General features: G+C 48.4%; 58 protein-coding genes and 2 tRNA genes (2 of these 60 only partly in view). 32 read left to right on the top strand and 28 right to left on the bottom strand.

Annotation, left to right across the window (positions count from 1 at the left end):
* Positions 1-283, bottom strand: partial view of an electron transfer flavoprotein subunit alpha/FixB family protein gene (locus A1sIA79_RS01795; protein ID WP_095674533.1) — the 5' portion only. 671 nt of this gene lie to the left of the window's left edge; 283 of the gene's 954 nt are visible here — the first part of the coding sequence; the start codon lies at positions 281-283; its stop codon lies off the left edge, out of view.
* On the bottom strand, positions 280-1,062 hold the full coding sequence (locus A1sIA79_RS01790) for an electron transfer flavoprotein subunit beta/FixA family protein (RefSeq protein WP_095674532.1): 783 nt from the start codon (positions 1,060-1,062) through the stop codon (positions 280-282). Before A1sIA79_RS01790 ends, A1sIA79_RS01795 begins: the two co-directional genes overlap by 4 nt.
* Positions 1,063-1,201: 139 nt before the next feature.
* Between A1sIA79_RS01790 and A1sIA79_RS01785 the strand changes: the two genes are divergently transcribed.
* The 8 genes from A1sIA79_RS01785 (at position 1,202) to A1sIA79_RS01750 (ending at position 9,381) form a co-directional block, all read left to right on the top strand.
* Positions 1,202-2,356: a glycosyltransferase family 4 protein gene (locus A1sIA79_RS01785; RefSeq protein ID WP_095674531.1), complete on the top strand. Its 1,155-nt coding sequence runs from the start codon at positions 1,202-1,204 to the stop codon at positions 2,354-2,356.
* Positions 2,353-3,510: a glycosyltransferase gene (locus A1sIA79_RS01780; protein ID WP_095674530.1), complete on the top strand. Its 1,158-nt coding sequence runs from the start codon at positions 2,353-2,355 to the stop codon at positions 3,508-3,510. The genes A1sIA79_RS01785 and A1sIA79_RS01780 overlap by 4 nt, the downstream gene beginning before the upstream one ends.
* A gap of 1 nt (position 3,511) precedes the next feature.
* Positions 3,512-4,363 (top strand): SGNH/GDSL hydrolase family protein, encoded by an 852-nt coding sequence (locus A1sIA79_RS01775; RefSeq protein WP_095674529.1) that lies wholly within the window; start codon positions 3,512-3,514, stop codon positions 4,361-4,363.
* Positions 4,364-4,425: 62 nt separating this feature from the next.
* Positions 4,426-5,334, top strand: a complete 909-nt coding sequence (locus A1sIA79_RS01770; protein WP_095674528.1) for an ACP S-malonyltransferase — start codon at positions 4,426-4,428, stop codon at positions 5,332-5,334.
* The gene (locus A1sIA79_RS01765; protein WP_095674527.1) at positions 5,334-6,362 is read left to right on the top strand and encodes a beta-ketoacyl-ACP synthase III; all 1,029 of its coding nucleotides are present in this window, start codon (positions 5,334-5,336) and stop codon (positions 6,360-6,362) included. The genes A1sIA79_RS01770 and A1sIA79_RS01765 overlap by 1 nt, the downstream gene beginning before the upstream one ends.
* Positions 6,363-6,467: 105 nt before the next feature.
* Complete coding sequence (locus tag A1sIA79_RS01760) at positions 6,468-6,716, top strand: acyl carrier protein (protein WP_095674526.1); 249 nt, start codon at positions 6,468-6,470, stop codon at positions 6,714-6,716.
* A 28-nt stretch (positions 6,717-6,744) separates the two neighbouring features.
* Positions 6,745-7,983, top strand: coding sequence for a beta-ketoacyl-ACP synthase II (fabF, locus tag A1sIA79_RS01755; RefSeq protein WP_095674525.1), 1,239 nt, complete (start codon positions 6,745-6,747; stop codon positions 7,981-7,983).
* A 9-nt stretch (positions 7,984-7,992) separates the two neighbouring features.
* Positions 7,993-9,381, top strand: coding sequence for an acyl-CoA carboxylase subunit beta (locus A1sIA79_RS01750; RefSeq protein ID WP_095674524.1), 1,389 nt, complete (start codon positions 7,993-7,995; stop codon positions 9,379-9,381).
* Positions 9,382-9,387: 6 nt separating this feature from the next.
* On the opposite strand, the gene A1sIA79_RS01745 is transcribed toward A1sIA79_RS01750, so the two are convergent.
* Both A1sIA79_RS01745 and A1sIA79_RS01740 read right to left on the bottom strand, forming a co-directional pair.
* A complete protein-coding gene (locus A1sIA79_RS01745) occupies positions 9,388-10,143 on the bottom strand; it encodes an SIMPL domain-containing protein (protein ID WP_095674523.1) in 756 nt (251 codons plus the stop codon).
* A 7-nt stretch (positions 10,144-10,150) separates the two neighbouring features.
* Positions 10,151-10,636 carry a DUF3145 family protein gene (locus A1sIA79_RS01740; protein ID WP_095674522.1) on the bottom strand — a complete coding sequence of 162 codons (486 nt, stop codon included), beginning with the start codon at positions 10,634-10,636 and terminating at the stop codon, positions 10,151-10,153.
* Positions 10,637-10,961: 325 nt separating this feature from the next.
* Here A1sIA79_RS01740 and A1sIA79_RS01735 point away from each other — a divergent pair, with 325 nt between their 5' ends.
* On the top strand, positions 10,962-11,165 hold the full coding sequence (locus tag A1sIA79_RS01735; protein WP_017955223.1) for a cold-shock protein: 204 nt from the start codon (positions 10,962-10,964) through the stop codon (positions 11,163-11,165).
* A 63-nt stretch (positions 11,166-11,228) separates the two neighbouring features.
* Here the strand turns inward: A1sIA79_RS01735 and A1sIA79_RS01730 are convergent, their stop codons facing one another.
* Together A1sIA79_RS01730 and A1sIA79_RS01725 are read right to left on the bottom strand one after the other, a co-directional pair.
* The gene (locus A1sIA79_RS01730; RefSeq protein WP_095674521.1) at positions 11,229-11,813 is read right to left on the bottom strand and encodes a M23 family metallopeptidase; all 585 of its coding nucleotides are present in this window, start codon (positions 11,811-11,813) and stop codon (positions 11,229-11,231) included.
* A 25-nt stretch (positions 11,814-11,838) separates the two neighbouring features.
* A complete protein-coding gene (locus A1sIA79_RS01725) occupies positions 11,839-12,789 on the bottom strand; it encodes a Brp/Blh family beta-carotene 15,15'-dioxygenase (RefSeq protein WP_095675464.1) in 951 nt (316 codons plus the stop codon).
* A 49-nt stretch (positions 12,790-12,838) separates the two neighbouring features.
* On the opposite strand from A1sIA79_RS01725, the gene A1sIA79_RS01720 reads away from it, so the two are divergent.
* Complete coding sequence (locus tag A1sIA79_RS01720) at positions 12,839-13,174, top strand: lycopene cyclase domain-containing protein (RefSeq protein ID WP_223298175.1); 336 nt, start codon at positions 12,839-12,841, stop codon at positions 13,172-13,174.
* A complete protein-coding gene (locus A1sIA79_RS01715; RefSeq protein WP_095674520.1) occupies positions 13,171-13,476 on the top strand; it encodes a lycopene cyclase domain-containing protein in 306 nt (101 codons plus the stop codon). Before A1sIA79_RS01720 ends, A1sIA79_RS01715 begins: the two co-directional genes overlap by 4 nt.
* Positions 13,477-13,512: 36 nt before the next feature.
* Here A1sIA79_RS01715 and A1sIA79_RS01710 read toward each other — a convergent pair whose 3' ends face one another.
* The 4 genes from A1sIA79_RS01710 to A1sIA79_RS01695 form a co-directional block, all read right to left on the bottom strand.
* Positions 13,513-14,526 carry a zinc-dependent alcohol dehydrogenase gene (locus A1sIA79_RS01710; RefSeq protein ID WP_095674519.1) on the bottom strand — a complete coding sequence of 338 codons (1,014 nt, stop codon included), beginning with the start codon at positions 14,524-14,526 and terminating at the stop codon, positions 13,513-13,515.
* Positions 14,513-15,505, bottom strand: a complete 993-nt coding sequence (locus A1sIA79_RS01705; RefSeq protein WP_095674518.1) for an ABC transporter permease — start codon at positions 15,503-15,505, stop codon at positions 14,513-14,515. The genes A1sIA79_RS01710 and A1sIA79_RS01705 overlap by 14 nt, the downstream gene beginning before the upstream one ends.
* Positions 15,502-17,025 (bottom strand): sugar ABC transporter ATP-binding protein, encoded by a 1,524-nt coding sequence (locus A1sIA79_RS01700; RefSeq protein WP_150122972.1) that lies wholly within the window; start codon positions 17,023-17,025, stop codon positions 15,502-15,504. Before A1sIA79_RS01700 ends, A1sIA79_RS01705 begins: the two co-directional genes overlap by 4 nt.
* A gap of 118 nt (positions 17,026-17,143) precedes the next feature.
* Entirely contained in the window at positions 17,144-18,184 is a 1,041-nt protein-coding gene (locus A1sIA79_RS01695) for a sugar ABC transporter substrate-binding protein (protein ID WP_095674516.1), read from the bottom strand.
* Positions 18,185-18,339: 155 nt separating this feature from the next.
* Here A1sIA79_RS01695 and A1sIA79_RS01690 point away from each other — a divergent pair, with 155 nt between their 5' ends.
* The 10 genes from A1sIA79_RS01690 (at position 18,340) to A1sIA79_RS01645 (ending at position 28,809) form a co-directional block, all read left to right on the top strand.
* Positions 18,340-19,464 carry a mandelate racemase/muconate lactonizing enzyme family protein gene (locus A1sIA79_RS01690; protein ID WP_095674515.1) on the top strand — a complete coding sequence of 375 codons (1,125 nt, stop codon included), beginning with the start codon at positions 18,340-18,342 and terminating at the stop codon, positions 19,462-19,464.
* Between the two features lie 77 nt (positions 19,465-19,541).
* The gene (locus A1sIA79_RS01685) at positions 19,542-20,558 is read left to right on the top strand and encodes a LacI family DNA-binding transcriptional regulator (protein ID WP_095674514.1); all 1,017 of its coding nucleotides are present in this window, start codon (positions 19,542-19,544) and stop codon (positions 20,556-20,558) included.
* 52 nt (positions 20,559-20,610) lie between these two features.
* Positions 20,611-21,648, top strand: a complete 1,038-nt coding sequence (locus tag A1sIA79_RS01680; RefSeq protein WP_095674513.1) for an NAD-dependent epimerase/dehydratase family protein — start codon at positions 20,611-20,613, stop codon at positions 21,646-21,648.
* 188 nt (positions 21,649-21,836) lie between these two features.
* Positions 21,837-22,835 carry a D-erythronate dehydrogenase gene (gene denD, locus A1sIA79_RS01675; RefSeq protein ID WP_095674512.1) on the top strand — a complete coding sequence of 333 codons (999 nt, stop codon included), beginning with the start codon at positions 21,837-21,839 and terminating at the stop codon, positions 22,833-22,835.
* A complete protein-coding gene (locus tag A1sIA79_RS01670) occupies positions 22,832-23,572 on the top strand; it encodes an SDR family oxidoreductase (RefSeq protein WP_095674511.1) in 741 nt (246 codons plus the stop codon). Before denD ends, A1sIA79_RS01670 begins: the two co-directional genes overlap by 4 nt.
* 103 nt (positions 23,573-23,675) lie before the next feature.
* A tRNA-Ile gene (locus tag A1sIA79_RS01665) sits at positions 23,676-23,749 on the top strand.
* Positions 23,750-23,786: 37 nt separating this feature from the next.
* Positions 23,787-24,818: a Gfo/Idh/MocA family protein gene (locus A1sIA79_RS01660; protein ID WP_095674510.1), complete on the top strand. Its 1,032-nt coding sequence runs from the start codon at positions 23,787-23,789 to the stop codon at positions 24,816-24,818.
* On the top strand, positions 24,815-25,762 hold the full coding sequence (locus A1sIA79_RS01655; RefSeq protein WP_095674509.1) for a Gfo/Idh/MocA family protein: 948 nt from the start codon (positions 24,815-24,817) through the stop codon (positions 25,760-25,762). The genes A1sIA79_RS01660 and A1sIA79_RS01655 overlap by 4 nt, the downstream gene beginning before the upstream one ends.
* 108 nt (positions 25,763-25,870) lie before the next feature.
* Positions 25,871-27,934, top strand: coding sequence for an RNA degradosome polyphosphate kinase (locus A1sIA79_RS01650; RefSeq protein ID WP_095674508.1), 2,064 nt, complete (start codon positions 25,871-25,873; stop codon positions 27,932-27,934).
* On the top strand, positions 27,931-28,809 hold the full coding sequence (locus A1sIA79_RS01645) for an NUDIX hydrolase (RefSeq protein ID WP_095674507.1): 879 nt from the start codon (positions 27,931-27,933) through the stop codon (positions 28,807-28,809). The genes A1sIA79_RS01650 and A1sIA79_RS01645 overlap by 4 nt, the downstream gene beginning before the upstream one ends.
* A gap of 19 nt (positions 28,810-28,828) precedes the next feature.
* On the opposite strand, the gene A1sIA79_RS01640 is transcribed toward A1sIA79_RS01645, so the two are convergent.
* Positions 28,829-29,743 (bottom strand): Ppx/GppA phosphatase family protein, encoded by a 915-nt coding sequence (locus A1sIA79_RS01640; protein WP_095674506.1) that lies wholly within the window; start codon positions 29,741-29,743, stop codon positions 28,829-28,831.
* Between the two features lie 9 nt (positions 29,744-29,752).
* Positions 29,753-30,415, bottom strand: a complete 663-nt coding sequence (gene phoU / locus A1sIA79_RS01635) for a phosphate signaling complex protein PhoU (protein WP_190277072.1) — start codon at positions 30,413-30,415, stop codon at positions 29,753-29,755.
* A gap of 90 nt (positions 30,416-30,505) precedes the next feature.
* Here phoU and A1sIA79_RS01630 point away from each other — a divergent pair, with 90 nt between their 5' ends.
* The 7 genes from A1sIA79_RS01630 to galK all read left to right on the top strand — a co-directional run bounded on the left by A1sIA79_RS01630 (position 30,506) and on the right by galK (position 36,870).
* A complete protein-coding gene (locus tag A1sIA79_RS01630) occupies positions 30,506-31,567 on the top strand; it encodes a sensor histidine kinase (RefSeq protein WP_095674505.1) in 1,062 nt (353 codons plus the stop codon).
* Positions 31,564-32,253 carry a response regulator transcription factor gene (locus tag A1sIA79_RS01625; RefSeq protein WP_095674504.1) on the top strand — a complete coding sequence of 230 codons (690 nt, stop codon included), beginning with the start codon at positions 31,564-31,566 and terminating at the stop codon, positions 32,251-32,253. The genes A1sIA79_RS01630 and A1sIA79_RS01625 overlap by 4 nt, the downstream gene beginning before the upstream one ends.
* 63 nt (positions 32,254-32,316) lie before the next feature.
* Complete coding sequence (locus tag A1sIA79_RS01620; protein ID WP_095674503.1) at positions 32,317-33,003, top strand: LuxR C-terminal-related transcriptional regulator; 687 nt, start codon at positions 32,317-32,319, stop codon at positions 33,001-33,003.
* Positions 33,004-33,027: 24 nt separating this feature from the next.
* Positions 33,028-33,297, top strand: a complete 270-nt coding sequence (locus tag A1sIA79_RS01615) for a hypothetical protein (protein ID WP_095674502.1) — start codon at positions 33,028-33,030, stop codon at positions 33,295-33,297.
* The gene (locus tag A1sIA79_RS01610; protein ID WP_095674501.1) at positions 33,294-34,589 is read left to right on the top strand and encodes a glycoside hydrolase family 25 protein; all 1,296 of its coding nucleotides are present in this window, start codon (positions 33,294-33,296) and stop codon (positions 34,587-34,589) included. Before A1sIA79_RS01615 ends, A1sIA79_RS01610 begins: the two co-directional genes overlap by 4 nt.
* Positions 34,590-34,616: 27 nt before the next feature.
* Complete coding sequence (gene galT / locus A1sIA79_RS01605; RefSeq protein ID WP_095674500.1) at positions 34,617-35,729, top strand: galactose-1-phosphate uridylyltransferase; 1,113 nt, start codon at positions 34,617-34,619, stop codon at positions 35,727-35,729.
* A gap of 4 nt (positions 35,730-35,733) precedes the next feature.
* Positions 35,734-36,870: a galactokinase gene (gene galK / locus A1sIA79_RS01600; protein ID WP_095674499.1), complete on the top strand. Its 1,137-nt coding sequence runs from the start codon at positions 35,734-35,736 to the stop codon at positions 36,868-36,870.
* A 9-nt stretch (positions 36,871-36,879) separates the two neighbouring features.
* Here galK and A1sIA79_RS01595 read toward each other — a convergent pair whose 3' ends face one another.
* From A1sIA79_RS01595 to A1sIA79_RS01555, 9 genes are all read right to left on the bottom strand, one after another.
* A complete protein-coding gene (locus A1sIA79_RS01595; RefSeq protein WP_095675461.1) occupies positions 36,880-37,980 on the bottom strand; it encodes a S1C family serine protease in 1,101 nt (366 codons plus the stop codon).
* A gap of 64 nt (positions 37,981-38,044) precedes the next feature.
* Positions 38,045-38,938, bottom strand: coding sequence for a Rieske 2Fe-2S domain-containing protein (locus A1sIA79_RS01590; protein WP_095674498.1), 894 nt, complete (start codon positions 38,936-38,938; stop codon positions 38,045-38,047).
* A 29-nt stretch (positions 38,939-38,967) separates the two neighbouring features.
* Positions 38,968-39,042: transfer RNA gene (locus tag A1sIA79_RS01585), tRNA-Asn, on the bottom strand.
* Between the two features lie 50 nt (positions 39,043-39,092).
* The gene (dnaG, locus tag A1sIA79_RS01580; RefSeq protein WP_095674497.1) at positions 39,093-40,928 is read right to left on the bottom strand and encodes a DNA primase; all 1,836 of its coding nucleotides are present in this window, start codon (positions 40,926-40,928) and stop codon (positions 39,093-39,095) included.
* Between the two features lie 9 nt (positions 40,929-40,937).
* Positions 40,938-42,188: a deoxyguanosinetriphosphate triphosphohydrolase gene (locus A1sIA79_RS01575; protein ID WP_420022516.1), complete on the bottom strand. Its 1,251-nt coding sequence runs from the start codon at positions 42,186-42,188 to the stop codon at positions 40,938-40,940.
* On the bottom strand, positions 42,166-42,825 hold the full coding sequence (locus A1sIA79_RS01570) for a YdcF family protein (RefSeq protein ID WP_095674495.1): 660 nt from the start codon (positions 42,823-42,825) through the stop codon (positions 42,166-42,168). Before A1sIA79_RS01570 ends, A1sIA79_RS01575 begins: the two co-directional genes overlap by 23 nt.
* Positions 42,825-43,991 carry a tRNA dihydrouridine synthase DusB gene (gene dusB, locus A1sIA79_RS01565; RefSeq protein ID WP_095675460.1) on the bottom strand — a complete coding sequence of 389 codons (1,167 nt, stop codon included), beginning with the start codon at positions 43,989-43,991 and terminating at the stop codon, positions 42,825-42,827. The genes A1sIA79_RS01570 and dusB overlap by 1 nt, the downstream gene beginning before the upstream one ends.
* Entirely contained in the window at positions 43,961-45,340 is a 1,380-nt protein-coding gene (locus tag A1sIA79_RS01560; RefSeq protein WP_095674494.1) for a glycine--tRNA ligase, read from the bottom strand. Before A1sIA79_RS01560 ends, dusB begins: the two co-directional genes overlap by 31 nt.
* 63 nt (positions 45,341-45,403) lie before the next feature.
* Positions 45,404-45,673: an antibiotic biosynthesis monooxygenase family protein gene (locus A1sIA79_RS01555; protein WP_095674493.1), complete on the bottom strand. Its 270-nt coding sequence runs from the start codon at positions 45,671-45,673 to the stop codon at positions 45,404-45,406.
* A gap of 65 nt (positions 45,674-45,738) precedes the next feature.
* Between A1sIA79_RS01555 and A1sIA79_RS01550 the strand changes: the two genes are divergently transcribed.
* Together A1sIA79_RS01550 and A1sIA79_RS01545 are read left to right on the top strand one after the other, a co-directional pair.
* A complete protein-coding gene (locus A1sIA79_RS01550; protein WP_095674492.1) occupies positions 45,739-46,617 on the top strand; it encodes a ZIP family metal transporter in 879 nt (292 codons plus the stop codon).
* Positions 46,617-46,982 (top strand): Fur family transcriptional regulator, encoded by a 366-nt coding sequence (locus A1sIA79_RS01545; protein ID WP_095674491.1) that lies wholly within the window; start codon positions 46,617-46,619, stop codon positions 46,980-46,982. The genes A1sIA79_RS01550 and A1sIA79_RS01545 overlap by 1 nt, the downstream gene beginning before the upstream one ends.
* Before the next feature lie 183 nt (positions 46,983-47,165).
* Here the strand turns inward: A1sIA79_RS01545 and A1sIA79_RS01535 are convergent, their stop codons facing one another.
* From A1sIA79_RS01535 to A1sIA79_RS01510, 6 genes are all read right to left on the bottom strand, one after another.
* Positions 47,166-47,876, bottom strand: a complete 711-nt coding sequence (locus A1sIA79_RS01535) for an isoprenyl transferase (protein WP_095674489.1) — start codon at positions 47,874-47,876, stop codon at positions 47,166-47,168.
* 10 nt (positions 47,877-47,886) lie between these two features.
* A complete protein-coding gene (recO, locus tag A1sIA79_RS01530; RefSeq protein WP_095674488.1) occupies positions 47,887-48,633 on the bottom strand; it encodes a DNA repair protein RecO in 747 nt (248 codons plus the stop codon).
* 14 nt (positions 48,634-48,647) lie between these two features.
* The gene (leuA, locus tag A1sIA79_RS01525) at positions 48,648-50,363 is read right to left on the bottom strand and encodes a 2-isopropylmalate synthase (protein ID WP_095674487.1); all 1,716 of its coding nucleotides are present in this window, start codon (positions 50,361-50,363) and stop codon (positions 48,648-48,650) included.
* 170 nt (positions 50,364-50,533) lie between these two features.
* Positions 50,534-51,301, bottom strand: a complete 768-nt coding sequence (heR, locus tag A1sIA79_RS01520; RefSeq protein ID WP_095674486.1) for a heliorhodopsin HeR — start codon at positions 51,299-51,301, stop codon at positions 50,534-50,536.
* Positions 51,302-51,749: 448 nt separating this feature from the next.
* Positions 51,750-53,042, bottom strand: a complete 1,293-nt coding sequence (locus A1sIA79_RS01515) for a glutamine synthetase family protein (RefSeq protein WP_095675459.1) — start codon at positions 53,040-53,042, stop codon at positions 51,750-51,752.
* 63 nt (positions 53,043-53,105) lie between these two features.
* The gene (locus tag A1sIA79_RS01510; RefSeq protein WP_095674485.1) at positions 53,106-54,773 is read right to left on the bottom strand and encodes an NAD+ synthase; all 1,668 of its coding nucleotides are present in this window, start codon (positions 54,771-54,773) and stop codon (positions 53,106-53,108) included.
* Positions 54,774-54,862: 89 nt separating this feature from the next.
* Between A1sIA79_RS01510 and panB the strand changes: the two genes are divergently transcribed.
* On the top strand, positions 54,863-55,678 hold the full coding sequence (gene panB / locus A1sIA79_RS01505; RefSeq protein WP_095674484.1) for a 3-methyl-2-oxobutanoate hydroxymethyltransferase: 816 nt from the start codon (positions 54,863-54,865) through the stop codon (positions 55,676-55,678).
* A 336-nt stretch (positions 55,679-56,014) separates the two neighbouring features.
* Entirely contained in the window at positions 56,015-56,452 is a 438-nt protein-coding gene (locus A1sIA79_RS01500) for a hypothetical protein (protein WP_095674483.1), read from the top strand.
* A gap of 45 nt (positions 56,453-56,497) precedes the next feature.
* On the opposite strand, the gene A1sIA79_RS01495 is transcribed toward A1sIA79_RS01500, so the two are convergent.
* On the bottom strand, positions 56,498-56,787 hold the 3' portion of the coding sequence (locus tag A1sIA79_RS01495; RefSeq protein WP_095674482.1) for a MarR family winged helix-turn-helix transcriptional regulator. It continues 193 nt past the right edge of the window; only the last 290 of its 483 coding nucleotides appear in the window; its start codon lies beyond the right edge, outside the window; the stop codon is at positions 56,498-56,500.

Genomic DNA, 56,787 nt, shown 5'->3' with positions numbered 1-56,787 from the left:
GCGATGCAATGAGAACTGCAGCTGGAGACTTCTCTTTAATAAGATTTGCTAGTGCATCGGCAGATGCTGCAACACCATGGGATGTGAAATCATCAGATTCAATCACGATAATCTCACTAATCGGTCCTTGATTCACAGTTGCTGCAAGTGCCGCACCTTTCCCGGCGCCAGCTAGAACTATTGCTGTGACAGTGCCAATACGGGCCGCAGCTGTTGCAATCTCTGCTGTTGTCTTACTTGCTTTTTCACCTGAGAAATCAGCAAGAATAAATACTGTGCTCATATCAACTTCTTCTCTGCTAGGAAGCTAACCAGCGCATCACCGGCGCCACCTTCATCATTAACCTTCACACCCGCTGCGCGAGCAGGACGTGGTGTGGCAGCTACGACTTGTGACCAACCGCTTTGGGCGCTTACTCCCACTGCCGCCAAATCCTTATATTCAATCGTCTTCTTCTTCGCCGCCATGATTCCTTTAAAAGATGGATAACGCGGTTCATTAATCTTCTCGACAACGCTGATTACTACTGGAAAAGCGGCACTGATTTCATCAACGCCAGCTTCTGTCACGCGCGTGATGGATACTTTCCCGCCCGGATCAACAACTACCTTTGCGGCAAATGTCAGTTGCGCCCAGCCAAGGCGAGCGCTGATCATCGCCGGCACCACGCTCATGCGAGCATCAGTTGATTCGGTGCCACAGATGACAATGTCATATCCGCCATCACCAATTACTTGGGCTAATACGCGCGAGGTTGAGAGCGCATCGGCTGCTGCCAAAGCAGCATCTGTTACCAAGATTGCATCGTTTGCCCCCATGGAAAGGCCTTTGCGAAGTGCATCCGTTGCGCGCTCTGGGCCCATAGAGATCAAGGTCACGGTGTGCGCACCACCTTCTTCATTGCCGCCATGAGCTTCAACGATACGAAGTGCTTCTTCCACTGCATACTCATCAAGGTCATTAAGGACTGCATCAACGCTCTCGCGGTCGAGTACGCCGTTGACCATCTTCTTCTCGGCCCAGGAATCAGGCACCTGTTTGATGCAGACGGCAATCTTCATGGGCTAGATGTTACCGGTCAGTAGTCGCTTTCGGAAGGGTGAATGAGCGCAAAACTCTCAACCAACGGTTCACCTTCTATTCAGAGACATGTAACCCGCAGGGGAAAATCTAGATGTGTGAGCCTCACATGATTCTTACATGATTGAGATCGATAGCACGCGCACACTGCGTATTGCAGTGGTGACTGAGGCATTTTTGCCACAGGTTAATGGCGTCACCAACTCAGTCCTGCGCTTACTCGAATATTGCAAAGTGCAAGGTCACGAAGTTCTGATCATCGCACCAGAAAGTGAAGGCGCACCTACTTCTTATCTAGATTACAAGATTAAACATGTGCCAAGCATTGCGATGAAAAAGCTTATTCCCATGGGCGTTCCACGCAAATATCTGGAGCCATACCTTGAAGGATTCGCACCCGATGTCATTCACCTTGCTTCACCCATCTTCTTAGGACATTACGTTGCCCGCTTTGCCAAGAAGAACGGAATTCCAACGGTCTCGGTCTATCAAACAGATATCGCCGGCTTTGCTCGTCACTACGGTTTAACAATCGCCCACAACACTTTGAAGAAGTGGGTAGCGCGTATTCATCAAACAACAGATCTCACCCTGGCACCATCAAAGTGGGCTCGGCGCGATCTTGAAGCAACTGGTGTGAAGAACGTTGAGATCTGGAAGCGCGGTGTGGATCTGGTGAAATTTGATCCTGCTCGCCGCGATGAATCACTTCGTGAAAATATTCGCGGGAAAGATAGCGGCAAGTTAATTGTTGGCTACGTCGGCCGCCTTGCTAATGAAAAACGTATCGATGATCTTGCCATCCTTGATCGCCAAGCTGATATTCAACTTGTGATTGTTGGTGGCGGCCCAGCCGAAGCGAGGCTGAAGCGCGAGCTACCAAATGCACGCTTTGTTGGATATCAATCTGGTACTGAACTTGGTCGCTACGTTGCCTCATTTGATATTTTCGTTCACACCGGCAAGCATGAAACTTTCTGCCAAGCAATCCAAGAGGCACTTGCTGCAGGCGTTCCAGTGATTGGCCCTGATACTGGTGGCCCGGTTGACTTAATTGATCATGGCATTACTGGCCTGCTTATTGATACCGCTGATTCATACGCGCTACTGGAAGCGGTATCAACACTTCGTAACCACAGCGCTTTTGATCTGATGCAGGTAGCTGCCCGTCGTTCAGTAGAGCATCGCACCTGGGATTACATCAACGCCCAGCTCATTGATTATTACCGCCAGACGATTGCCCAGGTTGCAAGAAAGGGTGAACTAGTCGCATGAGAATCATTCATATCGCTAACTTCTACGGACCTAAATCAGGTGGCATCAAGACCACACTGCATAACCTTGGTAGCGGTTACACAGCCGAAGGCCACGAATTTATCTATGTCGTTCCGGGAAAGAAGTTTGGACGTGAAGAAACAACTCACGGTGCCTGCATCTCACTTCCTTCATGGCAGATTCCCTTTAGCGGTGGCTATCGTGTTATTCGCTCCACCTATCGCGTCAAAACAATTCTTAACTCACTTAAGCCAGATCGCATTGAAGTCTCTGATCGCTTCACGCTCTCCTGCCTGGGTAAGTGGGCCGCTGATCGCAACATTCCGGCAATCGTATTTAGTCACGAAACTTTGCGTGGTCTGGTCAAGAATTACTTGGGCGTACCCATGAAGAGATTTGTCAGCTGGCATAACACTCGCCTGGCATCTCGCTTTGATTTTGTTGTCACCACTACCAACTTTGCGGCAGCTGAATTTGATGAGATTGGAACCACGAACGTCGTTCGGGTTCCACTCGGTGTGGATCTCCAGACTTTCTCGCCGTCACTACGCAATGAAGAACTTCGCACCAAGATGATTAAGGGTGGGGATGTTCTGCTAGTTCACTGTGGTCGTCTCTCCCCGGAGAAGAAACCAGAGCGTTCACTAGAAACCTTGCGCGCGCTACTAGATCGTGGAATTAACGCCCGCCTTGTCTATATCGGTAGCGGTCCACTACATAAGAAGTTATATGACTCATCGCGCGATATCCCAGTAACTTTCTGGGGTTATGTGGCAAATAAAAAGTTACTTGCCCAAATGATTGCATCCGCCGATATCTCACTTGCACCAGGTCCGATTGAAACTTTCTGCCTGGCAGCACTTGAATCTCTTGCAAGTGGAACTCCGGTTGTGGCATCAGAGACAAGTGCGGTCGGTGAATTTCTTGTAGATCACAATGGCGACTTTGTCGGACTGACCGCTGCAAATAATGGACGCGCATTTGCCGATGCTGTTCAAATCTTGCTCGATGAGATTGCTGAAGATGCCACGCTCTCAGATCGCTGTCGCACCCAAGCTGAACAGTTTCCATGGTCAGAGACAATTATGCGCTTAGGTCGACTCGGTGGTGCTACTCCGGTTGCACATCGCCCAACAAATAAAAGCGCGGCTTAACATGGATAAGCCAATCACCTTCGCAATTGTGGGAGATAGCGCAGCCTCTGGTGTGGGTGACTCTGATTCATTCGGTAATTACTACGGCTGGGGCTATCACCTAGTCAAAGCATTTAATGAGCCATTGGCCTACCTCAATGTTTCTCGTCCCGGTGCTCGCTCAAAGGAAGTTCGCTTTGAACAACTTCCAAAAGTTCTTATCCATGAACCTGAACTTGTGGGCGTGATCGTCGGCGGCAATGACCTGCTGCGCAATGGCTTCTCCCCTAAAGTATTTGAAGAAAATCTCACCGCTACCCTCAAAGATATTGTGGAAAGCGGAGCGCAGGTAATGCTTCTTGAACTCCATGATCCCACCGAGATTGTTCCGATGCCATACCTGGTTGCGCGTGTGTGTCGTCGCCGAGTATCTGCTGTCAATCATGTGACTCGTAAGTTAGCTCGCAAATACAGCGCCATCTTGCTCGAAACTCGCTCACTGAAAGGAATATACGAGCGCGATAAGTGGCATGTGGATCGGATGCACCCAAGTAAGCATGGGCATCAGTTCATTGCCCAAGAGTTTGCACATCTACTTCGCCAACGTGGTTTTCATATTGACGAGATTGTTATTGATCCCATCAACAATCGAAATCGGAAAGATTCCATTAAATGGATGCTAAAAAATGGCACACCCTGGTTTCTTAAGCGCAGCGTAGATTTACTGCCAGCGCTATTGATTCTTTCAATTACAGAGCTCATTCACATGGCGCGAAATAAAAGTGCGGCAGAGCCGGCAGATGTGTACTTCCCAGACTTTAATAAGAAGCAAGATGTCGCAATACCTATGCTCGAAGATGAGCGAGTTTCCTAGAACTTCTCGTTACTGGCAGGTAAGCGCGGACTTCCGCCGCACTCTTCTACTATATTAAGTGCGTGCTCGCCATCATTGCTCCCGGTCAAGGTTCGCAAACTCCAGGAATGCTCGCATCGTGGCTAGAAGGTAAAGATGCGAAAGAGCTTTTACAGCAGTGGTCTGATGCCATTGATTTAGATCTGATTCACCTTGGTACGACAGCCGATGCCGAAGAAATCAAAGAAACTGCCAATGCACAACCGCTGATTGTTGCTGCAGGCTTACTTGCCGCCCGCGCCCTTAGCGCAGATGGGAAATTCGCTTGCGTAGCAGGGCACTCTGTTGGCGAGATAACGGCAGCAGTTGTTGCAGGTGTGATTACTCCACTTGATGCAATGAAATTAGTACGCGCTCGTGGCATTGAAATGGCGAAGGCCGCCAGTGTTACTCCTGCCGGAATGGCTGCAGTACTCGGTGGAGAGCGCGAGGTTGTGCTGCGCGCAATCACAGATTTAGGACTAGTTGCGGCAAATGACAATGGCGGTGGACAAATAGTTGCAGCCGGTGATCTCGATGCTCTTGCGCAATTGGCACCTGAGGGTGCTCGCGTGCGCCCGCTGGCCGTTGCTGGCGCATTTCACACCTCTTATATGCAGCCAGCGGTGGAACCAATGCGAGAACTTGCAGCAACGATGAAGGTCAGTGACCCGGCCGTTGCACTGCTTTCTAATAAAGATGGTGGCGTTGTCAGTAGTGGCCGCGAAACACTAGATCGCATCGTCAATCAAATTGCTAATCCAGTGCGCTGGGATCTCTGTATGCAATCACTCGTAGCCCAAGGTGTTACTGGCGTGATTGAGCTTGCTCCTGCCGGCACGCTGGTGGGGCTGATCAAGCGCGCAACTCCGAGTATTGAGCAGTTCGCTCTGAAATCTTCGGCAGACTTAGAATCAGCACATGAATTCATGGCTCAACACGGAGGCAAGTAATGTCTAAGGTGATTGCTTCAAAGTCGGGCAGTGAGAGCAGAATACTTTCGGTTGGCTCCTATCGACCAAAGCGACTGGTGCCTAACTCTGAAATTGTTGATCGCATCGAATCAAGTGATGAATGGATTCAGCAGCGCACAGGTATTGAATCCCGCCGCTTTGCAGATGATTCAGAATCTGTGCTTGATATGGCAACGTGGGCGGTGGAAGATGCACTGGCGAAAGCAAAATTAGCAATTAGCGATATTGATACTCTCATCGTTGCCACCGTCACTTTTCCTTTTCAAATGCCCTCTGCCGCAACAGCCATCTTGCAACGACTCGGCCATCCCACAGCAGCTGCCTTCGATATCAACGCCGCGTGTGCCGGTTTTTCATACGGCATCTCCATGGCGCACGATTTTATTAAAGCCGGAACTTCCAAGACTGTGCTGGTTGTGGGCGCGGAGAAAATTTCAGATTTCACAGATCCCGATGATCGCGCAACCGCATTTATCTTTGCCGATGGCGCAGGAGCTGTTGTCATTGGTCAATCACGCGAAGCTGGCATTGGCCCAGTTGAGTGGGGTTCTGATGCTGATAACCGTGATGCAATCCAGATGAATCCTTCCTGGATTGAGGTGCGCGATGTCGAAACACAATTAACAAAGGCTGGAAGTAAGTGGCCGAATATTTCCCAAGAAGGACAGAAAGTTTATCGATGGGCAGTATTTTCGATGAGCAAAGCGGCGGTGAAAGCTCTGGAGGCTGCCGGTCTTACCGTGAATGACATTGCTGCATTTATTCCGCATCAAGCAAATATGCGCATCATTGAAACGATGGCGAAAGAGATGGGCATGCCCGATTCAGTTGTCATTGCAGATGATGTTCGCGTCAATGGAAATACATCGGCGGCCTCTATTCCACTTGCGATGGACGTACTCCTTGATCAACACCCAGAGCTACATGGAAAACTGGCGTTGCTCATTGGCTATGGCGCAGGTCTCGTTTATGCGGGCCAAGTCGTTGAATTACCCCCAAAACCATAATTTTTTCCCAAATATTTACCGATTTACTGGGAAGTAGAGCCCTTTTTCATAGACAATTGCTCACCTGTCCCCGATACGTAGGTTCACTTAAGTAAAGGAAAAATAATGGCGCTTTCACCAGCAGATGTACTTGCAGGAATTAAAGAGATCGTTGAAGAAGTAGCGGGTATCCCAGCTGCATCAATCGAACTTAACAAGAGCTTCACAGATGACCTAGAAGTTGACTCACTGAGCATGGTTGAAGTTGTCGTTGCCTGCGAAGAGCGCTTCGGTGTGAAGATTCCTGATGAGAAGGTAACTGAGCTTGCAACAGTGGGCGACGCAGTTAACTTCATCGTTAACGCTGCAGCGTAAGTAGCTTAGGTAAAGAATTTATAGCTCTATGTCACAACGTCGCGTAGTCGTCACCGGCCTTGGAGTAACAACTCCAATCGGTGGCGATGTTGCCACAACCTGGAAGGCGCTTTTGGCCGGCCAGAGTGGTGTTCGACTTCTCACTGAAGATTGGCGAGAACTCCTACCAGTGCACTTTGCGGCGCGCGTTGCGACCGAACCAGCAGATCAGATGGAGCGCGTTGAAATGCGTCGCCTTGATCGCTCCGAACAATTTGCTCTGATCGCATCCCGGGAAGCCTGGAAAGATGCTGGCTCACCGGATGAGATTGATAAAGAACGTCTTGGTGTTGTGATTGCTTCAGGCATTGGTGGCGTCATCACTCTTCTTGATCAATTTGATATCTTCAAAGAAAAAGGTGCGCGCGCGGTAAGCCCGCACACTGTTCCGATGTTGATGCCCAATGGGCCGGCGGCAAATGTTGGTCTGGAACTTCAAGCAAAGGCTGGCGTACACACTCCGGTAAGTGCCTGTGCATCGGGCGCCGAAGCAATTGGTTACGCCTACGAAATGATTAAGAGTAATCGCGCTGACATTATTGTCGCTGGCGGCGTTGAAGCTGCTATTCATCAACTACCCATGGCTGCCTTTGGTCAGATGAAAGCGCTCTCCACACGTAATGACAATCCAGCCGCAGCATCGCGCCCCTATGACATTGATCGAGATGGCTTTGTTCTAGGTGAAGGTGGCGGCGTACTTATTCTTGAGGAATACGAAAGTGCCAAAGCACGTGGGGCAAAGATTTATTGCGAGATTGCCGGACAAGGGCTGACATCCGATGGTTATCACATCGCCGCACCTGATCCTGATGGCGGCGGAGTACAGCGCGCAATTAAATTTGCACTAGCTAACTCTGGGCTTTCTACAAAAGATATTGTTCACTTAAACGCTCACGCAACATCTACTCCGGCAGGAGATGTTGCCGAAGCAAATGCTCTTCGTAAAGCGTTAGGCGCCGATGCTGACCACGTTGCAGTTTCTGCAACAAAATCAATGACTGGCCACTTACTGGGTGGCGCTGGCGCAATTGAATCTGTATTTATCGTCAAAGCACTGCAAGAACGCCTTGCTCCCCCAACAATTAATATCGAGAACTTAGACCCAGCTGTCACAGTCGATGTTGTGCGCGACACGCCTCGCGCCCTTCCGGCCGGAGATATCGCAGCGCTCAATGATTCTTTCGGTTTTGGCGGCCACAACGTGGTGCTTGCATTCAAATCGCTCTAATCTAGAACCATGACACCCCCAGTCACTTCGCTAGACCCTGAAGCTCGTATTGCCAGGCTTACAGATGACGGCGCATTTGAATTTCTGCTACCGCGCACAGATTGCGGAATGGTTGCAGCAACCGGATTAGTAAAAGGAAATAAAGTTGTTGTCTTTGCCTCCGATCCCACCATTAAAGGTGGCGCACTGGGCATTGAGGGCTCGCAAGTTATTGTGCAGGCATACCGCGCAGCGATGGGCGCCCAAGTTCCCGTTATCGGAATCTGGCATTCAGGTGGAGCCCGGCTTAGTGACGGCGTTGCCTCCCTCAATGCATTCGGTGAAGTTTTTCAATCAATGGTCACAGCAAGTGGGCGCATCCCCCAGTTATCTCTAGTCGTTGGCCCCACAGCAGGTGGCGGTGCTTATGGTCCAGCGCTGACAGATGTTGTTGTCTTGGCGCCAGAAGGTCGCATCTTTGTGACTGGTCCCGATGTCGTTAAATCTGTCACCGGCGATGTTGTAGATATGGCGCTACTCGGTGGCCCGGAGGCACACAGCAAGAACTCTGGAGTTGCTCACGTTATCGCCCCCACCGAAGATATTGCCTTTAGTGAGATTCAAGATTTAGTCTCACTCTTTTCTAATCAAGGTCTGATGTCGCCAACTGTGGCAGATGTGCCACTTGCTCACTTAGTCCCTGAATCAAAAAAGCGCGTCTATGAAGTTCATCCGCTGGTCGATGCGATTTTAGATCCCGATGGCGAAAAGCTAGAGCTACTAGATATGTGGGCACAGAACATGACAACTGTTCTTGGCAGGCTAGGTGGACGCACAGTGGGTGTGATTGCAAATAACCCACAAGTAATTGGTGGCGTGCTTGATTCGGCAGCAGGAGAGAAAGCGGCGCGCTTTGTGCGCACATGTGATGCCTTTGGTATTCCGCTCATTGTCATTGCAGATGTCACTGGCTTCTTGCCCGGCATTGGTCAAGAGTGGGAAGGCGCGGTGCGACGCGGTGCCAAGTTGCTGCATGCATTTGCTGAATCAGTTGTTCCACGAGTCACTGTCATTACCCGCAAGGCCTATGGCGGAGCTTTCGTTGCCATGAATTCAAAGTCATTAGGTGCCACTCGAGTATTTGCTTGGCCACAAGCTGAAGTTTCGGTGATGGGCGCAGTTGCTGCTGTGCGCGTGCTGCACCGCAGATTATTGGCAGATCTACCAGAAGCACAACGCGAAGGTATGGAACTTGAACTTGCCGCCGAACACGAGAAGGTATCTGGCGGTGTTGCCCGTGCTATTGAAATAGGGGCGGTCGATGAAATGATTGAGCCTGATAAGACACGCAGTGCGATTGCTAAAGTTTTAGGTGAAAGTGAATATCGCCGTGGATCTCACGGCAACATTCCGCTCTAAGGGCTACTACCTAACGTCGAAGGTAACTGAGACGGTAGATGTCACAGTCTTTTCAATACTGGATGTGTCATATGCGCCAGTATCTTGGGTCATCGTTGAATCCGGCGTTGTCACCTGAAATACACCAGAGCGCACAGCTTGCACCGCACCAACTTCTCCACCAACGGCTTTGGTAATTGCTTGCGCGCGGATCTTGGCATCTTTCATCGCTTCTTCTAATAGCTGAGGGCGCAAGGCGGGAAGAGTGGAGAGGTAGTACTGCGGTCCGTAATTATTGACCGCTACACCGGCTTGCAGAATTGTGCCAATGCCTTGAGCTAACTTAGCGATGAGATCAACATCTTTTGAGCGAACAACAACATCACGGGAGGCGCGGTAGTTAAGAATCTTTCCGGTGTTATTTCCATTTGCATACTCTTCATTTGCATAGGTTGAGACTGAACCTAGTGTGAGTGCGCTGGCCGGAACTCCACCATCTGTGAGGTATTTGCTGACCGCTGCGACATCATTACCCACCTTGGTCACTGCCTCAGAAACAGTTGGACGAGTAAGTGAAACATTGAGTGTCCAGACAGCATTATCGGCGGTAGCAGATGTTTTAGCAGAGCCAGTGACTGTGATGCCATTTGCACTGCGTGCTGCAAAACCGGCACCGACTTTAACAAGTCCCCCGCCGACGGCAATTGCAAGAATGAGCGCAATTGCAATATAGAGAATTGATCGGCGACGTTCGATGGAAGTCATGGGTGCTTGTGAAGTCATAAATTAATTATATAGCTCTGAGTCTGTGAACTTCCTGTAGATCTACCCCGCGCATTGGCTCGAGTGCTAAATCCCATGCACTTCCGAGTGCTGCCTCTAAATTCTCACGAATTTCTACATCATCAAAGCTGGCAAGAGACTTACGGATAACATTTTCACAAATAAGTATCGAACCAGTTCCATCGGTGAAGGCGCGATGAATACCTAGCTCTGGGGTGAAGCGAAAGAACTCAGCGCCTTGGCTACAAAATTCTTGCACTTCAAAACGCAGGTAATGCCAGTTCTTGAGCGCTGTTGCAATTTTTGCCGCAGTTCCAAGTGGAGCGCGATATTCAATGATGGTGCGCAAGGTGCCGGTTGCTAGTGGTTGATCACGCCATGAGTATTCGTGTGTGATGCCAAGAATTGCATTCAGCCCCCACTCAATATGTTGGCGCAGGGGTGATGGCGCCGAGTGGATGGTAATCAATCCGGCATAGCGTTTGTCGTGCATATGAAAAACTCCTACCAAGGCTGCCTTGTGCGACCTTCCCCGATCCACAAACGCTTACTCTTTGGTAGTTGAGTACCTCATTTATACAACTTTTGACTGACTTTGTGAATCCCCAGCCATTTTTTGAGCGTGATCTGGGTTGGTATGAGCTGTTTACGGAATAGGCATACCCATGTATTGCCGGTACGCTTTTCCCTAGTCGGACGCTTTAATCAGTACCCGTTGTTGGATTTACTTCTTTACTCGGTATGGCTGAACGCAAGACGAAGACTGGTGGTCGAGGAATTCTCGAACACCTACACATATCGAAGGAATAGTAAAAAATATGGCAACAGGTACAGTTAAGTGGTTCAACTCTGAAAAGGGTTTCGGTTTCATTGCAGTTGATGGTGGCGGACAAGATGTTTTCGTTCACTACTCAGCAATCCAAGGAAACGGTTACAAGTCCCTTGAAGAGGGTCAGTCAGTGTCATTCGAGGTTGTCCAGGGTCCTAAGGGTCCTCAGGCAGATGCAGTGAACGCTAACTAAATTCACTTATAAGTAAGGCCCGTGCGAGAAATCGTACGGGCCTTACTTTTTCCCAAAAAACAATTACTTCTTAGGCTCCGGTGGTATCTCGCCAACTTTAGCTTTCATTGCAGCAACTGCTTTCGCGGGAGATAAATCATTACCGTTCTTCCAGGCATCTAAATATTTCCACGGCAGAACTTCTCCGCGACGCACCCACCACGTATCTGGCGGTGTTGGCCAGGAAATTCCAAAGTGAAGATGTGGCGATGTTCCGCGCGCACTTCCAGTAGCTCCAATTGCTCCCAGAATACGCCCGGCAGTAACTGCAACGCCCGGCTGAATGCTCGGAGGAATGGATCGCAGATGTGAACCGTAGTAACGAACACCATCTTCGCCAATAATGGAAACAGATAGTCCGCCCCGCGTGATTCCTAGATTAGGTGGACTCCGCCAGGTATCTACCCGATTAACTTCATCAACAACGCCGTTAATAGGTGCCACGAATTTGCAGCCCGCCTTTGCCAAAACATCTGTCGCGGCATAGTCATGATGTGCTCGTGCGTAGTTCACTTCGCAATTTGCCACCGGAAATACATATACAGGCGCCGCATGTGCTGAAGGCGTAGCGCTAAGAAGTAAGAGCACAACAGTAATTTTCTTGAGCATGTGGGCAAGAGTAACTAGGTGAAACTTATTTCCTCAGTGCGGCGCGGTCTAATCTGGCTGTGACTATCATGTGAGGAACTGTCAGCGCCCAGATTGTGACCAAGGTCAGCCATAAGAATTTGTCGCTGAGATCTTGCTGTGAAAAACCAGCTAAGACAATAACAAAGATGAAAGTTCCAGCCAGCGCCGGTAGCCCTGGAATTACAGCGGCCGCAAACGCCTGGCCGGGGCGTCCTCGCAAGTATGCACTCTCTGAATTGGGTAAGAGTGAGGTAAGGCGAGCGGTATGACGCATTGCATGCCAACATCCGAAGTAGACGGCAAATGCCACAAGTGGTGGGGCAAAGGAGGCAAGGGCGGCCAAGAGCAGAATATCGAGTGCATCTCGATAACGCTTGCGTTGAAGCAGGGCCAGAAGGCAAAGAGTTGTAACTACGGCAACTGCCATCAGAATTTCAGTAGTGAACCCACTATGCCAATTAATCAGCGCAGGATTAACTTTTTCCAGCGCATCAGTACTGCGGCTGTTAACCAGTGGGATGGCAACCGGAAGCAGCCCAGCAGCAGGTGCATAGAACCAAGCCGGAATTCGGGAGCTACCATCGAGTGAATCTTTCTCACTTAAGAATGCTGCATCTCCGATTCCAAAGTGGGTGGCACTCATGATGACAACAAAGATGAATCCCCAGACGTTCCATCGCAAGATTGCATAAATAGCCAGCAGAGCGATGGCGACGTAGAGCATGATAAATAACGCCATCCGAATAGGAGCTGCCTTAGGAAGTGTGACCAGATGATCTAGGGCGCCATGTGGAATACCAATAGCTAAGGCGATCGTTGCCAGAACTAACTGCCAGCCCAGGGAGTTTGTTCCAAGCCACTGCGAGAAGAGCAGTGAGAGCACAGTAGCAATGGCAATCACCGCGCTGGAGAGAGTGCGGACCCGGCTAAAGAGCCGTAATTTAGTCTCACTCATAGCGAACACAGTAGCAATTTTTCACAGAGTTATATGCAAAAATGCAGGCATGAAACAGTGGTCTTATATGGCGATGCTCATATTTACCTTCTGCGGCTCGGCCTGGCTAGAGATCTATTTGAAGACCGGCGTCTTGCGTCGCATCAAGCGAGTTGCAATAAGTGTTCTGCCTATCAGTATTTTTTTTCTTGCTTGGGATGCCTATGCAATCGCACAAGGTCACTGGTTCTTCGATCGGGAACAAATGTTAGGAATCTACGGCCCGTTTAGTATTCCACTAGAGGAATACATTTTCTTTATGGTGATTCCGATGGCAGCTATCTTTACCATTGAGGGCGTCACCACCGTTAAACCACACTGGCGTAAAGATGAGTTCGGCGAATGATTTACTCTGACATCGCAATTACCGCATTTGCCATTGCGGTTATGGCAGACCTCTTTCTCTTTAAAACTTCTATGCTCACGCGCCCAGCATTCTGGACCTCTTATGCAATCATCTTGCCATTCCAATTTCTCACAAATTGGTGGCTCACCTCAAGAAATATCGTGATGTATAGCCCTGATGCGATTGTGGGACTTCGATTCTTCTCCGCTCCAGCAGAGGATGTTCTCTTCGGATTCGCACTTGTTTTGAGTGTGATGGCCCTCTGGGAGTTCTGGGGCCGCCGAGGAATGCAGCGCCACTGAGGTACTGAAACTGACCAAGCAGAACTAACTGGCTACTTACATACCGATGAGGATTTTAGGCAATTTTCTATCTGGATTTGCTAGTAACTTGATTGCATCACCAAACTGGGTAAAGTCAAAGACTTGATCAATAATTTTTGATGACTGAATAACACCCTTAGCAATCAGTTCAAGTGCCTCGTTATACAAACCAGGCCCATTGAGTACTCCATAAATAGAGATCTCACGCAACACGAGGTCTGCAATATCGAAACCTTCCATAGGTTTATCTGGAACTCCAAGGAGCACAACCTCGCCACCCGCAGATACAGCCTTAAATGTGGATTGGATGGAACGATTTGTGCCTGCAGCCTCAACGACAACATTGACTGAAATGCTTTCCATTTGATGTGGCATGACAGGTTCAAATCCCAGCGAACGCACACGCTCTGCACTTACTTCATTGAGAACTGCTACTTGCACCTTCCAGCCTCTGTGTGCAAGAACTTGCGCAGCAATTATTCCAATAGTGCCATCTCCCACTACAAGTGCGCGACCCCCGGTGGCTTGAATTCGAGATACGCCATTAATGGCAGTGACTGCCGGCTCGGTAAGGGTTGCATCACGAAGTGAAACTCCTTGTGGAATCGGATAAACATTTCCGACAGGGACTTTTACAAACTCTGCCAATGCGCCAGGTCCCCCACTTCGTACTCCAATCTCAACGCGCTCCTGACACCACGTCGCACGATTTTTGCAACCTTCACAATCACCGCATCCTACGATTGGATCCATAATCACTTGCGTACCAACAGGTAAAGCTGGATTCATGGATTGAACAATTGTTCCGCTCATCTCATGCCCAATTTGCATTGGGAAAGAAGCATTATTTGTTGAAAAATATGGATGCTTTCCGTTTAGTAGCTCCAAGTCAGTACCGCAAAGTCCAACAAAACCAACACGAAGAAGCACCTCAGCTTGAGTGATTTCGGGAGTAGGGACTTCTAAAATCTCCCACTTTTGAGGAGCAGTGATGAAAAGTGCTTTCATCGCAACTTTAGGATGTTGCATGCTTAAAGAGCCACAGGCGCAAAGTCTCACGCTGTGAGTCCAAGAAGACGGCGAACAAAATGATAAATCCTCGAATTGGTTCTACCCAGAATGGGTCGATAGTAGTGAGGTTGAGAGCATTTGCGATGATTGATAACAAAAGCACTCCTCCTAAGACATCGAAGTAAGACCCACGTCCTCCGGAAAGACTTACCCCACCAATAACTGTTGCAGCAAATACTTCAAAAATCACACCCTGACCAACATTTGCTGGCGCTGACCCAAGTTCTCCGATGATGAGCAATCCGGCAACGCCGGCAGTTCCTCCGGCAACCATAAACATGCGACGCTTTACCGCACCTGGATCAATACCTGCAGCTCGTGCAGCTACTGCATTGCTTCCCACTGCATAAAGACGACGTCCGCTACTGGTAAAGCGAGAGATCATTATCGCAAGTCCAAAGGCGCAGGCAGTAAGAATTACTGAGTTAGGAACTCCAAATGATTTCTCTCCTCCTAAAAACAAGAGGGCCGGGTCGATTCCGTTCAAAGTTCTGGCCTGATTTAACACATAGGTAAGTCCACCCAAAACAATAAGACTTCCGAGAGTTACAAGGAAACTATCCATCTTAAGTCGAGTTACTAATGAGCCATTTACCCAGCCAATTCCAACACCCACGGCAATGCCAATAAATGCTGCAAGAATTGGATTTACACTCCAACCACTACCGACATCTCCTTCTCCTAGAGATATCCAGGCAACCAGATAACCAACAAAACCCATATTCACACCGAGCGAGAGATCCTGATCTCCGCCGATAATTACCGTTGCGGCGGCAATAGATAAAAGGCCAAGGACTGTGCCATGAAGCAGCACATTAGAAAGGTTATTGAACTGGAAGAAGGTATCAATTGTCAGGGCTATCACAATAACTGTTACAGCTAACACAATCCAAATTAGATGGTCAACCAATCTGTTGATCCATTTTACTCTTTTCATGCGTTGATCCCTTCGATTGCTCGGATAAGTGTTTCGCCGTCTAAATCTTCCGTATCAAACTCACTAACTTTATTGCCCTTATATAGAACGATGACTCGGTCAGTTACCTGTAACAAAGTCTCTACTTCATCTGAGATGAGTAGCACTCCTGCGCCACGCTCACAAGCCTCTGCAACGATGGTCGTAATGCTCGCCTTGGCTGCAATATCAACACCTTGCGTCGGCTCCTCAAGAAGCAACAAAGATGGACCGGATTGCAACATTTTGGCAAGTGCAACCTTTTGCTGGTTGCCTCCACTTAATGTGCCGACAATTTGGTCTGGACCTGTGCAAACAATGCTATAAGTTTTAATTGCATCCTTAGCTACTTTTCTAGCCTTACTTGGGAATTGCAAGCCCCATTTATTCTGCAACCTATCAAGTACTGTCATCGTGAGATTATCTGCAACGTTGAATTTTTCGAATACGCTTTCTCCTCGACGATCCTGCGATAGATATCCCACTCCCCGTGAGATCGCTTCCTTAGGGCGCTTTGCAACGCTACTTGCGCCACCGTATTCAGCGCTACCCGATGTCGCTCCTTGCAAGCCGAAAAGTGTCTGAACTAATTCATGCTTTCCGCATCCCTCTAACCCGGTTAACCCAACAACTTCACCAGTTCGAATCGTGAGAGAGATTTGGCTAAAAGCATTTTCCTTACTTAAATCTTTAACATCAAGCACAACTGCGCTCTTACCGAGATCCGAATCTGATGAGTGACTATCTGATTTGCGAGCTCTCTTCGTGAGCGCAGAGCTAGCCCCCATCTCCCGAATCAAATCATCGGATGAAATCTCAGAAGTTTGAAAAGTCCCTCGCGATAAGCCATCGCGCAGTACTGTCACTCTATCTGTAATAGCAAAAACTTCTTGAAGGTGGTGTGAAATATAAATAATTGAAACGCCGGAGTCAGATAAATTCTTAATTAACATGAAGAGTCTATCAATTTCAGGTTTTGCTAAGGCTGCGGTTGGTTCATCAAGAATTATCAGTTTTGCAGATCGAGATAGCGCTTGCGCGATTGCAATCATCTGTCGGGATGCAACACCAAGAGTTGCAATAGGAACTCTTGGGTCAATATCTAGACCAACTAATTTCAGAGAAGTTTCAGCCATCTCCCAGACTTTTGTCCAATTAACCAAGCCGTGCTTACCCATGGGCAGGCGGCCAACAAACAAATTTTCTCCTACCGAAAGCGTGCGGAATGAACTCATTTGTTGCGGAACAATTGCGATGCCCGCTTTAAGTGCGAATTCAGGATTGCCTGGTTCAAGTTTTACGCCATCAAAAATTACATGACCGTGGTCTAGCGTTACGAGTCCGGTGATGCCACCTACTAGCGTGGACTTTCCGGCACCGTTGCGACCAACAAGCCCGTGTACCTCTCCCTTAAGCACATTCATAGATACGTTCTGCAAAACCGTAGTCTTGCCATAGATCTTGGTAGCTTCAATAGCTTCCAAGCACATTTCATTCTTCAAGACGAATCCTTTTCCAAGAGATTAATTATTAAAAGACTACGCCATTCATGCATACAAAAGTGTTAATTCTCCTCGGAGAGATCATTGCTGATCTCTCCGAGGAGATTTTTTAACTTAACTACTTAGCATTACCCCACAAAGCGGTGTTGTCGACATTTGCCGGTGTAACCGGAATTGTCTTCAACGCCAGTGTTGGGCCAGCTGGGCCATTCTTGATCTTTCCAGCGATTGGTCCTGAAGCTCCTTCGGCTGCAAAAGCGCCTTCTGCAATTGTTCCACCTTCAAGTACAACCTTGACAAGATTTGTTACTGACCCGAAATCAGGTAGTGCCTGACTTGAGGTTGCATCAAAATAGCCATCGCGGAAGACCTTCATTGTGGCTGAGCATCCATCTACTCCGGTAAGGAATACATGCTTTGCATTTCCACGCTTGAAGAGCTTGTTAACGGATTTCAGTGCTGTTGTCACTACAACTGAACCGACACAGTCGGAGTGCATGTAGATACCATCAAGTTTTTTAGTTGATGCAACGTCACGTGTGGCTTTAGAGAATTCAGCCTCAGTCCATTTAGTTGGCTTCTTGATGAGAGTTATCTTTGGATACTTCTTAATAACATCATCAAATCCGTTTCCACGGTCTTGGGCGGTGATGCTTGACATGTCGCCTTGAATCTCAAGGACGATACCCTTTGCTGATCCATACTTCTTAGTAAGAAGTTTGACCATTGCCTTACCGGAGTCTTGGCCAGCTAGGTAATTATCTGCCAACACAGTTGCTGCAACTTTGCAGCCATCTGGCAATCTGTCGATTGCAAAGACAGGAATACCAGCTGCTTCAGCCTTAGCTATAGGTGCGCAAATTGCTGCTGCATCTGCTGGAACCAGAATAATCGCGCTAACTTTTTGCTCAATGAGTGCTTCAATCTGTGTTGCCTGATCTTTGGCGACACCATTTGCGTTCTTAGCAACGAGTGTCCAGCCTTGCTTTGCCACCCAGGTCTTAACGCCAGCTGCAATAACTTGCTGCCCGGCATCTGCAAGAGATGGTGAACTCATTCCGATTACAACTTCAGCGCCTTGTGCGCTAGTGCTATTTAAACCCATTCCAAGCAGTGAGGCCACTGCGAGCATTGAGGCTTTCTTCTTCAAACTCTTCATCTTTCCCCCTTGATTCTAGAATCGTTTCCAAAAGAAACTAGGTGTAGTTCAAACCTTTATCACCTAAAAGTCAATAGGTAAAAGCTATATCGGCAGACTATTTTCTCTGCTAGCCTGGGGAATCGTTACCGATACGCTCAAAAAAAGGGATTCTGATGAAAATTGCAAAAGTTGAGCCAATTCCGGTCGCCTACCCGGAGCCCAATGACTATGACGCCACCAGGTATCTCTGTCTTGTGAAGATTACGACAGACGAGGGCGTTGTCGGCTGGGGCGAATCAATCACGCAATTTCCCGAGGCGAACCCGGCCACCGCTGCAATTATCACGGGAATGGCCGAACTGCTGATCGGTAGCGACCCTGTAAATACTGAAGCCCTTTGGCGTCAGATGAAAGACCGTGCGTGGTGGTATGGCTATCGCGGTGGAATCGCCTCCTATGCCATCTCGGCAATCGATATCGCCCTTTGGGATATAAAAGGAAAGATTTTAGGCAAGAGCGTTCTCGAACTCCTGGGTGGATCCGTTCATGAACGCCTTCCTGCGATAGCTGACTCCCATGCCCATCATGAATCCATTCCAGCAATGGCCGATGAAGCAATTGAGTGGCTCTCTACCGGAATGAAGGGCATGAAAGTAGGACTTGGTAAGCGCGGAAATGCACGACTGGGCTACGAGCACGACCGCGATGTCCAGTACATGAAAGCGATGCGAGAAGCTGTCGGGGATGATAAGAAAATAATGTTGGATTGCGGCATCGCAATTAAATGGGATGTAGCTACAGCCGTTAAGCGAGTGCAAGCCTTTGATGAATATAACTTGGAGTGGATTGAAGAACCTCTAGGTGCTTGGGATCCGGAAGGTTATGCCTCACTCAGAGCCAAGACTAAAACGCTTATCGCTTACGGAGAGCGGGAGTGGGATGTTGCCGGGTACGAGCGAATTCTTGAGACAGGCACCTGCGATGTCTTTGGTGTTGATCCAGCTCGCGCTGAGGGAATAACTGGATTTAAAAAAGTGTGTGATCGAGTGGAATATTACAAGCGGCAAGGTAATGCTCATGCATGGTCCTCGGCAATCGTGACTGCAGCAAGCCTGGCTGTAAGTTTCAGTTCACCTTCATGCAAGCTATTTGGGCTCAAGCCACTTCGTAATCCAATGCAACATGAGCTTGTTGAAAATCCAATCGAACATGTGGATGGATGGCTCTATCCGCCAACCGCTCGACCAGGTTTGGGAATTGAAGTCCGGGAAGAAGTTGTGGATCGATACCGTCAGTAGTGAATAATAGTGAGAGTCTGTGTGGGATCACGTGCACGTTCCACCTCTTCTCCAAGACCAACTAAAAGGAAATTGTTATGGCGGATTTACCAAGGGTAACCATTCATGATGTAGCTATTGTTGCTGGAGTCGCAGTTTCATCAGTATCACGAGTTTTTAGCAATCACCCGAGCGTTAGTCCAAGCATGCGATTGCGAGTCGAAGCAGCTGTTAAAAAAATCGGATATCAGCCCGATCTTGTTGCGCAGAGTCTTCGCACAGGTACAACCCGAACAGTTGGACTCATGGTCAGAGACTTCTCAAATTTCTTCTACGGAGAAATGACTAAAGCCATGGTGAGTTCAATGTCGGAAGCTGGCTACAACTTGCTCATCATGAACAGCCCAGGAGATGCCGAGGGTGATTCGAAGATGATCGAGATGTTTGCTCAAAAGCGAGTAGACGCTCTATTTCTAGCAACAGCATCTGATAAATCAGAGGTGATCCGAAAGTCAATTAATGCCTTTAAAAATCCAGTTGTACTGCTGGATCGCGATTTCTCTCATTTGGTAGCCGGAAGAGTATTTGCTGATCACGCAACTGGTTTGCAATCAGCTACAAAGGACTTAATTGCCTTGGGCCATCGCAATATTGCACTTGTTACCGGTACCGCAGGTATCCGCCCAACTCGTGAACGTTGTAAAGGATTTAATGACGCATTTAAAGAATCGAAGATAAAAAATGGAGTCGCTGCACCAATAACAGGAATACCTTCAACATCAAATGCTAGAGCGAAAACTAAAGAGTTAATGAATTTGCCCAAATCTAAGCGACCAACTGCCATGATTACAGGCGGCGTGGATGTCACTATCGGAGTACTTGAATGTCTTTCTGAAATGGAATTAACTCCTGGACAAGATTTATCACTTGTAGCAGGTGATGACCTACCTTGGCTACGCGTGCTTAGACCAAGAATCTCAACGGTATCGCGTGACTACCAATTATTTGGACTCACCGCGGCAGATCTCATGCTCAGTCTTCTCAGTGGAGAAAAACCGAAAACCATCACCCTTCCAACTCGCTATGAAGCACGCGATACTTCGCGACCTGTTTAAGTCAAATGAATTACTTGGTTGAGCCTGTTCGCATGGGACATAGAATTAGCATATGAAATCTTTGCCTCAAGCCGATCTTGATATGGTTGCAAAGTATTTCCAAGAAAATAACATCAATCTTGAAAAAGCCTCCTTTCTGATTTCTGGCATGACTGGATTTGTCGGATCGTGGTTAGTTGAATCATTGATGCATCTTGATAAAGAGTTCGGTTTAGAGATTGAAATCACTGGGATCACTCGTAATGCATCTAAAGTCAACGCTTGGATTGATCTGGCGTCAGAGAAAAATGTGAAGATCATTGAGTCAGATATACGCGTGTGCAAAGAAATCGCAGGTACCTTTACTCACATTGTTCATGCTGCTACTCCGACGACTACCGCCACACGAGCTGGTGACTTAGGAAATGTTTTTGAGTCAAGTGTTAAAGGTGCTCAAAATTTACTTGAGATTGCGAAAAAACAAGATGTCCCGCCGATTTTTTTGCATACAAGTTCCGGTGCTATCTATGAAAAATCACCTAGCTCCTTGGAGAACATTCCCCTCAATTGGCCAAGGCGAGATCTTGACCCTTCCGATGAAGTTGATAGCGAATATGCGAGAGCAAAAATTGAAACCGAGAAATTGATTGAGGCTGCCACCATCGAAGGGACAGTGAAAGGAATTAACGCCAGGTTATTCTCCTTTATGGGCCCGAGAGTGCCACTTCAGGAGCATTACTCCATAGGTAATTTTATGCATTCGGGGATGTATGAAGATGAAATTAACCTCTCAGTAAACCCAGCTACTGTGAGATCTTACGAATACGCCGCTGACATGGCTAGCGCTTTGATCTATGTATTGGGGTTAGGTCAAGCTGGTTCGTTTCATGTTGGTTCAGATAAGGGCCATGAACTCCGTCATTGGGCAGAGCTTGTCGGTAAGGTTTTTTCAAAGCCTGTGAAAAATCTCAGCGCAGAATTAGCGAAAAAGCCCATCACTATCCCCTATGTTCCAGAGCATGATGCGCGAATTCCAAGGGGGTTAGGGGAATCATTACTCATTGAGGAACAAGTGGCCATCTGGCGAGATTGGCTAAGAGAAAAGCATTGAACTCAATGCGGGTAATTTTGCATAGTTGCTCCACTCTCAACGTTAATTTCGCCGATTGATATAGAACGAGTTCTGAGAGACTAAGAAAAAATATGGGAACGATGAACTCATAAATGAGTCAATCAACATAATCGCACCCATTACAGATTTTCCTTGGAAAATTAAAACTTTTCCTCTAGGGTAAAGATATGAGAATTTTGATTATCGGTGGTGGCGGCATGGTCGGGCAGAAATTGGCCCACAACCTAGCGCTCTCGGGCACGCTCGGAAATCGAAAGATTGCTGAACTCACTCTGGCAGATGCGTTTGCAGCACAAACGTTATCTTCTACTGCCAACTTTCCAATAAAAACAGTAGTTGCAGATATTACAAACCCCGTAATTGCACAATCTCTCATTACAAATAAGCCAGATGTCATTTTTCATCTCGCTGCTGTTGTGTCAGGTGAGGCAGAGGCCAATTTCGAAAAGGGTTACAGCGTTAATGTAGAGGGAATTAAGAACATCCTTGAGGCAATTCGTCTTACTGGCAACGGTTACATGCCGCGATTAGTCTTCACCTCATCTGTCGCCGTTTATGGCGGGCCTTACCCAGAGATCATCCATGATGATTTTCATCTGCAGCCTCGTACTAGTTATGGCACTCAGAAAGCAATTTCAGAGCTGCTTGTCAACGACTATAGCCGACGGGGTTTTGTCGACGGCGTAAGTCTGCGACTTCCCACAATCTGCGTTCGCCCAGGAAAACCTAATAAGGCTGCCTCTGGATTCTTCTCAAATATTCTCCGCGAGCCACTTGTTGGAATAGAGGCCATACTTCCTGCTTCAAAGAGTGCTACTAACTATTTCGCTTCACCTCGTTCGGCAGTTGGTTTTCTTGTCCATGCAGCGAATTTAGATACATCGGTTCTCGGTGATAACAGAGCAATGATGATGCCTGGGGTTTGGGGCACGGTCGGTGATGAAATTGATGCACTTCGCAGGGTGGCGGGAGATGAGATTGTTGCACTCATCAAAGATGAGCCTGATCCTGTGATCGAAAAAATGCTCTCTAACTGGAACTTCCCCGACATTACAAGTGCAAGAGCTAGAGCACTTGGCTTTAAAGCTGAAAATACACTTGATGAGATTATTCAGGTCCATATTGATGACGAACTAGATGGAAAGATTCCGGGGCGAAGCAAATGAAGCAGATTGCAGTCGTAACAGGTGCGGGCCGTGGGGTGGGTCGTATCACTGCCATTACCCTGGCACAAAAGGGTTGGCTAGTAGTTGCTGCAGGACGTGACAAGGTTGCAATCGACGCTGTCGCTAAAGAAGCAGGTGGCGGATCTGTCGGCATTGTCTGCGATGTGAGTGATCCCGAATCAGTTAAATCTCTTTTTGCACAAATCAAAAGTAGTTTCGGTCGGGTAGACCTACTTTTTAATAATGCTGGGGTAGTGATTCCGGGAGTTCCGTTAGAGGATGTAAAAGTTGAAGATTGGCAGAAGGTAGTGGATGTAAACATCTCTGGCGTCTTCTACTGCACCCAACAAGCATTTGCTCTCATGAAAACTCAATCGCCGATGGGTGGGCGCATCATCAACAACGGTTCTATCTCTGCCCAAATTCCTCGCCCGAATTCATCGGCATACACAGCATCAAAACACGCTGTGACCGGACTTACCAAGACCGCCTCACTCGATGGTCGCGCTTTTGATATCGCCGTTGGCCAAATAGATATTGGTAATGCCAATACAGATATGGCTGAAGTGATGCGAGTTGGCGCAACTCAAGCAGATGGATCAACGAAGATTGAGCCAACGATAGATCCACAAAATGTGGCAGATGCCGTAGCTTTCATGGCTAGTTTGCCCTTGACTTCAAATGTGCCATTTATAACTGTGATGGCTACCAAGATGCCATTTAGTGGACGCGGGTAAAGGTCTGCGCTCCACCAATTAAAGTGGTTTTACAACTCATAAAAGCTCTGCAGAAATCCTTGGCTCGATACTCGTGGCCCCACCCCGTAAGATTGCGCCCGACGAGGCGGTAGCTCAGTTGGTTAGAGCCCCAAACTCATAATTTGGTCGTCGTCGGTTCGAGCCCGACCCGCCTCACTCGAAGTGCAATAGTGCACAATAAAAAGGGGTTTGAATGTCCAAAAGTTCCGGCGCGATAAGCGTTGGCTTGCTCGCATATGGGGCAATCGGTGATGAACACAACCGTGCAATCGCAGCAACGCCAGGTCTGCACCTTGTAGCTGTGGCTGATACAAATCTGGAGCGATTAGCTGCTGCGCAACTCTTAGCACCTGATGTCACAACCTTTGCCGATTCAACTGCGATGCTCGATTCTGGGCTACTTGAACTTGTTGTCATCTCAACTCCACCCAACAGCCATTATCAATGGGCGAAGGAGTCACTAGCCCGCGGAATTAATGTGATCTTGGAAAAACCAATGGCGCTGACGGTGCAAGAGTGTGACGAATTGATGGAGTTGGCTGCCGCAAAGAACCTGCTGCTCGTTGTCTATCAAAACCGTCGCTTTGATGCCGATTTTGTGACGATGAAGAAACTTATTGATGATGGAAGTATCGGTGAAGTCTTCTCTTACGAGAGCTTTGTCGGCGGTTACTCCAAGCCATGTTCATATTGGCACTCAATGGTCGAAGTCTCAGGTGGTGCCATCTTTGACTGGGGCAGTCACTTCATTGATCAAATTTTGGCAATCATTCCGGGGAAGGTGGATTCAGTCACCGGAATTAATCAAAAACGACTCTGGACCCATGTCACAAATGCCGACCACGCAGATGTTTCAATCACCTTCGCAGGTGGGGCTCGCGCAACTTTTACCAATTCAGATCTTGCCGCAGCTCGTAAACCAAAGTTCTATGTATTAGGAACAACGGGAGCGATTATCGGTAACTGGGATCCAGCTGCCGGGTCAGCCCCCGCTGATTTACCGGCAATTCTGACAATCCATCGCGCCGATGGCACATCGGAAGTAATCACCAACACCGCCCCTACTCCTTATTCATTCCACCAAAGCGTTGTCGCCTATTTACAGAACAACATCCCAATGAATGTCACCACCGCCCAATCCCGAGATGTTGTTGCAATCATGCAGGCAGCTGAAGAGTCAGCGCAATCAAATGGCCGTTCCATAACACCTTCACTATTGCGATGACGAACACTCGCTGGGGGCTGCTGGGTGCAGGGTGGATTGCAACTAAAGCAATCGCACCAGCTATGCATGCAGCTAGTGACACAATCGTGCAGGCAGTGGCTAGTCGAGACTCGGCGCGATCACGAGCACTGAACCCTGTAACAATTCATGAAAGTTACGAAGCGCTAATCAATGATCCGTTAGTTGATGCCGTCTATATCAGCCTTCCCAATCACTTACATTGCCAGTGGAGCGTTGCCGCACTTAAGGCAGGTAAACATGTCTTATGTGAAAAACCTTTTGCTATCAACTCAAGTGAAGTTGAGCTCATGGCGAAGGCTGCCCGTGAAAATGATCGAGTCCTTGTTGAAGCAGTGTGGTCACGTTGGCATCCACGTATGGCACGGCTAATTGAATATGTGAAGGCTGGAAATATTGGAAAGTTGCACTCGATTGAATCGTCATTTACTTTCCCAGCAAACATTGCTGGGAACTATCGACTCTCACCGGCCATGGGAGGCGGTGCCCTCTTTGATGTTGGTGTGTATCCATTGCATGCCATGGCGGCCTTAGTTGGTGATAACGCGCAGATGGAGATTCAAAAGTGTGACGTCACAATGGGACCAACCGGAATTGATCTGACCACCACCTGGCAGCTGCGCTTTGCTGGCTCTATTACTGCACAAGGTGTGGCCTCCTTTGAGATGCCAGAAAATCAAAGCTTGATTGTGCACGGCGAGAAAGAATCAGTTGAACTTGTTGGCAAAGAAGCATTCACATCGTGGAACTCACCAAGTCAATTGCGCTTAGGTGAAAACATTGAAGAATTTGATGCAGTTGATCCCTACCAGCTCATGATTGAAAATTTTGGCAAGAAAATTCAAGGACAAGAGAGTTGGGTGCTTCCACTGGAGACTTCACTCTTTGTGCAAAGAGCCCTTGATCAACTTCGCGCCAGGTTCTAGCCAGGCTTAGGCTCAGCGCTCTTTTCTCATAATGGGTGGAGTGCTTGTAAAGTGGGTAGTTCACCAGTTGGTTACCTACCATTTACCGAATTAGGACATTCTTAGACCGTGAGAGATCAGTTAGCGAATTACCAGGATAGAGAATTAACCTGGCTCGATTTCGATACTCGGGTGCTGGAACTGACAGAAGATCCCACTATTCCACTTCTCGAGCGAGTGCGCTTTCTGTCGATCTTCTCTTCAAATTTAGATGAATTCTTTATGGTGCGCGTTGCCTCACTGAAAGCAAAAATTGAGCGAGGCGTGACGACACCCAACTCTGCCGGTTACACACCAAGAGAATTGCTGAAAATTGTCCTTGAGCGCACCCAGAATTTAGTAAATATCCAAGCCGAGCGATTTAAAGATGTCATCATCCCTGAGCTTGCCTCTCATGGCATTGAATTTTGCAAGATTAGCGAACTCACGGATGAAGAACGTAGTCAGCTGAAGGATTACTACGACAAGCGAATCTTTCCAGTACTGACTCCCCTGGTTGTGGATCCATCACACCCATTTCCATATATTTCCGGGCTCTCACTTAATATCGGTATCAATATCGAATCCAGTGAAGATCAAGATATTAGCTTTGCTCGCGTAAAGATCCCCACCAACCTTCCGCGCTTTATTCGCACCTCAGATCAGTCAAAGATTCGCTTTGTGCTCATCGACGAACTTATTGCCGAGCATCTATCTGAGCTCTTCCCTGGTGTGACACTTAAAGATCACTTTTTCTTTCGCGTAACCCGAAATCAAGACCTTGACCTTGATGAAGATGAGACTGATGACATCCTGGAGACGATGGAGAAGGAACTTACTCGTCGCCGCTTTGGGCCTCCGGTGCGCCTTGAGGTGGATAAGGTCATTCATCCCGAAGTTCTGAACGAACTTATGGATGAGTTAAAAATCGAACCTATCGATGTCTTGAAATATGACTCACCGCTTGATCTGCGCAGCCTGAACCAGATTGCAGATCTTGATTTCCCGGAGCTGAAGTATGCGCCATTTAGAAGTGAGACCGCACCTGAACTACGCGATGTTGACCTAGATTCAAGTGATTCCTTCTTCACCGCGCTTCGAAAAGGTGAAATTCTGCTGCATCACCCGTATCAATCCTTTACTACCTCGGTGGTGAATTTCCTAGAAAATGCAGCACGAGACCCACATGTATTGGCGATTAAGCAGACCCTCTATCGAACTTCCGGTGATTCACCCATCGTGCAGGCGCTGATTGAAGCGGCCGAAGCCGGCAAACAAGTACTTGCGGTGATTGAAATTCGCGCCCGCTTTGATGAAATGGCAAATGTGCGATGGGCTAGAAAGTTAGAAGAAGTCGGCGTGCATGTTGTTTATGGACTTATGGGTCTTAAAACACATGCGAAGCTATCGCTAGTAGTTCGTGAAGAGGGCGACACCTTACGCCGCTACTGCCATGTGGGCACAGGTAACTACAACCCAAAGACTGCTCGCTTCTATGATGATCTTGGAATCCTCAGCGCTGATCCTGTTTTGGGAGAAGATCTCTCTCGTCTCTTTAACGAACTCTCTGGTTACTCAACCAAACATGAGTACTCACGGTTATTGGTTGCCCCTCACAGTATGCGCAAGGGGCTGATTGCGCGCATTAAGCGCGAAACTCGTCATCACCTCGATGGCAAGCCGGCCTGGATTAGATTTAAACTCAACTCACTTCTTGATGAAGAGATTATCGACCACCTCTATGAAGCAGCTGACGCAGGTGTAAAAGTTGAAATTGTTGTCCGCGGTATTTGTTCAATTCGGTTAAATACCCAAGCTCGCCGAGAAAATATCAAGGTTCGCTCAATTTTAGGAAGATTCTTAGAGCACTCACGTATTTATTATTTCCGCAACGGTGGAGCTGAGGATTACTACATCGGCAGCGCCGACATGATGCACCGAAACCTCGATCGCCGAGTGGAATCACTGGTGCTCATCGAATCTGAAAAGCATAAGCAGCGACTTGCTGCAATTCTTGATGACTCGGTCTCAGATAAGTATTCAACATGGAAACTAACGGATGAAAACAAGTGGGTTCGAAACACTAAAGATCATGATGGAAATTATCTAGTCAGTTTCCAGGACCACTTCGTCGATAGACATAACCGTTCATGATAAGAGCAGCTGGAGCACTTCTCTGGCGCGAAAATTCTGATCTTGCTATTGAGGTGGCACTGATTCACCGCCCGCGCTATGACGATTGGTCGCTACCTAAGGGCAAGCTTGAAATAGGTGAGACCGCACTGCAATGTGCTTACCGGGAAGTCTTAGAAGAGACTGGAATCCGCGCCTCATTTACTCGCCATCTTGGCGCCGTTGAATACGAAGAATCAGGCCAGCAAAAGCGCGTGAAGTACTGGGCCGCCTACTGCGCCCTTGATCAGAGTGAATTTATTGCTAACGAAGAAGTCGATCAGATGAAATGGCTACCTGCAACCCAAGCGCTGGAGCAGGCAACCCATGACTCTGATAAATCAATTATTGAAACATTTATGAATCAGGAACAACATACAGATACCTTGATTATCTTGCGCCACACCAAATCCCTCGAACGCGGTGACTGGGATGAAGAAGATTCTCATCGCACCCTAGATGAAACTGGCTTTGATCAAGCACAACTATTGATTAAACACCTCGAGCCTTTCGCCATCGATGAGCTCTACACCTCGAACTACACCCGCTGCGTGCAGACTGTGACTCCCCTTGCCCATGCTCGCGGTTTATCGATTACCACTGTGCCAAGCCTGAATGAAGAGAGTTTTGAATTAGATCCAGAGAAGGCAATTTCCTTTGCTAATGCGCTCAAACAAGATGAGAAGAACATTCTCATCTGCAGCCACAACCCTGTGATTCCTTCGATGCTACGCGGGATACTCAATACCAAGTTAAAGAATAAGGATTTAATCAAACTTGAACCAGGTGATGCCTGGATTGTGCACCGCGTACGCGGTGAAATTGTGGGCCTTGATTACTTAAGCATTTCTAACTAATACCGCACTTCTTCAAGTATTAGCGCTCAATCCAATCAAGGCGATGTAAGACGATGCCTTCGCGTAGCGCCCATGGGCAGATCTGAATCTCTTGCAAATTAAGAGTCTTCATCAACTCTTTGGCAACCATTGCTCCAGCAACTATCTGTGGGGCGCGTTCTGCCGAAATTGATTGCATAGCTTTTCTGCCCTCAATATCAAGTGATTGTAGTTTAGGCACCATTGCTTCTAATGCGCTGTAAGTTAAGTGTGGACCAAACTTTGGATATAACGTTGTTGCAATCTTTGCCAGAGTTCTAAATGTTTTACTGGTCCCTGTGGCAACATCTTTTTCATAAGTTGAAAGTGATTGCGAAAGCGGTGCAATTGCATCTTGAAGATACTCTTCCAGTGTGCGCAGTGATTTTGCTGTGAAAGGGTCGCCCTTCAGGAATTTTCGGGTAAGGCGGCCCGCACCTAATTGCACAGATGTCTTAAAAGCGGGGTTCTCATCGGTTCCGCGAGCAATTTCTAGTGAACCTCCCCCAATATCTAGAACTAGTAAATCTCCCGCCGACCATCCAAGCCAACGACGGGCAGCTAGGAATGTAAATCGTGCTTCTTCTTCACCGCTGAGTACCTGTAAATCAATTCCACATTCTCGATTGACGTGAGCCAATACTTCATCCGCGTTGACTGCTTCACGGATGGCAGAGGTAGCAAAGGCGAGCAGTTCATCAATGTTTAAGTGGGCTGCATCCTTCATGTTGGTAAGGATCGCATCGGTGATCTTGGTGATACCTAATTGAGTAATCGCACCTGATTCATCCAGATATTCAGTCAGACGAATAATTGATTTATGTGAAGAGTTTGGGATTGGCGGGGCACCTAAGTGCGCATCAACTACTTGCAGATGTATGGTGTTGGAACCGACATCTAATACGCCTAATCTCACTACCGAAGTCTAGCGAGTTGAGTTAGCGAAAGTTCCTGTAACTAAGAAATAGACACGGCGGGAGACTGAGACGGCATGGTCTGCAAATCGTTCATAGTAGCGACCAAGTAAGGTGATATCCACGGCAGCCTCGACGCCATGCTTCCAAGTGTTGTTGGTCAGTAATCCAATGAGCTGACGGTGCAATTTATCCATTTCATCGTCATCTTTTTCCAGCTGAAGAGCTAACTCGGTATCGCGTGTTTCAATTACAGTAGGAATCTTGCGAGAGATATTTTCAGCGACAGAGCCAATGTGGTTAACGAGATCATTAAGTTCAGCCGGAACAACTTTCTCCGGATGGCGAAGTCGCGTCACTTTAGCAATGTGGTGAGCAAGATCGCCCATACGTTCTAAATCAGCGCTCATACGTAGCGCGGTGACTAGTGCACGCAAATCTGAGGCAACTGGTTGCTGGCGAGCAATAATGTCGATGATGCGTGAATCTAAATCGTGTTGGTATAGATCGATTTTTTCATCGTTGGAGATAACTTCTTCGGCAATCTTTAGGTCGGCTTCAATAAGTGCCTGGGTAGCGCTATGAATAGAGTCAGAGACCATATTTGATAGATCAACGAGTGATTGTGATACCCCGTCGAGTTCCTCTTGAAAGACCGACCGGATGAGTGCCATGGGGGTTAAGGTAGGCGAAGCGGGTGAATTTCGCAATGACTAAAGGTGAACGGACGGTAAACCGTCCCAGGCAGAGGTTAGGCTATTGCCATGTGGTTTCGTCGCGATGAAAATGACGTTGTCGTAGATGAGATTTCTCCTACTTTTCTCAATGTGTTATCGCAACTCGATCAAGATGCGATGCTTGTCGCCCCGGGTGAGGTCGTTCGATTTGCAACCGATGGCGTTGAAACGCTCAATCTATTGCGCGATGGTCGTATCACTAGCCCTGAATTAGTCGCCTTAATTCGCGTTGTCAGGCGCACACATCAGCGACATATCGGAAAGATTGAAATTCCACGAGGACCCATTGGCGAAGGTTTGCGAGAGCTCACCGTGCGCGCAATCTACTTAGAAGATGTCGATAACATCGTTGTTCTTCTTAGTGATGAGAGTGAAGCTGAGCGTGTGCACGAGGTACGCCGAGACTTTGTTGCAAATATCTCACACGAACTAAAGACTCCAATCGGCGCCCTCTCACTCTTAAGTGAAGCAGTTCTCTCAGCAGCCGATGACCCTACATCTGTCGTTAAGTTTGCTACACGGATGCAGCTTGAAGCCAAGCGCCTGACTGACCTTGTGCAAGAGATCATCAATCTTTCTCGGCTCCAGGATTCAGATCCTCTTCAAGTGGCGACTGAAAATAACGTGGCTGACCTGATTAATGAGGCGATTGACTTGGTCAAGACAACCTCTGAAGCTAAAGGAATCTCAGTCGCTGCCGGAGATATCCCAGCGGTAGTTGTACTTGGTGATAGCGAACAACTGATTATGGCAATTCACAATCTCCTTGAAAATGCTATTAACTATTCGCCGGAGAATACAAAGGTATCTGTCTCTTCTAATGTAAGTGATGGCATTGTGGAAATCGTTGTAGCTGATCAAGGAATTGGAATTCCAGAGGAAGCACAAGATCGTATTTTTGAGCGCTTTTATCGTGTGGATCCTGCGCGCTCCCGCGAAACAGGTGGCACCGGACTCGGGCTCTCAATTGTTAAGCACGTAGCTTCAAATCATGGCGGAGAAGTAAAAGTATGGAGCTCGCCGAATGTTGGCTCTTCTTTTGCGCTACGGTTGCCGATTTACACACCTAACGGAGGCATCACCCAATGACCAAAATACTTATCGTTGAAGATGAGACATCATTTTCAGAGGCAATCTCCTTTCTTCTTGGAAAAGAAGGCTTTGAGAGTGAAATTGCGGAAAACGGACGTGTTGCCCTCGAACTCTTTAAGAAAAACCACTACGACCTCATCTTGCTTGACCTCATGATTCCGGAAGTTTCGGGAATAGATGTCTGCCGTGCAATTCGCACAACATCTCCAGTTCCCATCATCATGCTTACCGCTAAAGATTCTGAGGTCGATAAAGTTGTTGGTCTTGAACTTGGCGCCGATGACTATGTCACAAAGCCTTATTCATCGCGTGAATTAGTTGCTCGCATTAAAGCTGTGATGCGCCGTGGCGTACCCGATGAATCAGGATCAGCTGCTAGTTCTTCCATTCAAGCAGCTGGTCGCATCCGGATGGATATCGACCGTCACCAAGTGACTGTTAATGAGATTCTGATCAACTTACCTCTGAAAGAATTTGAACTTCTTGAATTTCTCATGCGCAATGCTGGCCGGGTGCTCACTCGTGGCCAACTCATTGACCGCGTCTGGGGCGGAGATTATTACGGGGATACCAAGACCCTGGATGTTCACATCAAGCGTCTGCGTTCAAAGATTGAAGATGATCCGGCTAACCCACTGCTGATCCAAACTATCCGCGGGCTTGGATATAAGTTCGAGGCTTAAGCTTGGTGCTTCGATAGGGATACCCCCAGGATACAAAGGGCGCGATGCGTCCTATCATTACATGTGCTCACACGACAGGGATCAACAGTTCGAGTCTTGCTCGTTAACGATGATTCCTTTGAGCTTGCCACGATGGCCGCCTCACTTCGCCTTCATAGCGTCAATGTTGTGGGAGAAGCGCCAGATAAGTTCATGGCTGAAAATTTGTTTCGTTCACTTGAGCCTGAAGCTGTCTTAATTGACCTGCAATTCTCAGGTGAAGCGGCAATTGTCTTATTGCAGAAGCTGCGTAATGTAAACCCAGCACTGGGAATAGTTATTACAACATCCTGTCCTGATCTGCGCCTCTTTGGCCTCATGGAAAAAAATATTCCACCGGGTTCTAAGATAATTCTTAAGCGCAGCATCTCAGATTTGTCGGTCATCACCGGAGCCCTTGCACAGAGCGTGATATCTGCAACAGATGGCTCAAAGATGAATTGGATCAATATGCATACCTCAATTCATAAGGAAGATTTCATCACAGTTCTCAATGAGCTCACCGATATTCAGATCGAGACGCTGCGCCTTGTGGCACAGGGGCTAAGCAACTCTGAAATTGCTAAGGTGCGCTTTGTCTCAGAAAAGTCAGTTGAGCAGATTGTGGCGCGCATCGCACAACACCTATCTATCACCCCAGATCGTCGCCGGAATCTGCGCGTTGTCTTAGCTGGTGAATACTTCAAGTGGCTCGGTGCGCCAAGACATTAAGGCGCCTTGCGGTAATCTCTGCGCATGTCTTCCGCCCTTACCCTGGCAAAAATTCGGGTGCGCTGGAATGAAGTCCTTGACCTAGTTGAAAGCCAAGACCGAGTTATTTGGATTGCCTACTTTGATGCTCGCCTTGAATCATTTGATAACGGGCGCCTGACCTTAGATTTCAGTGATAGTAATAAGTTGGCAACTGGCCATGACTATCAAGAGGCGCGTTTGCGTCATCGCTCAGTATTGCAAAGTGCTTTTCTTGATGTTTTCGGTGAATCGGTTGTGATCGTAGAAAAATGAGAAAATCTCTTACCATCCTGCTCTCCCTCTCATTTCTCTCCTTTGCCTTTCATGCTAGCCCGGCACGCGCTGCAGAATTAGTAGTAGCTGGTCCAGCCGGAAAAATTCATGGCGCAGATATCAGTAGATGGCAACATCCAAACGATAAGCCAATTAACTTCAAGAAAATGCGTGCTGCTGGAATTGATTTCGTGATGATTAAAGCATCAGATACCAGAGAATATTCTGATCGCCTAGCCCTGAAGTATGTGAAGGCTGATCGCGTTGGAGCACAAGAAGCTGGAATTCACACTGGTTTTTATCACTATGCACTCTTACCCAATGTAACAACTAACGCCGCAGTAGAGCGAGACGCTCGGGCGCAAGCTCAGAAAGTTATCTGGAGAGTTGAGGCGCTGGGTGGCTTTAATGATTTAGATTTGCCATATGCACTTGATCTTGAAAATAACTGCGTCAAAGTCAGTTCATCTGGCTCGTGTAGTAAGAGTGCAACTCGCGCCCAAGCAACTCTCTGGAGTAAGACTTTCCTTGCCACACTCAAAGATAAGACTGGTCGTACGCCCTTGATTTATTCTTCGCCACATTTTCTGGAAAATGCCTTGAACCGGGACAAAGAACTTTCACAATATCCGTTATGGATCGCCCAATACACAATTGACCCAGCTAAGCCCGAGGCGAGGCCCAATGTGAAACCAGGTGGTTGTTATGTGCACTCGTGGACCACGGCGCAATGCTCAGCTAATTGGACGATGTGGCAATACTCCTCGTGTGGAATCGCGCCCAAGTATGGTGTGCCAGGTAATCGGTTAGATCTCAATGTCTTTGGTGGAACACCAGAGAAATTTGAATCATTGCTCACCGGCACTTGGTTACCAGATCCAGCAGATCTAATGCCAGTTGGTGAAAGCTCAACCATCACAATTTCATCGGTAAAGGCAACGACGACAAATAAGAGTGCGGTGATTGCCATTGAAGTCACACGTCCAGATAGCTCACCTGTTGTCACCGGTTCGGTCAAGCTATATTTCACATCTGCAAATGCAACGAAGCCAACGGTTGTTCAGAAAGTTGAACGTGAAACCAGCGGTTCATGGACGCTTTCTATTTCTGGTCTTCCTGCTGGAACCTGGTTTGGCAGCGTTGCATATAAAGATCCTTCTGGAACTCACGCCGATGCCAAGGCGCTAGTTGATCTGACGATTACTCAGGGTGAAGCACCTGTGCCTAAACCAACTAAGAAGGCTCCGAGCAAGCCAGCCACTGATGGCTGTCGCAATCAGATTAAGAATTAACTTATCCCACGATAAGGTAGGCGCACTATGGATGAAATCCTCGAGCTATCTGCCGGTGTTGTGCGCACAAGTCGCACCATGAGCGATGGCCGAACAATTCGTTATTACGATACCGCGGCTCAAAATCGCACCGTTGCAGATCAACGACCTGCTGAAGCGCAACCAGGTATTGGCGAGCTACGTCTTGATCCATTAGTCAACGAATGGGTTGTGATGGCAGCCCATCGTCAAGGTCGCATCTTCTTACCGCCAAAAGAACTATGTCCACTCTGTCCCACCACCGGTGAGCTGCTGACTGAGATTCCAGAAAATGATTTTGAAGTAGTTGTCTTTGATAATCGCTCACCTTCAATGCGTCCACCAGAAGGTGATTTTGCCTTGCCCGATCTGGTCGGCTCAGATACTGATGATGGTGTAGCTGCCGGAAAGTGTGAAGTAATTTGCTTTACGGCAGATCACGGTGGCTCCTTTAAAACTTTATCTGCCCAAAGAGTGCGCACACTGCTAGAAGCTTGGCGTGATCGCACGCGCGAACTCTCGCAAGAACCTTTCATTGAACATATCGCGCCTTTTGAAAATCGCGGTGAAGAAATTGGCGTTACCTTGGCTCATCCGCATGGGCAGATTTATGCTTATTCATATCTACCACCACGTGTTGTAAAAATGCTTGAAGTTGCAAGGGCGCACCATGCCAAGACCGGGCGCGTGCTCTTTGACGATGTCGTTGCTCGCGAGCTACGCGATGGCCTTCGCATTGTTGCCAAGAACGAACATTGGGTTGCATACACTCCATATGCCTCACGCTATCCATTTGAAATTCACGTTGCCCCGCTACAACCAGTTGCAGATTTAGCAGAGTTAGCACCTGCTGCCTGTGATTCTTTCCCATCGATTGCCATCGAAGTAATGAAGCGCCTCGATGGAGTATTTGGGATTGATATGGCATATATCGCTGCCTGGCATCAAGCACCTGTGCGCCAGGGGCGCGATCTGCTGAGGTTGCATTGGCAGATTGCCAGTGTGCGCAGAGCACCAGGCAAACTTAAATATTTAGCTGGTTCTGAATCTGCCATGGGCGCCTTCATTATGGATATGAAACCAGAACAATCTGCCCAACAGCTTAAAGATGTGAAGCTCTAGGAAGATGGGCGCGCTTTCCACCAATTTTGAATCACTTTATGGTCATAAGCCTCAGGTAATTTCTGAAGCTCCGGGTCGAGTTAATCTCATCGGTGAACATATCGATTACAGCGATGGCTTTGTTCTTCCATTTGCCATTGCAGATCGCACCCATGCCGCTCTCGCAAAACGCAGCGATGGCTTAGTGCGCATCGCATCGAATCAACGCAAAAATGAACTCTTCACAATTGATGCTGCCGATGTGAAACCTGGAAGCGCAGGTGAGTGGGAGAAGTATGTGCTCGGCGTTATCTGGGCACTGAAAATCGATTCTGGACTAGATATTCTCATTGATGGCACGGTGCCCACAGGTGCTGGACTCTCATCATCGGCAGCGCTGGAATGTTCAGTTGCAGTGGCCCTTAATTTATTGTTTGAGCTCAATATTTCATTAGCAGATCTTGCCCGCGCAACTCAACGTGCTGAAAATGAGTATGTCGGAATGCCATGCGGAATCATGGATCAATCCGTCTCGCTCATGGCTCAGGCAGGTGCCGCCCTGCTTCTTGATTGCCGCGATTTGTCGACGCAATCAATTCCATTTAATGTAGTTAATCACGGTTTAGAACTTCTCATTATTGATACCCAAGCTCACCATGCTCTCATCGATGGCGGATATGCCGAACGTCGGGCATCGTGTGAATCGGCAGTGGCCAAACTCGGTGTGCGCTCTATGCGCGAGCTCACCCTGGATGCACTAGATGCTGCGCAAGATAAATTGACTCCGGTTGAGTTTATGCGCGCTCGGCATGCAGTCACTGAAATCGCACGTGTGCACAATGCAGTAGTAGCACTTAAAGCATCAGATTTTGCAGAGCTAGGTTTACTACTCAATGGCTCGCATAACTCATTGCGTGATGATTACACAGTCTCATGTCCCGAATTAGATCTGGCGGTGCACACATCACTAGCTGCTGGGGCCCTTGGTGCGCGCATGGTTGGCGGAGGTTTCGGAGGCAGTGCCATCGCACTCATTCAAGCGAGTGATCTTAAGAAAACTCGCACGGCGATTACCGATGCATTTATCAGCAAGGGCTTCAAAAAGCCTCGCTTTTTTACATCGCTACCTAGCCAAGGCGCTAGCGCGCAGTTACTTTCTTAGTCAACTGCCTTAGAGCGACGGTGCTGAACCTAAAGTTACCTTAAAGCTCTTGCTGGCACCCGTTGGTAGATCCACCACCACAGTTACCGTGCTACCTGGTGCATAAGAGCGAATGCGCACAATTGCCGCTTCCGAGTTAGCAACCTTCACGCCATCGATACTACGAAGAACTGAGTTCACTGGGATGCCAGCTTTCTCTGCTCCTTCACCGGGGCTGAGCTGAGTAATTTTGGCACCAACTCCTGTGTAGGCAGGATCAAAGTAGACGCCAAGTACTGGACGCTTTGATTTTCCAGTTGCAATGATTTCATCAATCACACGCTTTGCTTCATTGATCGGAATTGAAAATCCAAGTCCGATATTTCCACTTGCCGCACCTGAAGATATTGTGGCAATTGCAGAGTTCACTCCAACGAGCCTTCCTGCGGCATCGACGAGTGCTCCGCCTGAGTTTCCAGGGTTAATGGCGGCATCTGTTTGGATTGCATTGACATAAGACTGTGCATCTTCTGTGCCAGTTGATACCGGGCGATTAAGTGCAGAGACGATTCCGGTTGTGACTGTACTAGCCAAGCCGAGTGGAGAACCGATCGCTAGAACAGGATCTCCAACACTGAGTTTAGAAGAGTCTCCCAAGGTAATGGCTGGAAGATTTCCCATTTGCACCTTGAGTACTGCTAGGTCATATCCGGGATCTCGTCCCACAATCGTTGCTGAATACTGATTGCCATTGGTCAGTTCTATCTTAATTGTTCCTGATGTCACAGCCGTAGAAATCACGTGGTTATTGGTGATGATGTAACTAAATGCAGATGTGCTCTGATAGACCGATCCGGAACCGGTGCCAGAACCCGAAGGAGCGGTAACGCTAATCGAGACGACCGATGGAGTTACTAGCGAAGCAATGGTTTTTGCATTCATTTCACTGCCACCGAGTTCAACAAGTGTTCTCGACGAAGAGCAGGTGCCGGTAGGCGAGAGATAGAGCGCATTGGTGCGCTTATCAGCACATGCCTTCACAACACTGGTTGAATTTGTTGAGGCAGTTGCAACTGAGCCCGCAATGGCAGCTCCTGCAATAAAGGCTGCGATAACTTTGGCGTTCTTCATAACCATGATGCTTCCCTATTCTTCTGTGATTTTCCTGTTAGAGCAGTGAGAGCGTTGAGAGAGTTTAGGCTTCAACCACCCACGCACCGCTAATCTTTACTTTTACTTTATCCAGCGGTCTTTCAGCCGGCCCGGAAACGACTTTAGCGCCAGCAAATGGATCAAACTGCGCTGCGTGGCAAGGGCAGATGAGTTTCTTCGATGAAGATTTATATGTAACTGAGCAACCTTCGTGGGTGCAGATTGCGGAGTATGCAAAGACTCCGGCTTTGGTGCGAAAGAGGATTGCTGGGACCCCTTGTGCCGAATGCACAAAATTAATTGTCTTTCCCACAGGTAGTTCGGCAACTTTAATTATCTGCGCTCCCTTACCTTTAGTTGAAGATTTCACTGAAGCCGAACCCTTTGGCAAGGCCTTGCCGGCAAAGGTTGCAGCTACCGCTAGGGCACCCACAATCGCTGTGCGCAAGACACTTCGGCGTTGAAAATTTGTAGCAGGCATTCGTCGATTTCCAATCAGTAGTAGTAAGTAAGCAAGCCACATCACTGCGTATGCGCTATCACCTGCCAAGAAATATGGAGTTGTATAGAAAGAGCTAGAAAGCCAGAGCGTTACTGAAAGTAAAAATCCGCCAAAGGCAGCTGTTGCTGGTGCAACCCAGAGCAACGTTGCAATTCCAACTGCAAACTCTGCAACCATGACCAAGATTCCGACATAGGTTGCATGATCTAGAATGCGGTTGAGTAAGAATCCGATCGGTGAATTTGCGGCAAAGGCAGCTAACTGGGTGCCGATATATGTGGGCTCACCTTGTGTGAGAAATCCAGGATCAGATGCTTTATCCCATCCGGCATAGATAAAGGTGGCACCGAGAAATACACGTAACAGGCGAGGGGCTCGATTCTGCGTGGCCCATGAACTCATTGCACCTCGGGAAATACTCTGCAATGCGTTCATAACTTTAGGATATCGCGAGCCGTGGCGCGTGGCTCCCTGACTTGGATTCGAACCAAGAACCTGTCGATTAACAGTCGACTGCTCTGCCGTTGAGCTATCAGGGAATGAGGCGCAACTCTACCGCAGGGGGTAAGCCTGCGCCAAAATGCCCACGTTAGAGCGAACTAATGGAGAGTTCGTGCAGCCCACGTTTCTGGGTTTCCAGGGCAACCAACTCTGCAAATGCTGCGTTGTACTGCTCCTGATTTTCAACCGGATTAAGGCGCTGCAGACTTGATTTCAGATCTGCAATCTTTCGACTGACAAGTACTTCACGTAATCTGGCGACAATGCTTGAAACATACTTCTCTGAAACTGCTCCATCTGTGCGCACTGGTTCCACCGAGAGTTCTGTAAATAGCTGCTTCATGCGATCATCGTCAACTTTTTCCAGGGCTAGCGGTTCGGTGCCAAATGAGTCGATAATGCGGCGTAGCTCTCGGTAGGCCGGATGAGTAAATGCTTCATCTTCAATAGTGCTCCAGCCAAAGACAAGTCCTGACATCTGTAACTTAGCTTTCAATACTTCTCGCTCAAGCATCAAGGTGGGTTCGTTCGGATTAGGTCGCCACTGCGCATCGGCAGCCGGTGCCTCGCTCTGAACTTGGGTTGTGCTCACCTTTTTCAGGGCCGTGTTCACTGCTGCGGTGACAACTTCGGTCTCTGTTCCTAACCACCCTGATAAAGATTTGATGTATTCCGGGCGTAGTGACTTATCGCGAATGGCTGCAACCAGTGGGGCGGCGGTGTTGAGCGCATTAACACGTCCTTCGGCGGTATTCAGATCATGTTTTTTAAGTTCGGTGCGAATGGCAAATTCAAAGAGTGGCACTCTCTTTGCAATCAAATCACGTAGTGCCAGATCGCCCTTATGTTGGCGAAGGTCGCATGGGTCAAGGCCATCTGGTTCAACTGCAACAAAAGTTTGGGTGACAAACTTCTGGTCATCACCGAAAGCTTTCATGGCAGCTTTTTGTCCAGCGGCGTCGCCATCGAAGGTGAAGATCACTTCACCGCGGAAGGTATCGGCATCCATCAGTAGTCTGCGAATAATGCGGATGTGATCATCACCGAATGCTGTGCCACAGGTTGCAACTGCAGTTGTTATTCCAGCCAAATGACATGCCATCACATCGGTATAGCCTTCAACCACAACTACCTGACGACTCTTGGCAATTTCTTTCTTAGCCATATCAAGGCCATAAAGAACTTGTGACTTCTTATAGATAGGAGTTTCCGAGGTATTTAAATACTTAGGGCCTTGATCCTCTTCATCACTAGCTAATTTACGAGCACCAAATCCGACGATATCTCCTGAAATATCTTTAATCGGCCACATAATGCGGTTTCTAAACTTATCGATCGGCCCGCGCTCACCCATCTTAGAAAGTCCCGCTTCTTCTAACTCTTCAATGGTGTATCCGGCGGCGCGCAGATGCTTGGTTAATGCATCCCAACTATTGGGGGCATAGCCCACTCCAAATAAATCACATGCCGCTTTATCAAATCCACGTTTAGTAAGCAGATCACGGGCATGTGCGGCATCGGGGGAAGTATTAATCAGATCTTGATAGAACTTGGCTGCAGCTAGGTGGGCTGCATATAAACGCGAACGCTGGGAAGTCGGTTGAGTTGGTCCTCCTTCTTCATAACGAAGGGTGTAACCAATTTGAGAGGCAAGTCGCTCAATTGTTTCGGTGAAACTTAAATGCTCTGTCTTCATCATAAAATCGATGACATCCCCGCCAACACCGCAACCAAAGCAGTGATAGTAATTCTTGGAAGGTGTCACATGGAAGGAGGGAGATTTCTCATCATGAAACGGACAGAGCCCCTTCTTCTGTCCACCGCCCGCGTTTTTTAGCGCAACTCCTGCTGCTGAAACAACTTCGTCGATATGTGCATGCTCGCGCACATAGACGATGTCATCAGCCTTAATCCGCCCGCTCATGTTCCTACCTTATCTACGCTTTGTGGGAGCTTGCGAGAGATGGGCGTGTAAGGCATATGCGCCGGGGTCGGTCAGGCTAGCAATTTGGTCAATGACAATACGTAACCGCTCTGAATCATTTGTGGCCTGCTTCCAATCATCTTCAAAGATTGGGTCGAGTTCGCTGGGGGCCGCATCGAAGAGCATCTGCACCAAATCATGAATGACTACTTGTTGTTTTGCATAGCGCTCTTGCGACGCCGCAGCGCTAATCAAGTAATGCCCAGCAACAGCCTTCAGGAAATCAACCTCCACTTTTGCTTCGCGTGGAATTTCAAGATTGGCGCTATAGCGAGTCAATGGACCATCGCCGTGAACTTTGCGAGTTTCAAGTTCGGCAGCCAGCACAAAACGGCCAATCAGTTGTGAAGTCGTATCTTTTAAGCGAGCAAGGGCGCGATGTGTGCGATCAAAGTGAGTTGGCCAGCAAGTCAGTGATTGCAAACGCGTGAGTGCATCTGCGGCCTCGCTCTTGGTGGCATCACTGCCATAGTTCGCGGTCATCTCTTGATATAAAGTCTCGAAATCGTTATCGAAATTCTTTACCCGCACTTGGCCAGCAAAGATGGCATCTTCTAAATCGTGTACGGAGTATGCACAATCATCAGACCAATCCATGATCTGTGCTTCAATACATTTGCGCTCATCGGGTGCACCTGCTCGCACCCAAGTGAAGATTTCCGTATCATCGCTATACACACCAAACTTGCGTGGATTCTCTGCTCTGGTCCACGGATATTTCGTCGCCGCATCAAGTGATGCTCGAGTCAGATTGAGTCCAAGACTTTTTCCCGTTACTGAAACAGTCTTGGCTTCAATGCGGGTGAGTAACCTAAAACTCTGAGCATTTCCTTCAAAGCCACCACACGATTGCGCAGCATCGGCCAGTGCTTCTTCCCCATTGTGACCAAATGGTGGATGCCCCATATCGTGTGACAAACATGCAGTCTCAAGTAGATCTGGGTCTGCGCCAAGTGATTCTCCTAGTTCGCGACCAATCTGGGCGCACTCCAGTGAGTGAGATAAACGAGTGCGTTGAAAATCATTCTCCCAAGGAACTGCTACCTGAGTTTTAGCAGCTAACCGACGAAGGGCGGCAGAGTGAATAACACGGGCGCGATCGCGCATGAATTCAGTGCGACCAGCACGCTTTGCCGGTTCATCAAGAAATCTCTCTTGATCGGCAGCGCTATATGCCTTAGGCAACTGGGTCATACACATACCTTACAAGTTTGCTGTTAGTCAGGTGATCGCTGATATGAATGCCTCGTCTGCCTAGCGTGATGTATGCCAGATAGGCACCGGCTTCGCGAATCAAATATCGATACCGTGATTTTGCAAGGGTATTTGGCCCAGTGCTGGCAGGTGAACATGTTGCAGTTGCTCCTAAGTCTTTTGCCATCGTGATGGTGCGCTGGCAGTGATAAGCATCAGTTGCAATGATGACGTTATATAACTTTCGACTCTTCATCTCTTTGATATATGCCTGCGTCTGGGAAAAAGTATCTCGCCCTACCGGAATTGAAATAACTTTATTTTTCGCTACTCCATTTTGGGTCAACCAATATTTTCCAGCGGCTGCTTCAGTTGTGCGATCTCCGGGTGCACCAGCTCCCACAGTGATAATAAGTGGCGCATATCCAGCATCTTTGATTCGCTTTGCCTCAATCAGACGTGCAAGTAATACCTCACCTGGTACGCCATTCAGTTGCGCCGCCCCCGGCACAACAATGACTTCTGCCGTAGATCTAAAGGTTGGATTCTTAGCCGAGTTCCAGGTAACAAAGAGTGCATAGGTAGGAATAATCACAACCACAGCCAGCGCCAAAGAAATAACTCGTCTGATTAATTTAAACATTAACCACCCGAGAACATATCTTCAGCATCAAGATGAATCATTTCATCGGGATCATTAAGCCAGCCATCAGGCAAAGTTGGCGGGCGCCCGCTACTTGTGCGACCTCGAGGTTTGTCACCAATTTCAACCGGATAGGGCTGATCATCTAATTGATTCAGTAGTGAACGTAGTTCGTTTAAGGAAGCGACCATTCCGAATTGGCGGCGCAGTTCGGATGGAACACTAAAGCCCTTGAGATACCAGGCCATATGTTTACGTAAGTCGCGGCAACCACGATCTTCAGATTCAAAGTATTCAACGATGAGTTCGCCATGGCGAAACATGACTTCCCGAACTTCATGCAGAGTGGGCAATGTGCGGCTACTTTCACCGTTAAAGGCCGCCACTAAATCAGCAAAGAGCCACGGGCGGCCTAGGCAACCACGGCCCACAACAACTCCCGCACATCCACTTTGGCGAACCATCTCGATGCCATCGGCCCCAGACCAGATATCACCATTGCCTAATACCGGAACACCGGTTGGTTTTAAATGTTCAACAAGTTGGGCGATGGCAGACCAATCAGATTTTCCTTCATACATTTGCTGGGCAGTGCGCGCATGCAAAGCCACCCAAGCAACACCTAAGTCAGCGGCTGATTTTGCTGCCTCTAAGTAAGTGTGGTGATCTGAATCGATACCAATACGCATCTTGACTGTGACCGGAATTCCATAAGGCTTGGCATTTTCTACCGCAGCTTTCACAATTTCACGAAAAAGATTACGTTTAAAGGGAAGCGCTGCTCCCCCACCTTTACGCGTAACTTTCGGAACCGGGCAACCAAAGTTCATATCGATATGGTCAGCTAGATTCTCGCGCCCAATCATTTTGACCGCTTCGGCCATATGGTGTGGATCAACGCTATAGAGCTGCACCGAACGTGGCCACTCGCCCGCACCTGGTTCAATCATGCGCAGTGTTTCCGGGATGCGCTCTAGTAATGCGCGCGCAGTGACCATTTCTGAGACAAATAAACCCGCGCCTTGTTCGCGGCAGAGCATGCGAAATGGTGCATTGGTAATTCCGGCCATCGGTGCCAGAACTACTGGCGGATCGATTAAATGAACTCCATCTTTAAGAGGGAGTTCTAGCGGCGCTAGCAGCCGAGTAGACGTGGAGCTAGCCATGCTTGAACTTGATCAAGTGCAATACGTTCTTGCCCCATTGTGTCGCGATCGCGAATTGTGACCGCTTGATCTTCCAAAGTTTCGAAGTCAATGGTGATGCAGTACGGAGTACCGATTTCATCTTGGCGACGATAGCGGCGACCGATAGCACCAGAATCATCGAAATCGATATTCCAGTTCTTGCGTAGCTCTGTCGCCAAATCACGTGCTTTAGGTGATAAATCAGCGTTACGAGAAAGCGGTAGCACTGCCGCCTTTACGGGTGCAATGCGGTGATCAAATTTCATCACCGCACGCTTTTCCATCTCGCCCTTTGCATTCGGTGCTTCATCTTCAGTAAATGCATCCATCATAAATGTGAGTGCGCAGCGGTCCACACCGGCTGCTGGCTCAATCACATAAGGTGTCCAGCGCTCATTCTTCTCTTGATCAAAGTAGGACAAATCTTTTCCAGATGCTGCTGAGTGCGCCTTAAGATCGAAATCGGTGCGGTTAGCAATACCTTCTAGCTCACCCCACTCAGTTCCGTTGAATTCAAATTTGTATTCAATATCTGTTGTGCCCTTTGAATAATGCGAGAGCTTCTCTTTTGGATGCTCAAACAGGCGCAGCCGTTCTGGGTTAATTCCTAGATCTTTATACCAATTAAGGCGAGTCTCAATCCAATACTTATGCCACTCTTCATCAGTTCCTGGAACGACAAAGAATTCCATCTCCATCTGCTCAAATTCACGAGTACGGAAGATGAAGTTGCCTGGGGTAATTTCATTGCGGAAAGATTTACCAATCTGGCCAATACCAAAAGGTGGCTTTTTGCGTGATGTTGTCATCACGTTATCAAAATTAATGAAGATTCCTTGGGCTGTCTCAGGTCGCAAATAGGCAAGCCCTGTCTCATCTTCTACTGGGCCAAGAAAAGTCTTAAGCAAGCCAGAGAATTGTTTAGGTGTTGTAAATTGTCCTTTGTTGCCACATGCCGGGCAGTTCATATCAGCAAGTGAATCAAGCTTCTTCTTATGCTTTGCTTCATACTGCTCTTCTAAATGATCTGCGCGATAACGCTTATGGCAGGCGGTGCACTCTGTGAGCGGATCGCTAAATGTTGCAACGTGACCAGATGCTTCCCAAACTTCGCGTGCCAAAATAACTGAAGAATCGAGGCCGACAATATCTTCGCGACCCATCACCATGGACTTCCACCACTGGCGCTTTACATTGTTCTTAAGTTCTACTCCCAGAGGACCGTAATCCCATGAGGCGCGAAGTCCTCCATAAATTTCTGAAGACGGGAATACAAATCCACGTCGCTTAGATAGTGAAACAATATTTTCTAGACGGTCTACGGCCATTACAAATCTCCATCCGGCTGGCTGTCGGCGAATTACAACGGTCGTTGAAATCGTGTGCTTAGTTTACTCGTACGCTCCAGGCTCATCGATCGCTCTGGCAAGAACCGGAATTGCTTCTAATTTTGCGCGGGTAGAGCTAAGCGCCCTTCGATATGAACCCACGTTCTGCCACTCAGTTGTGAGCACCCAGAGCGTTGGCTCATCTAGATTCTGCCCAACCACACCTGAAATAAAGCCGGTTGCCTGCGCTAAAACATCGCGCACCGCCTCTAGTTCTACGCGGAATTTCTCTCCTTCAGCCAAGGGGAGCTCAAATCGGGAGATTGCAATCATGGGCTGAGCCTAGAGTGGTGGGGAACGGGAATGAAAATCATTTTCATTTGTGATACGGTCCGGCTATGAATATCGCAATCGGCCTAGCAGCCTTAACAGCTATAGCAACTACAGCGGGTGGCTATCTAGCAATCCGCGCCAAGGACAAACTCCACTTGGTTCTTGGATTATCCGCAGGACTACTTCTAGGTCTTGTTGCATTTGATCTTCTTCCTGAGGTCTTTGAACTTGGAACTCAAGAGATTTTCCATGCACCTGCCGTATCAGTAGCACTCATTGCAGGATTCCTTCTGCTTCACTTCTACGAGCAGATTTTTGGTTCGCACGAACCAGCTGAATCAGATTACGGTCATGACCACACGCACTCAGCGAGCTCTGTTGGAGTTCTGGGCGCAGTTGCAATGGGCGGTCACGTATTCCTCGACGGTCTAGCGCTGGGCGTTGCATTTAAGGTCAGCTCAGATTTGGGTGTCGCTGTCTTTATTGCACTCTTGGTCCACGCATTCAGTGATGGCCTCAATACAGTTTCATTTCTAATCAAGAGCGGAAAGTGGAGCAAAAAGGGCATATGGCTTTTAGCAGTCGATGCACTTGCTCGCATCAGCGGCGCCGCACTTGGAACTAGCTTGGCTCTTGGAGATAACGTAATCGCTATCTACCTCGCTGCTTTCTCTGGAATTGTTATCTACCTTGCAACATCACATATCTTGCCAGAGGCACATTCACGACATAAGTCTCGCTACACAATTTTGGCAACGATCGGTGGAGTTCTCATTATGTGGGGACTTGTCAGTTATCTGCATTCAGGTGATTCACATACTCATGGCTCGACCACTGCTATTCATGAAGAGCATGAAGGTGAAGAGCATGAAGGTGAAGAGCATGAAGGTGAAGAGCATGAAGGTGAAGAGCATGGCGACCATGAAGAGGAAGATCATAAGTAGTGTCTCGTTCCAACCCTAGAGTCTTAAGTACTCTCGAACGCGCTGGCGGTTTTGCCAGCGCGCAAGAGGTTTACAGACTCATGCAAAGAGAAGGCGAAAGTATTGGTTTAACTACCGTCTATCGCTCTCTGCAGAGTTTGGTCAACGACAAGATTGTCGATGTACTGCGCCGCGAAGATGGAGAAGCTATCTACCGTCTCTGCGGAGAGGCTCACCATCATCACTTAGTCTGTAAAGGTTGCGGCGATACAGTCGAGATTGAAGGGGGAGCAATTGAAAAATGGGCCAAGGTCATGGCTGAAGAACACGGTTTTCGCGAAGTGGGACACACTGCGGAAATCTTCGGCCTCTGCACCAAGTGTTGAAATGGGTAATTTTCGAGGAATCCCTACATGTGCATGTCCGGCATGTGGATCACACCTAATTCAAATTACGGCTGCCTTCTGCCCCCATACATATGAATTAGAAATGTATCTACTCGACAATGCATGTTGCGCCGTTTGCCACTCATTGTTGACAGCCCCAACACCTATAGATCACCCGGCCGCTTAAGCGCTTCCGAAACGTCGCTCTCTCGCCGAATAAATCTCAATCGCTTTCCACAACATCTTTGGGGTCATATCTGGCCATAAGACATCCATAAAGACGAGCTCGGCATACGTTGATTGCCACGGCAAGAAGTTGCTGGTGCGCTGTTCACCGGATGAACGCAGGAACATATCGACATCGCGCATCTTTGGTGAATAGAGATACTTTTCTAGAGTCTTCTCATTAATGGAATCTGCTTTGACTTTACCGCGCTTTACATCGCGAGCTAGCTCTGTGGCTGCATCAACAATCTCTGCTCGACCGCCATAGTTGACGCACATATTTAAGGTGAGCTTCTTATTCTTCTTAGTTAGCTCTTCTGCCTCTTCTAACTCGGCAATGACGGACTTCCAGAGACGTTGTGGGCGGCCTAACCAATTGATCTTTACGCCCATCTCGTTGAGGCGATCACGACGAGTGCGCAGCATCTCGCGGCTGTAACCCATCAAGAACTTCACTTCTTCTGGGCTGCGCTTCCAATTCTCGGTTGAAAATGCATATGCACTGATCTCTTTCACACCAAAACCAATTGCAGCTTCTACTAAATCAAATAGGACTTTTTCACCAGCTTGATGCCCGGCAGTGCGAGGTAATCCGCGCTCTTTTGCCCAGCGCCCATTTCCATCCATCACGATTGCGATGTGTTGGGGAATATCAATCTTTTTAGACATCTCTATCTAATTAAGCCCTTTCCACCATCGGCAAACTTCGCAGTCCACGTTCCAGGTGCCATTGTAGGTAGGCAGTAACCAAACCACTAGCCTCTCGACGATGGCGAGCTTCACTTTTTTCCGCCACATCCCAATCACCACGCAATAGCGCTTGCATCAGCTCGAGCGCTTCTGCTGATGCGGTAGCCGATGCTGATGGCCGACAATCCATGCACACAGATCCACCGCCAACTAATGAGAAATAACGATGCGGCCCTGGCTTTTCACAACGAGAACATGCTGTCATCGATGGTTCATAACCACCAATAGAAAGTGAGCGCAATAGAAATGCATCGAGGATCAGCGATGAGTCATAACGATTATCAGCAAGTGCTTTCATGCCACCTACTACTAAGTGAAATTCTTGCGGGGCTGGCTCTTCCTCTTGCTGGGTAAAGCGCTCAGCGGTTTCCAGGATCGCGTGAGCAATTGTCCAGCGTTGATAATCGTTGGTGAGTGCTTCACCGTAATTCATAATCGCTTCAACTTGAGTGATGGTGTCAAAGGTCTTGCCGGCATGCATCTGGATATCTACATGGCTGCCAGGCTCTAGGCGCGCACCGAATTTAGACATGGTGCGACGAACACCTTTTGCCACACCACGAATACGCCCATGCTCTTTGGTGAGCAACGTAATAATGCGATCTGCTTCACCCAGTTTTTGCGTGCGCAAAATAATTGCCTCATCGCGATAGAGCTTGGATTGAGGTGCAGACATACTGCGTACGGTAGTTAGCGAATAGCGCGATTGATTGCAGACACGACGGCCTTAAGTGAAGCAGTCGTTGTATTTGGGTCGATTCCGACTCCCCAGAAGACTTGGCCATCAATTTCGCACTCAAGATATGCAGCGGCAGTTGCATCGCCGCCGGAAGAGAGCGCGTGCTCATGGAAATCAAGAACTCTCACATCAACGCCATGATTTTGCATGATGTGACAGAAGGCAGCAATTGGACCGTTACCAGTTCCAGAAAGCTCAACTGGTTCACTGCGATCTGTAATCTTGATTGTTAGTTGAACATCTTCACCCATGACTGAGTTCTGTGACATTCCCTTTAATCTGAAGCGGCCCCACGGCGCAGAATCTGTTGGCAAATATTCATCTTCGAAGATATGCCACAACTGCTCTGCTGTGATTTCCCCGCCCTCATGATCAGTCTTTGCCTGAACAATTCTGGAGAATTCAATTTGGTGGCGACGTGGCAGATCAAGGTGATGTTCACTCTTCATCAAGTAGGCAACTCCACCCTTACCTGATTGAGAGTTCACCCGAATTACTGCTTCATAGGAACGACCCACATCTTTTGGATCAATCGGCAAATAGGGAACAGCCCAGAAGTGATCATCGACTTCTTTGCCAGCAGCCTTTGCATCGCGTTCTAGATGCTCAAAGCCCTTCTTAATTGCATCTTGGTGGGAACCAGAGAAAGCAGTAAAGACCAGATCTCCACCATAAGGATGGCGCTCTGGCACGCGTAATTGATTGCCGTATTCCACCGTGCGACGGATTTCATCAATATCACTGAAATCAATATGTGGATCAATGCCGTGTGAAACCAAGTTCATGCCGAGAGTAACAAGGCATACGTTTCCAGTGCGCTCACCGTTACCAAAGAGCGTTCCTTCGATGCGATCTGCTCCTGCTAAATATCCAAGTTCGGCAGCGGCAACACCTGTGCCACGATCATTATGTGGGTGAAGTGAAACAATGACGCTATCGCGATTATTTAAGTTTCTACACATCCACTCGATGGAATCGGCATAGACATTCGGTGTTGTCATTTCCACGGTAGCTGGCAAGTTCAGAATCGTCTTCCACTGCGGAGTTGGCTTCCACACATCATTAACCGCATTACATACCTCAACGGCAAATTCGAGCTCGGTGCCGGTATATGACTCAGGTGAATATTCAAAGGAGACCTTGGTCTCTGGAACGGTGGCCATTAGTTCAAGGCAGAGCTGAGCGCCATCGGTTGCAATCTTTTTGATTCCATCTTTATCAAGACCAAAGACAACGCGTCGTTGCAAGGTTGAAGTCGAGTTATAGAGGTGCACAATCGCTTGCTTAGCACCCGCAATTGCTTCATAGGTGCGACGAATAAGTGGTTCGCGGGCTTGAGTAAGCACCTGAATGATCACATCATCTGGAATCAAACCCTCATCAATAATCTTGCGCACGAAATCGAAATCTGTTTGGGAAGCTGATGGAAAACCAACTTCAATCTCTTTATAGCCCATGGCGACAAGTAACTTAAACATCGCAAGCTTGCGAGGTTTGTCCATTGGGTCGATCAGCGCTTGGTTGCCATCTCGAAGATCAACTGAGCACCACTTAGGTGCCACTGTCATCTTCTTACTTGGCCAGGTGCGATCTTCTAATTCAACTGGAATAAAAGGTGCATAACGATGCACCGGCATCTTGGAAGGCTTCTGCTTTGGAAAATTCATTTCACTTAACTCCTATGTGTTTGGTAGTCGGAAAAAAAGGTTTACCGGCAACACCAAACTCCGCAGCGAGGAGACCGGTCTTTAGGCCTCGCTACGGCGGATAAGGAGGAGTCCGCGGAGCTTCATAGTGGGTAGAGCATAACGCGAGAATGCATATTCAATCAAGCGGCTTATTGAGGTGGAATCAAGGTCCCCGAGAAGATCTGCCATGCGAGTGCAGATTTAGCCACAAGTGAGAGCGTTATATAAGTCTTCTCACCGCGCAAATAATCTGACCATTTTCCAACCTTCTTATATTGAAGGTATTGAACAACGGCAAAGGTATTAAAGAGAAGAAATATTGAGAAGACGATGCCATAAACAAATGCAGGCGCCTTTGTGTCTCCTGGGCCACCGATTGCAAGAACATAGAACGCGAGTGCAAGCCAAGGAATAGCACCGGCAATGCAGCCAAAGATATATGCAAGCCATCCACCATTTCCTGGCTCTTCATATTTCTCCTGCAGCCAACCAAAGAGAATCATCGATGCATTGACCCCAAAGAGGGCGATGATTGCAACAACATCAGAGACGCCAGTAATGAGTGCAATGAGAACAATCATTACTGATGAGCTAATTGAGTATTCAACCCAACGGAAGTAGTTGCGGTGAGCCGCAAGGCCGGCGGCATAGCGCGGGAAGAATTGTGGGCTTACAACAATAAAGTGGAAGAAGGCTGAGAGACCTAAGAAGATTGCAACTGTGATTCCGATTGGAGCCTCGAGCAGGGTGACAGGTTCTGCAAAATCACTTCCTGGAGGTCCTGCTGCGTAACGGGCAACAATAGGCAAGGTGAAGTCACTCGATAGGACAAGCACTACCACCATTTGAACGAGGTGGAAGAAACCTGCAATGAGGTTGTAATTACGAATCTTCTGAGTATTGATCTCTTTAGCCATAACCTCAGGTTATATCCACAGCCAGCCATTTTCTCGGCAATATCGATGGCTAATCGAAATATTCTCCGCCTGTTCGCTTCAACTCCCTCATCGAAGGCTTCTTGTGAGCCAACGGCTGCTTCCTCGCTAACTCTCTCTGGCAACTAGCCAGAGATTGCACAAAGAGTGCATAACGAGGGAGGAGGACGAAGTGGAATCAGTAATTTTATTACTGAGATTCCTTTTTGAGATATTCAAATCTATTTTTGAAATTATTGAAAAAAGGAAAGCCCGCCGCATAAACGGCGAGCCTCCACCAAGTGCTTGAACCGAACACTCATCCGGAGGGCAGATGCTCTCCGGATGGGCTATTTCTAGCAGAATCTTTCTACGTAACTGGGTAACTTGGCGTCAACCTTGGAAAAGAATCTCCTGGTTGTAGCAAAATTCTGATTTCTATTACTAAGAGTTACAAAACAGGTAAATAACGATCTAACTCATAGGCGCTCACCTGGCGGCGATAGTCCTGCCACTCAGAGCGCTTATTGCGCAGGAAGTAATCAAAGACATGCTCACCTAGGGTCTGGCGCACGAGTTCGCTCTTCTCCATCACTGTAATTGCTTCTTCCAGATTTGATGGAAGCAGCTGCGTATCAGTGGAAGCTTCCAGCACATACTTCTTCTCAATACCTTGCAGCCCTGCTGCCAACATCACGGCATAGGCAAGGTATGGATTACATGCAGAATCTGGTGAACGGAATTCGATTCGGGTGGAATTCTCTTTATTTGGTTTATACATCGGGATGCGCACCAGCGCTCCGCGATCATTGTGGCCCCAGTTAATAATGGAAGGTGCTTCTCCCCCACCTTGTAAGCGCTTATAAGAGTTGACCCATTGATTTGTGACGGCTGTGATTTCAGCAGCGTGCTTTAAAATACCGGCAATAAATTGGCGACCCACAGCAGAGAGATTGAGCTCAGCCTTGTCATCATAGAAAGCGTTCTTTTCACCTGCAAAGAGTGAGACGTGGGTGTGCATTCCAGAACCAGGATGTTCGGTAAATGGCTTGGGCATAAAGGAGGCAAAGAAGCCTTGGTTAAGGGCCACTTCTTTAATCACGTGACGGAAGGTCATGATGTTATCGGCAGTGCTTAAAGCATCTGCATAACGAAGATCAATTTCTTGTTGTCCTGGAGCGCCTTCATGATGGCTAAATTCAACTGAGACACCCATTGCTTCCAGCAAGGTAATTGCTTGCCGGCGAAAGTCGTGGCCCACAACTGCTGGTGTGTGATCGAAGTAGCCGCCTTGATCAACTGGAACAGGTGCAACGCCTTTTTCCGGTTGTGAGGTGAAGAGAAAGAATTCAATTTCTGGATGGGTGTAACAGGTGTAACCCATCTCGGCAGCTTTCGCTAAGGTGCGGCGCAAAACATTGCGCGGGTCGGCCGGGGATGCTTGCCCACTAGGCAAAGTAATGTCACAGAACATACGAGCAGCGCCTTGTGCCTCTGCCCGCCAGGGCAAGATTGTAAAAGTTGCCGGATCAGGTTTTGCCAACATATCTGATTCAAATTCGCGAGCAAAGCCTTGAATGGCAGAACCATCGAAACCGATTCCCTCTTCAAATGCATTTTCAAGTTCGGCCGGTGCAATGGCAACAGATTTCAAGGTGCCAAGAATGTCGGTAAACCACAAGCGAATAAAACGAATATCGCGTTCTTCCACCGTGCGCAGGACGAACTCTTGCTGCTTGCTCATGTTTTCACTATCTGGGGACATGGTCACATCGTGCCAAAGTCACGTTACGCCCATGTTACAAAACTAGAGTTCGCGCCACTTACTTGTCATTGGCAGGCGCCGGTCTTTACCAAAAGCACGCTGGGAGACCTTGGTGCCAGGCGGATATTGGCGGCGCTTGTATTCGGCCCGATCGACCATGCCAATTACTCGAATTACTAACTCTTTATCAAAGCCTGCTGCAATCAGGGCATCGTGTCCTAGGTCTTCATCGACATATGCCTTAAGGACTCGATCTAGCAATTCATATTCAGGTAGGGAATCAGAATCTTTCTGATCAGGTCGAAGTTCAGCCGATGGCTCCTTCGTAATGGAGTTCTCCGGAATGGGAGCAACTTCGCCGGCTTCGATTGCAACGCGATTGCGCCAACGAGCAAGTGCCCAAACATCGGTCTTATAAATATCTTTAATCGGGGCATAGCCACCGACGGCATCGCCATAGAGCGTGGAGTACCCACATGCCAGCTCTGATTTATTTCCGGTTGCTAACACCAGGTGGCCATTCTGATTGGAGAGTCCCATCAGAGTGGTGCCGCGCACACGCGCCTGTACATTCTCTTCGGCAAGTCCGCTCAGTTCGACTTGGCCAGTGAAGGCATCGACCATCTTCTGTATTTCAATAACGCGAAAACCAAGGCCGGTGGCACTGGCCATCGCTTGCGCATCAGCGATGGAATGTTCGGAAGAATATTTACTTGGCATGGCAACCGCGTGCACATGCTCTGGGCCCAAGGCATCAACAGCCAGGGCTGCCACAACGGCAGAATCGATGCCGCCAGATAAACCAAGTAGGACGGAGGTAAATCCGTTCTTGGTCACATAATCGCGCAGCCCCGCAACAATGGCCTTCCACATCTGCTCTTCATCGCCAAGGCGCTGTGCGATTCCGGGAATCAGTGGCTGAGCAATTTCTACCGGGCTTTCCGAAATGATGACATCGGGCTTCGATGTTGTCGTGGAAACTTCGACATCTACCAGCATCACGCCATCTTCAAATTGTGGAGCACGAGCAATCAGTGCACCAGCTTTGTCGACCACAATACTGTCGCCATCGAAAACTAAATCATCTTGGCCGCCGGTCATATTGAGATAGGCAAGTGGTGCGTTCATTTGGGCAGCGCGCCGGGTAACAAGTTCTAAACGCACATCATCTTTAGCGCGCTCAAAGGGTGAACCATTGGGCACGATGACAAGTCCAGGCTTGCGCGCTGCGAGTTGAGTGGTGATGCCACCATCGATCCAGAGATCTTCACAAATTGCGATGCCCACATCAACGCCATGAATGCGCACCACCAGCGTGGAATCTCCGGCAACAAAATTGCGATACTCATCAAAAACGCCGTAATTAGGTAGGTGGCACTTGGCATAGCGGGCTTTTACTTCACCCCCAGCAATAACTGCAACCATATTTTGTGGTCGCCCAGCTAGGTGATCGAGATAGCCAACGATGCTGACAATCTGCGGGTTGATTTGGCGCGCTAGTGATTCCAGTGCGCTCTTACTTGCTACTTGAAAAGATGGCCGGAGCGCTAAATCTTCGACCGGATAACCGGTCAGAACCATCTCTGGAAAAATCGCAATGTGGGCGCCAGCTAGCTGCGCCTGGTGGGCACATTTAACAACCACCGCGGCATTACCCGCGAGGTCGCCGACCGTTGGGTTCACCTGCGCCAGGGCCAATCGCAACTTCATTGTTCAAGATTATCGCCCAGTTGCGTGTCAGGGGTACCATTGTTTTTGACCCGGGGACCGCGCCAAGCGGCTTCGAGGCAGGAGAAATAATGAGTACAACCCTTTACGGTGGCGCCTCCCATCGCCGCGTGACCATCCTTGATCTGCGCGCAGCCAAGGTGCGCGGTGAGAAGTGGCCGATGCTCACCAGCTATGAACAGATCACGGCATCGATCTTTGATGAGGCCCAAATTCCAGTACTACTCGTCGGTGATAGCGCCGGCAATAATTTTCTCGGCGAAGAGAACACCATTCCGGTCACGGTTGATGATTTGATTCCCTTAACCCGAGCAGTAGTACGCGGATCCGCGCGCGCCATGGTCGTGGCAGATCTGCCCTTTGGTTCTTATGAAGCTTCCCCCGAACAAGCACTGACAACTGCTACCCGATTTTTCAAAGAGGCCGGTGCGATGGCGGTGAAGTTAGAAGGTGCACATATTGCAACCGTTGAAAAACTCACTTCATCTGGCATTCCGGTCATGGCCCACCTAGGCCTTACTCCGCAATCACTTCATCAACTAGGCGGCTATCGAGTGCAGGGTCGCACCGATGGCGATGCCATGTTGGAGGCCGCACTTGCCCTCGAAAAAGCAGGTGCTTTTGCCCTCGTGCTAGAACTTGTGCCGGCCGAATTGGCGGCCAGAATTACGGCAGCTTTATCCATTCCCACCATCGGAATCGGCGCCGGCGCGCAATGCGATGCCCAGGTTTTAGTCTGGACAGATATGGCTGGCTTTACCGCCAATCCACCCAAACTTGCCAAGGCATATCGCAATCTGCGCCAGGAATTACTAGCTGCTACCCAAGAGTTTGCTAGCGAAGTTCGCACCGGAGCATTTCCCACTGAGGCGCAGAGCTTTCACTAGACAAGGCCATCTCACCGGCACTTTTTCTGCCAATGAGGTCGTTTTTTTGCCCGAAATTGCGAAAATTCGAGTTCGGATCCAAGAAATTCGTGGCGAAGGGCCGCCAAAATCGCAAAAATCTGGAAAATTCTTAAATTTTCAATCAAATTTCTTACATTCGTAGAAAAAATCACTGCCAAATTTGCGCAGATGCATAGAAATTATTAAAAAATAATTTGCGACACGCACTGAAATATTTCTCACTATGTAGTGGTATTTCTTTCAAAATTCCGTCACACTTATCCACGAAACAGGTTTGGGTGACGGATCCGAACCCTTCCGATTAGGAGAAAACAGATGGCTGCAAAGCGTCGTAAGAAGGCAGCTGCACCAGCAGCGCCTAAGAAGCGTCGTAAGAAGGCTGCCGTAAAGGCAGCAGCACCAAAGCGTCGTAAGAAGGCAGCAGCAAAGAAGGCTGCTCCAAAGCGTCGTAAGAAGGCAGCAGCAAAGAAGGCTGCTCCAAAGCGTCGTAAGAAGGCAGCAGCAAAGAAGGCTGCTCCAAAGCGTCGTAAGAAGGCAGCAGCAAAGAAGGCTGCTCCAAAGCGTCGTAAGAAGGCAGCAGCAAAGAAGGCTGCTCCAAAGCGTCGTAAGAAGGCAGCAGCAAAGAAGGCTGCTCCAAAGCGTCGTAAGAAGGCAGCAGCAAAGAAGGCTGCTCCAAAGCGTCGTAAGAAGAAGGCAGCAGCTCCAGCAGCTGCTCCAAAGCGCCGTCGTCGTAAGAAGGCAGCAGCTAAGTAATTCATTTACTTATAAAAAACCCCGCCAGGTAACTGGCGGGGTTTTTCATTCTGCTGGTGGATTGGCTTTCAGGGAATGCGTTACTCGTTCAAATATTTCTGATAACACTCGCTGGTCTTCTTTTGTTAAGTGATCAACAAACCTAGTGCGCACACTTTCCACATGGTCCGGGGCAGCAGAAACAATTGCCTTCCACCCCTTGGCGGTCATGACCGCGAAGTAGCCGCGCTTATCTTCCGGGCAGGCCTCTCGCTTTACCCAGCCGGCCTTTTCCATCACCTTGATCCGGTGGGAAAGGCGCGAGCGCGAGAGCATGGCAACATCTGCCAGCTCAC

This window comes from Candidatus Planktophila versatilis, from assembly GCF_002288105.1.
GTDB lineage: Bacteria > Actinomycetota > Actinomycetes > Nanopelagicales > Nanopelagicaceae > Planktophila > Planktophila versatilis.
This window is presented reverse-complemented; position numbering and strand designations above follow the sequence as displayed.

Coding starts and splice junctions, on each gene's coding strand:
- A1sIA79_RS01790 (WP_095674532.1), bottom strand. CDS start 1,062: ATGAAGATTGCCGTCTGCATCAAACAGGTGCCTGATTCCTGGGCCGAG.
- A1sIA79_RS01785 (WP_095674531.1), top strand. CDS start 1,202: ATGATTGAGATCGATAGCACGCGCACACTGCGTATTGCAGTGGTGACT.
- A1sIA79_RS01780 (WP_095674530.1), top strand. CDS start 2,353: ATGAGAATCATTCATATCGCTAACTTCTACGGACCTAAATCAGGTGGC.
- A1sIA79_RS01775 (WP_095674529.1), top strand. CDS start 3,512: ATGGATAAGCCAATCACCTTCGCAATTGTGGGAGATAGCGCAGCCTCT.
- A1sIA79_RS01765 (WP_095674527.1), top strand. CDS start 5,334: ATGTCTAAGGTGATTGCTTCAAAGTCGGGCAGTGAGAGCAGAATACTT.
- A1sIA79_RS01760 (WP_095674526.1), top strand. CDS start 6,468: ATGGCGCTTTCACCAGCAGATGTACTTGCAGGAATTAAAGAGATCGTT.
- fabF (WP_095674525.1), top strand. CDS start 6,745: ATGTCACAACGTCGCGTAGTCGTCACCGGCCTTGGAGTAACAACTCCA.
- A1sIA79_RS01750 (WP_095674524.1), top strand. CDS start 7,993: ATGACACCCCCAGTCACTTCGCTAGACCCTGAAGCTCGTATTGCCAGG.
- A1sIA79_RS01745 (WP_095674523.1), bottom strand. CDS start 10,143: ATGACTTCACAAGCACCCATGACTTCCATCGAACGTCGCCGATCAATT.
- A1sIA79_RS01740 (WP_095674522.1), bottom strand. CDS start 10,636: ATGCACGACAAACGCTATGCCGGATTGATTACCATCCACTCGGCGCCA.
- A1sIA79_RS01735 (WP_017955223.1), top strand. CDS start 10,962: ATGGCAACAGGTACAGTTAAGTGGTTCAACTCTGAAAAGGGTTTCGGT.
- A1sIA79_RS01730 (WP_095674521.1), bottom strand. CDS start 11,813: ATGCTCAAGAAAATTACTGTTGTGCTCTTACTTCTTAGCGCTACGCCT.
- A1sIA79_RS01725 (WP_095675464.1), bottom strand. CDS start 12,789: ATGAGTGAGACTAAATTACGGCTCTTTAGCCGGGTCCGCACTCTCTCC.
- A1sIA79_RS01720 (WP_223298175.1), top strand. CDS start 12,839: ATGAAACAGTGGTCTTATATGGCGATGCTCATATTTACCTTCTGCGGC.
- A1sIA79_RS01715 (WP_095674520.1), top strand. CDS start 13,171: ATGATTTACTCTGACATCGCAATTACCGCATTTGCCATTGCGGTTATG.
- A1sIA79_RS01710 (WP_095674519.1), bottom strand. CDS start 14,526: ATGCAACATCCTAAAGTTGCGATGAAAGCACTTTTCATCACTGCTCCT.
- A1sIA79_RS01705 (WP_095674518.1), bottom strand. CDS start 15,505: ATGAAAAGAGTAAAATGGATCAACAGATTGGTTGACCATCTAATTTGG.
- A1sIA79_RS01695 (WP_095674516.1), bottom strand. CDS start 18,184: ATGAAGAGTTTGAAGAAGAAAGCCTCAATGCTCGCAGTGGCCTCACTG.
- A1sIA79_RS01690 (WP_095674515.1), top strand. CDS start 18,340: ATGAAAATTGCAAAAGTTGAGCCAATTCCGGTCGCCTACCCGGAGCCC.
- A1sIA79_RS01685 (WP_095674514.1), top strand. CDS start 19,542: ATGGCGGATTTACCAAGGGTAACCATTCATGATGTAGCTATTGTTGCT.
- A1sIA79_RS01680 (WP_095674513.1), top strand. CDS start 20,611: ATGAAATCTTTGCCTCAAGCCGATCTTGATATGGTTGCAAAGTATTTC.
- denD (WP_095674512.1), top strand. CDS start 21,837: ATGAGAATTTTGATTATCGGTGGTGGCGGCATGGTCGGGCAGAAATTG.
- A1sIA79_RS01670 (WP_095674511.1), top strand. CDS start 22,832: ATGAAGCAGATTGCAGTCGTAACAGGTGCGGGCCGTGGGGTGGGTCGT.
- A1sIA79_RS01660 (WP_095674510.1), top strand. CDS start 23,787: ATGTCCAAAAGTTCCGGCGCGATAAGCGTTGGCTTGCTCGCATATGGG.
- A1sIA79_RS01655 (WP_095674509.1), top strand. CDS start 24,815: ATGACGAACACTCGCTGGGGGCTGCTGGGTGCAGGGTGGATTGCAACT.
- A1sIA79_RS01645 (WP_095674507.1), top strand. CDS start 27,931: ATGATAAGAGCAGCTGGAGCACTTCTCTGGCGCGAAAATTCTGATCTT.
- phoU (WP_190277072.1), bottom strand. CDS start 30,415: ATGGCACTCATCCGGTCGGTCTTTCAAGAGGAACTCGACGGGGTATCA.
- A1sIA79_RS01630 (WP_095674505.1), top strand. CDS start 30,506: ATGTGGTTTCGTCGCGATGAAAATGACGTTGTCGTAGATGAGATTTCT.
- A1sIA79_RS01625 (WP_095674504.1), top strand. CDS start 31,564: ATGACCAAAATACTTATCGTTGAAGATGAGACATCATTTTCAGAGGCA.
- A1sIA79_RS01615 (WP_095674502.1), top strand. CDS start 33,028: ATGTCTTCCGCCCTTACCCTGGCAAAAATTCGGGTGCGCTGGAATGAA.
- A1sIA79_RS01610 (WP_095674501.1), top strand. CDS start 33,294: ATGAGAAAATCTCTTACCATCCTGCTCTCCCTCTCATTTCTCTCCTTT.
- galT (WP_095674500.1), top strand. CDS start 34,617: ATGGATGAAATCCTCGAGCTATCTGCCGGTGTTGTGCGCACAAGTCGC.
- galK (WP_095674499.1), top strand. CDS start 35,734: ATGGGCGCGCTTTCCACCAATTTTGAATCACTTTATGGTCATAAGCCT.
- A1sIA79_RS01595 (WP_095675461.1), bottom strand. CDS start 37,980: ATGAAGAACGCCAAAGTTATCGCAGCCTTTATTGCAGGAGCTGCCATT.
- A1sIA79_RS01590 (WP_095674498.1), bottom strand. CDS start 38,938: ATGAACGCATTGCAGAGTATTTCCCGAGGTGCAATGAGTTCATGGGCC.
- dnaG (WP_095674497.1), bottom strand. CDS start 40,928: ATGAGCGGGCGGATTAAGGCTGATGACATCGTCTATGTGCGCGAGCAT.
- A1sIA79_RS01575 (WP_420022516.1), bottom strand. CDS start 42,188: ATGTGTATGACCCAGTTGCCTAAGGCATATAGCGCTGCCGATCAAGAG.
- A1sIA79_RS01570 (WP_095674495.1), bottom strand. CDS start 42,825: ATGTTTAAATTAATCAGACGAGTTATTTCTTTGGCGCTGGCTGTGGTT.
- dusB (WP_095675460.1), bottom strand. CDS start 43,991: ATGGCTAGCTCCACGTCTACTCGGCTGCTAGCGCCGCTAGAACTCCCT.
- A1sIA79_RS01560 (WP_095674494.1), bottom strand. CDS start 45,340: ATGGCCGTAGACCGTCTAGAAAATATTGTTTCACTATCTAAGCGACGT.
- A1sIA79_RS01555 (WP_095674493.1), bottom strand. CDS start 45,673: ATGATTGCAATCTCCCGATTTGAGCTCCCCTTGGCTGAAGGAGAGAAA.
- A1sIA79_RS01550 (WP_095674492.1), top strand. CDS start 45,739: ATGAATATCGCAATCGGCCTAGCAGCCTTAACAGCTATAGCAACTACA.
- A1sIA79_RS01535 (WP_095674489.1), bottom strand. CDS start 47,876: ATGTCTAAAAAGATTGATATTCCCCAACACATCGCAATCGTGATGGAT.
- recO (WP_095674488.1), bottom strand. CDS start 48,633: ATGTCTGCACCTCAATCCAAGCTCTATCGCGATGAGGCAATTATTTTG.
- leuA (WP_095674487.1), bottom strand. CDS start 50,363: ATGAATTTTCCAAAGCAGAAGCCTTCCAAGATGCCGGTGCATCGTTAT.
- heR (WP_095674486.1), bottom strand. CDS start 51,301: ATGGCTAAAGAGATCAATACTCAGAAGATTCGTAATTACAACCTCATT.
- A1sIA79_RS01515 (WP_095675459.1), bottom strand. CDS start 53,042: ATGAGCAAGCAGCAAGAGTTCGTCCTGCGCACGGTGGAAGAACGCGAT.
- A1sIA79_RS01510 (WP_095674485.1), bottom strand. CDS start 54,773: ATGAAGTTGCGATTGGCCCTGGCGCAGGTGAACCCAACGGTCGGCGAC.
- panB (WP_095674484.1), top strand. CDS start 54,863: ATGAGTACAACCCTTTACGGTGGCGCCTCCCATCGCCGCGTGACCATC.
- A1sIA79_RS01500 (WP_095674483.1), top strand. CDS start 56,015: ATGGCTGCAAAGCGTCGTAAGAAGGCAGCTGCACCAGCAGCGCCTAAG.